Source organism: Streptomyces lateritius, assembly GCF_014649715.1.
Taxonomy (GTDB): domain Bacteria; phylum Actinomycetota; class Actinomycetes; order Streptomycetales; family Streptomycetaceae; genus Streptomyces; species Streptomyces lateritius.
Genome location: NZ_BMTO01000014.1, coordinates 122,140 through 179,810, shown reverse-complemented (window position 1 = coordinate 179,810; position 57,671 = coordinate 122,140). Strand labels below are relative to the sequence as shown.

The 57,671-nt window shown below is 69.3% G+C and carries 47 protein-coding genes and 4 pseudogenes (1 of these 51 running past the window's edge); 19 read left to right on the top strand and 32 right to left on the bottom strand.

Annotation, left to right across the window (positions count from 1 at the left end):
• A pseudogene (locus tag IE136_RS26590) lies at positions 1-251 on the bottom strand (response regulator) (it extends 513 nt beyond the left edge of the window).
• Between the two features lie 1,078 nt (positions 252-1,329).
• Here IE136_RS26590 and IE136_RS26585 point away from each other — a divergent pair.
• Together IE136_RS26585 and IE136_RS26580 are read left to right on the top strand one after the other, a co-directional pair.
• Positions 1,330-1,644, top strand: a complete 315-nt coding sequence (locus tag IE136_RS26585; protein ID WP_189601614.1) for a hypothetical protein — start codon at positions 1,330-1,332, stop codon at positions 1,642-1,644.
• 142 nt (positions 1,645-1,786) lie between these two features.
• A complete protein-coding gene (locus tag IE136_RS26580; RefSeq protein ID WP_189601613.1) occupies positions 1,787-2,533 on the top strand; it encodes a hypothetical protein in 747 nt (248 codons plus the stop codon).
• 677 nt (positions 2,534-3,210) lie between these two features.
• Here IE136_RS26580 and IE136_RS36810 read toward each other — a convergent pair.
• A complete protein-coding gene (locus IE136_RS36810) occupies positions 3,211-3,804 on the bottom strand; it encodes a transposase family protein (RefSeq protein ID WP_373309146.1) in 594 nt (197 codons plus the stop codon).
• 816 nt (positions 3,805-4,620) lie between these two features.
• On the opposite strand from IE136_RS36810, the gene IE136_RS36500 reads away from it, so the two are divergent.
• The gene (locus IE136_RS36500) at positions 4,621-4,749 is read left to right on the top strand and encodes a hypothetical protein (protein WP_268247960.1); all 129 of its coding nucleotides are present in this window, start codon (positions 4,621-4,623) and stop codon (positions 4,747-4,749) included.
• A 51-nt stretch (positions 4,750-4,800) separates the two neighbouring features.
• On the opposite strand, the gene IE136_RS26570 is transcribed toward IE136_RS36500, so the two are convergent.
• Complete coding sequence (locus IE136_RS26570; protein ID WP_189601612.1) at positions 4,801-4,983, bottom strand: hypothetical protein; 183 nt, start codon at positions 4,981-4,983, stop codon at positions 4,801-4,803.
• A gap of 369 nt (positions 4,984-5,352) precedes the next feature.
• Between IE136_RS26570 and IE136_RS26565 the strand changes: the two are divergent.
• The 3 genes and pseudogenes from IE136_RS26565 to IE136_RS26555 form a co-directional block, all read left to right on the top strand.
• Positions 5,353-5,504, top strand: a pseudogene (locus tag IE136_RS26565) (IS5/IS1182 family transposase); the annotation flags it as partial.
• Positions 5,505-5,686: 182 nt separating this feature from the next.
• On the top strand, positions 5,687-7,444 hold the full coding sequence (locus tag IE136_RS26560) for an immunity 49 family protein (protein ID WP_189601611.1): 1,758 nt from the start codon (positions 5,687-5,689) through the stop codon (positions 7,442-7,444).
• Between the two features lie 424 nt (positions 7,445-7,868).
• Complete coding sequence (locus IE136_RS26555; RefSeq protein ID WP_189601610.1) at positions 7,869-8,339, top strand: HIT family protein; 471 nt, start codon at positions 7,869-7,871, stop codon at positions 8,337-8,339.
• Between the two features lie 225 nt (positions 8,340-8,564).
• Here the strand turns inward: IE136_RS26555 and IE136_RS26550 are convergent, their stop codons facing one another.
• The 3 genes from IE136_RS26550 to IE136_RS26540 all read right to left on the bottom strand — a co-directional run bounded on the left by IE136_RS26550 (position 8,565) and on the right by IE136_RS26540 (position 11,346).
• Positions 8,565-9,299: a hypothetical protein gene (locus tag IE136_RS26550; RefSeq protein ID WP_158983727.1), complete on the bottom strand. Its 735-nt coding sequence runs from the start codon at positions 9,297-9,299 to the stop codon at positions 8,565-8,567.
• A 125-nt stretch (positions 9,300-9,424) separates the two neighbouring features.
• Complete coding sequence (locus IE136_RS26545) at positions 9,425-10,120, bottom strand: response regulator (protein WP_198422415.1); 696 nt, start codon at positions 10,118-10,120, stop codon at positions 9,425-9,427.
• Positions 10,111-11,346, bottom strand: coding sequence for a sensor histidine kinase (locus tag IE136_RS26540; RefSeq protein ID WP_229819173.1), 1,236 nt, complete (start codon positions 11,344-11,346; stop codon positions 10,111-10,113). The genes IE136_RS26545 and IE136_RS26540 overlap by 10 nt, the downstream gene beginning before the upstream one ends.
• A 169-nt stretch (positions 11,347-11,515) precedes the next feature.
• Here IE136_RS26540 and IE136_RS26535 point away from each other — a divergent pair, with 169 nt between their 5' ends.
• Entirely contained in the window at positions 11,516-12,691 is a 1,176-nt protein-coding gene (locus IE136_RS26535; RefSeq protein WP_229819171.1) for a serine hydrolase domain-containing protein, read from the top strand.
• Positions 12,692-13,166: 475 nt separating this feature from the next.
• Here IE136_RS26535 and IE136_RS26530 read toward each other — a convergent pair whose 3' ends face one another.
• From IE136_RS26530 to IE136_RS26510, 5 genes are all read right to left on the bottom strand, one after another.
• Positions 13,167-13,475 carry a mycothiol transferase gene (locus IE136_RS26530; RefSeq protein ID WP_373309145.1) on the bottom strand — a complete coding sequence of 103 codons (309 nt, stop codon included), beginning with the start codon at positions 13,473-13,475 and terminating at the stop codon, positions 13,167-13,169.
• A 360-nt stretch (positions 13,476-13,835) separates the two neighbouring features.
• Entirely contained in the window at positions 13,836-14,198 is a 363-nt protein-coding gene (locus IE136_RS26525) for a PRC-barrel domain-containing protein (protein ID WP_189601608.1), read from the bottom strand.
• 1,370 nt (positions 14,199-15,568) lie between these two features.
• A complete protein-coding gene (locus IE136_RS26520; protein WP_229819169.1) occupies positions 15,569-15,859 on the bottom strand; it encodes a hypothetical protein in 291 nt (96 codons plus the stop codon).
• A 76-nt stretch (positions 15,860-15,935) separates the two neighbouring features.
• On the bottom strand, positions 15,936-16,313 hold the full coding sequence (locus IE136_RS26515) for a fic family toxin-antitoxin system, toxin component (protein ID WP_158983733.1): 378 nt from the start codon (positions 16,311-16,313) through the stop codon (positions 15,936-15,938).
• Positions 16,313-16,552, bottom strand: coding sequence for a hypothetical protein (locus IE136_RS26510; protein ID WP_189601607.1), 240 nt, complete (start codon positions 16,550-16,552; stop codon positions 16,313-16,315). Before IE136_RS26510 ends, IE136_RS26515 begins: the two co-directional genes overlap by 1 nt.
• A 195-nt stretch (positions 16,553-16,747) precedes the next feature.
• Between IE136_RS26510 and IE136_RS26505 the strand changes: the two genes are divergently transcribed.
• Positions 16,748-16,993, top strand: a complete 246-nt coding sequence (locus IE136_RS26505) for a hypothetical protein (protein ID WP_189601606.1) — start codon at positions 16,748-16,750, stop codon at positions 16,991-16,993.
• A gap of 49 nt (positions 16,994-17,042) precedes the next feature.
• Here the strand turns inward: IE136_RS26505 and IE136_RS26500 are convergent, their stop codons facing one another.
• The 6 genes and pseudogenes from IE136_RS26500 to IE136_RS26475 all read right to left on the bottom strand — a co-directional run bounded on the left by IE136_RS26500 (position 17,043) and on the right by IE136_RS26475 (position 27,113).
• The gene (locus IE136_RS26500) at positions 17,043-17,915 is read right to left on the bottom strand and encodes a hypothetical protein (protein WP_158983737.1); all 873 of its coding nucleotides are present in this window, start codon (positions 17,913-17,915) and stop codon (positions 17,043-17,045) included.
• A 23-nt stretch (positions 17,916-17,938) separates the two neighbouring features.
• Positions 17,939-18,604 carry a hypothetical protein gene (locus IE136_RS26495; protein ID WP_189601605.1) on the bottom strand — a complete coding sequence of 222 codons (666 nt, stop codon included), beginning with the start codon at positions 18,602-18,604 and terminating at the stop codon, positions 17,939-17,941.
• Between the two features lie 626 nt (positions 18,605-19,230).
• Positions 19,231-20,901 carry a serine/threonine-protein kinase gene (locus IE136_RS26490; RefSeq protein WP_189601604.1) on the bottom strand — a complete coding sequence of 557 codons (1,671 nt, stop codon included), beginning with the start codon at positions 20,899-20,901 and terminating at the stop codon, positions 19,231-19,233.
• 13 nt (positions 20,902-20,914) lie between these two features.
• Positions 20,915-22,600, bottom strand: coding sequence for a zinc ribbon domain-containing protein (locus IE136_RS26485; protein ID WP_189601603.1), 1,686 nt, complete (start codon positions 22,598-22,600; stop codon positions 20,915-20,917).
• Between the two features lie 1,735 nt (positions 22,601-24,335).
• Positions 24,336-24,514: pseudogene (locus IE136_RS26480) on the bottom strand (ATP-binding cassette domain-containing protein); the annotation flags it as partial.
• Between the two features lie 352 nt (positions 24,515-24,866).
• Entirely contained in the window at positions 24,867-27,113 is a 2,247-nt protein-coding gene (locus tag IE136_RS26475; protein ID WP_229819167.1) for a macro domain-containing protein, read from the bottom strand.
• Positions 27,114-27,254: 141 nt separating this feature from the next.
• On the opposite strand from IE136_RS26475, the gene IE136_RS26465 reads away from it, so the two are divergent.
• The 3 genes from IE136_RS26465 to IE136_RS26455 all read left to right on the top strand — a co-directional run bounded on the left by IE136_RS26465 (position 27,255) and on the right by IE136_RS26455 (position 30,778).
• On the top strand, positions 27,255-27,479 hold the full coding sequence (locus IE136_RS26465; protein ID WP_189601602.1) for a hypothetical protein: 225 nt from the start codon (positions 27,255-27,257) through the stop codon (positions 27,477-27,479).
• A gap of 54 nt (positions 27,480-27,533) precedes the next feature.
• Positions 27,534-29,765 (top strand): protein kinase domain-containing protein, encoded by a 2,232-nt coding sequence (locus IE136_RS26460; RefSeq protein WP_189601601.1) that lies wholly within the window; start codon positions 27,534-27,536, stop codon positions 29,763-29,765.
• A 204-nt stretch (positions 29,766-29,969) separates the two neighbouring features.
• Positions 29,970-30,778 (top strand): IS5 family transposase gene (locus IE136_RS26455; protein ID WP_189601600.1). Its coding sequence is split into 2 segments (ribosomal slippage): positions 29,970-30,051 and positions 30,051-30,778, totalling 810 coding nucleotides; the frame shifts between segments, so codons are not numbered across the junction.
• Positions 30,779-30,824: 46 nt separating this feature from the next.
• Here the strand turns inward: IE136_RS26455 and IE136_RS26450 are convergent.
• Entirely contained in the window at positions 30,825-31,565 is a 741-nt protein-coding gene (locus IE136_RS26450) for a class I SAM-dependent DNA methyltransferase (protein WP_189601599.1), read from the bottom strand.
• Between the two features lie 540 nt (positions 31,566-32,105).
• On the opposite strand from IE136_RS26450, the gene IE136_RS26445 reads away from it, so the two are divergent.
• Together IE136_RS26445 and IE136_RS26440 are read left to right on the top strand one after the other, a co-directional pair.
• On the top strand, positions 32,106-33,707 hold the full coding sequence (locus tag IE136_RS26445) for a TROVE domain-containing protein (RefSeq protein ID WP_189601598.1): 1,602 nt from the start codon (positions 32,106-32,108) through the stop codon (positions 33,705-33,707).
• Positions 33,708-34,060: 353 nt separating this feature from the next.
• Complete coding sequence (locus tag IE136_RS26440; RefSeq protein ID WP_158983756.1) at positions 34,061-34,474, top strand: TraR/DksA family transcriptional regulator; 414 nt, start codon at positions 34,061-34,063, stop codon at positions 34,472-34,474.
• A 52-nt stretch (positions 34,475-34,526) separates the two neighbouring features.
• On the opposite strand, the gene IE136_RS26435 is transcribed toward IE136_RS26440, so the two are convergent.
• The 4 genes from IE136_RS26435 to IE136_RS26420 all read right to left on the bottom strand — a co-directional run bounded on the left by IE136_RS26435 (position 34,527) and on the right by IE136_RS26420 (position 37,716).
• Complete coding sequence (locus IE136_RS26435; protein WP_158983758.1) at positions 34,527-35,573, bottom strand: fatty acid desaturase family protein; 1,047 nt, start codon at positions 35,571-35,573, stop codon at positions 34,527-34,529.
• A gap of 350 nt (positions 35,574-35,923) precedes the next feature.
• A complete protein-coding gene (locus IE136_RS36975; RefSeq protein WP_189601597.1) occupies positions 35,924-36,067 on the bottom strand; it encodes a hypothetical protein in 144 nt (47 codons plus the stop codon).
• A gap of 63 nt (positions 36,068-36,130) precedes the next feature.
• The gene (locus tag IE136_RS26425) at positions 36,131-37,084 is read right to left on the bottom strand and encodes a hypothetical protein (protein ID WP_229819166.1); all 954 of its coding nucleotides are present in this window, start codon (positions 37,082-37,084) and stop codon (positions 36,131-36,133) included.
• Positions 37,081-37,716 (bottom strand): ABC transporter ATP-binding protein, encoded by a 636-nt coding sequence (locus IE136_RS26420; protein ID WP_189601596.1) that lies wholly within the window; start codon positions 37,714-37,716, stop codon positions 37,081-37,083. Before IE136_RS26420 ends, IE136_RS26425 begins: the two co-directional genes overlap by 4 nt.
• A 329-nt stretch (positions 37,717-38,045) precedes the next feature.
• Here IE136_RS26420 and IE136_RS26415 point away from each other — a divergent pair, with 329 nt between their 5' ends.
• The 3 genes from IE136_RS26415 (at position 38,046) to IE136_RS26405 (ending at position 41,964) form a co-directional block, all read left to right on the top strand.
• Positions 38,046-39,977 (top strand): rhamnogalacturonan lyase, encoded by a 1,932-nt coding sequence (locus tag IE136_RS26415; RefSeq protein WP_189601595.1) that lies wholly within the window; start codon positions 38,046-38,048, stop codon positions 39,975-39,977.
• A 166-nt stretch (positions 39,978-40,143) separates the two neighbouring features.
• Positions 40,144-40,578 (top strand): VOC family protein, encoded by a 435-nt coding sequence (locus tag IE136_RS26410; RefSeq protein WP_189601594.1) that lies wholly within the window; start codon positions 40,144-40,146, stop codon positions 40,576-40,578.
• Positions 40,579-40,719: 141 nt separating this feature from the next.
• Entirely contained in the window at positions 40,720-41,964 is a 1,245-nt protein-coding gene (locus IE136_RS26405; RefSeq protein ID WP_189601593.1) for an acyltransferase family protein, read from the top strand.
• Between the two features lie 494 nt (positions 41,965-42,458).
• On the opposite strand, the gene IE136_RS26400 is transcribed toward IE136_RS26405, so the two are convergent.
• Entirely contained in the window at positions 42,459-42,854 is a 396-nt protein-coding gene (locus IE136_RS26400) for a RidA family protein (RefSeq protein ID WP_189601644.1), read from the bottom strand.
• Positions 42,855-42,991: 137 nt separating this feature from the next.
• On the opposite strand from IE136_RS26400, the gene IE136_RS26395 reads away from it, so the two are divergent.
• Positions 42,992-43,966 carry a helix-turn-helix transcriptional regulator gene (locus IE136_RS26395; RefSeq protein ID WP_189601592.1) on the top strand — a complete coding sequence of 325 codons (975 nt, stop codon included), beginning with the start codon at positions 42,992-42,994 and terminating at the stop codon, positions 43,964-43,966.
• 1,169 nt (positions 43,967-45,135) lie between these two features.
• Positions 45,136-45,423, top strand: coding sequence for a hypothetical protein (locus IE136_RS26390; RefSeq protein WP_189601591.1), 288 nt, complete (start codon positions 45,136-45,138; stop codon positions 45,421-45,423).
• A 559-nt stretch (positions 45,424-45,982) separates the two neighbouring features.
• Here IE136_RS26390 and IE136_RS26385 read toward each other — a convergent pair.
• The gene (locus tag IE136_RS26385) at positions 45,983-46,504 is read right to left on the bottom strand and encodes a DUF6584 family protein (RefSeq protein WP_158983774.1); all 522 of its coding nucleotides are present in this window, start codon (positions 46,502-46,504) and stop codon (positions 45,983-45,985) included.
• 746 nt (positions 46,505-47,250) lie between these two features.
• Here IE136_RS26385 and IE136_RS26380 point away from each other — a divergent pair.
• The gene (locus IE136_RS26380; RefSeq protein ID WP_189601590.1) at positions 47,251-48,453 is read left to right on the top strand and encodes an alpha/beta hydrolase family protein; all 1,203 of its coding nucleotides are present in this window, start codon (positions 47,251-47,253) and stop codon (positions 48,451-48,453) included.
• 504 nt (positions 48,454-48,957) lie between these two features.
• Here IE136_RS26380 and IE136_RS26375 read toward each other — a convergent pair.
• The 8 genes and pseudogenes from IE136_RS26375 to IE136_RS26340 all read right to left on the bottom strand — a co-directional run bounded on the left by IE136_RS26375 (position 48,958) and on the right by IE136_RS26340 (position 57,661).
• The gene (locus IE136_RS26375) at positions 48,958-49,548 is read right to left on the bottom strand and encodes an isochorismatase family protein (RefSeq protein WP_158983778.1); all 591 of its coding nucleotides are present in this window, start codon (positions 49,546-49,548) and stop codon (positions 48,958-48,960) included.
• 319 nt (positions 49,549-49,867) lie between these two features.
• Complete coding sequence (locus tag IE136_RS26370; protein ID WP_189601589.1) at positions 49,868-52,486, bottom strand: RICIN domain-containing protein; 2,619 nt, start codon at positions 52,484-52,486, stop codon at positions 49,868-49,870.
• Between the two features lie 267 nt (positions 52,487-52,753).
• Positions 52,754-53,119 (bottom strand): annotated as a pseudogene (locus IE136_RS26365) (non-reducing end alpha-L-arabinofuranosidase family hydrolase); the annotation flags it as partial.
• Positions 53,120-53,335: 216 nt separating this feature from the next.
• On the bottom strand, positions 53,336-54,202 hold the full coding sequence (locus IE136_RS26360; RefSeq protein WP_373309144.1) for an expansin EXLX1 family cellulose-binding protein: 867 nt from the start codon (positions 54,200-54,202) through the stop codon (positions 53,336-53,338).
• Positions 54,203-55,208: 1,006 nt separating this feature from the next.
• Positions 55,209-55,403, bottom strand: a complete 195-nt coding sequence (locus IE136_RS26355) for a DoxX family protein (protein ID WP_189601587.1) — start codon at positions 55,401-55,403, stop codon at positions 55,209-55,211.
• Between the two features lie 103 nt (positions 55,404-55,506).
• Complete coding sequence (locus IE136_RS26350; protein WP_189601586.1) at positions 55,507-56,133, bottom strand: malonic semialdehyde reductase; 627 nt, start codon at positions 56,131-56,133, stop codon at positions 55,507-55,509.
• 148 nt (positions 56,134-56,281) lie between these two features.
• A complete protein-coding gene (locus tag IE136_RS26345; protein ID WP_189601652.1) occupies positions 56,282-56,458 on the bottom strand; it encodes a hypothetical protein in 177 nt (58 codons plus the stop codon).
• A 648-nt stretch (positions 56,459-57,106) separates the two neighbouring features.
• On the bottom strand, positions 57,107-57,661 hold the full coding sequence (locus IE136_RS26340; protein WP_158983786.1) for a flavoprotein: 555 nt from the start codon (positions 57,659-57,661) through the stop codon (positions 57,107-57,109).
• Between the last annotated feature and the right edge of the window lie 10 nt (positions 57,662-57,671).

Genomic DNA, 57,671 nt, shown 5'->3' with positions numbered 1-57,671 from the left:
CGGCCACGTCCAGTCCGGCCGGCAACCGGGCGGCCGCCAGGCAGTTCAGCTTCGGCATCCGGATGTCCATCGGACACACGTCCGGCCACAGCCGGCACGCCAGCGCCACCGCCTCCTCGCCGTCGGCGGCCTCGGCGACGAACGTGATGCCCGGCTGGGCGTCCAGGAAGAACCGGAAACCGGTGCGCACCATCGCGGTCGTCGGCGAGCAGGACGCGGATGGGCGGCGTACTCGGGGCGGGTTTGATCATGGCTCGATCAAGCCTCAGGCTCCAGGGACCGCCGGGGCGAGTGGTGGCTGCTCTCAGTCCTCGCTCCGGACGGGGTCCACTGCCACCGCGCGCAGCACCGACAGGTGCTGTCCGTCGTGTTCCCCTGACATGCGGTGTGACCGTACCGGTTTCCCCCACCGCGGTACACATCGCAGAAGCCGTTCACGGGGGTGTGCCTGCATGGGCTGGCACCCGGCTGTGAGAGGACATCGACGCGCTGGCAGCTACCTGCCGCCGCAGGTGGCCGAGCTGGCCCGGAAGGTCGCCGAGGTGCGGGAGGACCCGCAGCTGGCCACCGCGTGACCTCACTCTCTACCGCCGCTTTACTACGCCGCGTTCGGCAGCCAGAAACGGGTCATACGCAGATTGCCGGGGTGTGCGCCTTCACCGGTGTCCGGATTGCCGGGGTTTTTGTGCACGCGGCAATGTACGGAACGGATTGCCGGGGTTTTTCAGCGATATCAGCCGCCATTCGACCTGGTGTGCTTGACGAGGAGTACTGGCGGAACTGCCTAATGGGGGTGCGGAATTGGATGGAGCACCAGCCTGCCGCGTCGGGTTCTTCGGGCCACGGCTCGAGAAGGGATGGCGCCGCCGGCGACAAGGCGCTTGGGCGAGGCCGTCTCCACGCCTCCCCCCGCCCCAGAGCCTGCATCACCCGCGATACAGGTCGGCTGCCGGCAAAGTGCTCTGCCCTGAAGGCCTGACGTGCAGGGTGGTCAACACGGCTCATGGACGTCGGAGCGGCTGCGCACTGCGTGGACAGCCCCCGGGCATGAGAACCGCCGCCGCGGGTGCGCGGCACAAAGGGCCGTCGCCTCGGAGCATGCGCGTGGCTGCCCGGCCGGTAGGCGACGGGGGTGAAGGGTCCGTCACGCTGCCTGCGTCGGCCGCAGCTTGTCGTCTACCGAGCCGCGGGCCGGCTGCGTGAAAAGGGCTCGGCTATTTCCCTCCGGGTTGGTGTGGAAAACCGCCAGGGCGACGTCAACGCCTATTCGTCGACCACGATCACCCGGATGGCACACACCCAGACCAACCCTGCAAGCGTTTATGGAGCATGACAACAGTAAAGTCCCCCGTCTCCCTCCGTACGGCTGCGGAGGAAGGTGGAAAGGGAGGCAGCTTTCACTCCGGGGTCACCCGGATCGGAAAGTGGATGTTCACTCCGCCCTCCACCGGCTGCGGCGAGACCCGGAACGCAACGCTGGGACACGAAGATCTGGAAATCGATCTTCGGTACTCCTCCTCGATCTTTGAGGACTTCCTCCACACGATGAGCATGATCCAGATCGAGTTCGGCAGGCGGATGGGGAACACGGCAGCGTCCGCAACGGCTGCCGGCGAGTGCTCGGGGGGCAGCTCCCGTGTATGAACCGTACGGGTACCCGGACATCCACGGTCTCCACCCCCAGCCGGAGACCTCCCCGTTCTTGGACCGGTCAGAGCACGTACAGCCCCCGTCCACCGGACAACCGCTCGGCGGGCCCGGCGAGGCGCATCTGTCGTGGGATCCGGTGGAGGAACTCGCCATCCTTCTCCAGGAGAGCGCTGCACCCGGGCAGCCAGAGTCCTTCACCCGAGTCGGCTTCGACGACCTCGGCGACACGGCAGGCACCAGCGGGTGGGTCGCGGGGCTGAACCACGCCGCTGCCGAACGTCCGCCCACACCGCCCTCCGGCGGGCACCGCCGGAGCCAGTCGAAGCCGCCGGTAGTGACCCTGCTGCAAACGGGCAGTGTGTTCACCGCCGTGCTGGTCGGTGTCATCGCCGCTGTGGTGAGCATCCTCAGCGGGTTGGCTATCTGGGACGCCCTGCGCCACAGCGCCGCGCCCCACACGGGCCGTGAAGTGGTCAGCTGGTGGCCCCTTCTGATCTACGGCCCCTGGATGGTCGCCTCCCTGTCGATCCTCAGATCGGCCTTGCACCAGCGCCGCGCGCTTCATTCCTGGTTCATCGTTTTGCTGTTCTCCATCCTGGCCACGATTCTGTGCGTAGCCCAGGCACCCAGAACGATCGTCGCCGGAGCGGCGTCTGCTCTTCCTGCCGTCGCGGCGCTAGCCTGCTTCCAACAGCTGGTCCGCCAGATCACCCTCACGCGACCGCCTCGCCAAGCCGCTCCGCGACACCGAAACCCGACGCCTGCGTCGGTTCCGCTCAGGCAGACGGCCGCGCCCAGACGCAGCCCGGGCAATGGCCCTCCCGGCTACCCCGCGGGAGACAGAACTGTCCACTCGCCGTCCCACGGCCACGGCTTCGGGTAAGACGTATAACGGTCGTACGCGTGGGGCAGGATCACTCATGCCGGTCAATGTCACGGTCCCTAGCTCGGGCAATAGGTTCCGACTGTGAGAGACCGTGGAGCGCGGTTGCATGGGAACGACGAGCGATGTCACGCCGGCGGGACGGGGGCTTCCTCTGCTCACCTGCTCGACAAGGGTCAGGGATCTGCCGCAGGAGGGCTGAGCGCAGGTGCATACCGCACGTGCAGGCGGGCCGACCGACAGTCCTGCCGTCGGCGAGATCGGTCCGCCGTCCAAGCGCAGGAGTGAGGATCCTGGGCAAGCCCAGCGAAAACGGCACTGCCGGAAGACGACACAGGAGGGTCGAGCATCCCATGGGCGGCGACCGCAAACAGCAGAGGCGGTGACAGCCGCTGACTGCCTGGCCAACCTGGTCCTTCCCACACGTCAAAGGGGTGCTCGCCTGCACCTTTGAAACGAAGATCGAAACCGATAGTCACGGGCCGTGAGCAGACTCAACCTGACGGTCTGCTCACCCTTGCCTCATCGGGAGCCGAGCCCGAGCTGCTCAACGCGATGCGGCTTGGAACGCACCCCGTACCCCCTGGGGCCGACAGACCCGAGCGACATGCCGTAGGTAATGGTCATGCCCGGCCACGGGGGGGCAACGCTGTCGGCATCTGCGGCGGGCGCGCTGCTCAGGTGTTCAGCGCTGCGGCGACCACGGGATCCGTGCCCGAAGGGCCAGCGCGCCGGGCTGGAAGGCCAGCCGCCGCCGGGGGAAGCCGCGGGCAACGCACGGGCCCGGCGTTGGCCGCGTGAGTCTCACCGTAGCTCTCCCGGAGGCCAGCGAACCTTCGCGATGGGGCCCACTGCCGCAGCCCGGCGTTGGTGTGCTCGACGCAGATCCGGGCCGAGGACTGGCGCCGGCGTGCTTCGCGCCAGGCGTACCTGTCCCCGTCACAGGCGTCTTTCCTGGGCTTGGCCGGAGGCACGGTGACCTGTTCCGGGACCTCCTTGGCCAGCCCCTGGCATTCAGAGTAGGCCTGGGCCCTCACCCAGGGCCGGAGGCGAAACCGCTCGGCGATGCCCTCGGTGCGCACCGAGGGCTGGTCGTGCATTCTGCCCGGTCGGGCGACGCCGGACAGCAGCATGCGGCCCCGGCCGTCGCTGAACGTCGTGGTCTTGATGGTGTTCTGCTTGCACTTACCGGCAACAGAGGCGCATCGGCCAGGGCAGCCAGCCTGCGGGCGGCGTACCTGGGTCTCGGCGCCGTCGAATCGCAGCTCCACTCCCTCGGCGTAGGCGAACACATCCTCCGGGGCCTTCAGCGGCAGCCCACGCCGGTAGGGCACGGCAAAGCCCCCGAATGCCGCTCTGCCGTGGTGTCGGGCCGCCCCGTCCGGTCAGGCGGGCAACCGACAGGGGGAACCGCGCTGCGGGGCGCGGTGACATGCGCACAAGGCCGTTCGGCCGCATCCTGGGACACAGCACCATCGGCTCCACAGGCCGGCCGCCCCCAGGGAGGTCACATGGCCCTGCTCGCTCTGCTCCTGCCCGCCCTCATGGTGGCGTTCCTCTTCGCGACGGACACCTTCCTGGAACACCTCTTCCCACGCACGGCCGAGGAAGACAACGCGAGCCCATACAAACGCGCTCACCCCCACGGCGCCGCTGAGGCTCAACGGCGCCTCACCGGATCGCCGCCCACCACGCCGCCCCCGCCTCGACAAGCACGACCCACCGGGCCACTTCCAGATGCCAACGAAAGGCCGCCTCAGGTACCACCGCAATAAGGGGCCGGGGAGATTCCATTGTGACCCAAGGGACCTCTTGGGCACGGCTGCGGCACGGGAGCTCGCAGCGCTCCCGTGCGTGGTCTCGCATGCGGCTTGCCTATGCCCGGGGTATGGGCAAGGTAGCGATTGGGTGACGAGACGGCGCGGGCGCATTGCTCAACGCCCGATCGGCGAGTTGCAACAGGCATGTGGACCCCTCATTTTGCCGTACCGGACCGCGCCCGGCGGCGCGGCGCCGACCAAGCGCCCTGCTCGCACTGCACCGACCTGCTGCCCTTTGACGAAGCCCGCGGCCAGAGGGCGGAGCAAGTGTCCGCTGCGCGGCAGCGGGTGGGCGGACTGTTCACCGGCGACACCGCACCCACCGTGCGAGCCGTCATGATCACCTGGTTCACCGCTGCCACCGCGCTGGCCATCGCCTTGACCTGCACTCGCTGACCCTTGCCGACGAGCACCCCCGCGGACGGGACCGCCGCCTCGACCAGGTGCTCACAGACGCCGCATCGCACAGTAGACCCGCAGCTTGTGGCGAACGGTCAGGGGCGGCAGGTCGGTCAGGATGAGGTGTCTGGCGCGGTGTCCGACGCCGACGGCGTGTATGTCGGCGATCGGCCGACCGATGCAGTCGCCGTACGGAACGATGTCGCCCACCCGCAGTTCCCACGGCGTCACCTCGACCGCGACCGTTCCGAGGGGCGGTCGCGGCAGGCCTGCTCTCGCGGACGCCAGGCGAGAAGGGATGTCACCACATGAAGGGATGTCACCACATGACGTCGACGACGTATCACCCTCGACGGCCCCAGCTATGGTTGCCAGTAGACGGCGGATCTCGGCCGGGGTGAGCTACACGAGGTCGGGCGTGTCGGGGCCGCCGATCCGGAGATGGTCGTATCCGGTCAACGCCGGTTCTAGCGCTTGGAGTTCACCGACCAAGGCGTTCAGGGCTGCACACTGAGCGCCTGGACTAGGGGTCCCCGGCTCCCGGACACTTGGCAAGCTCGCTACCACCGGGCGAGGGGACCCGTCTAGATGTGTTGTCCGGGGCAGGCTGGCGACGCGCCCGCGTTCGAGGTGGTCATAGCCCGCATCAGAGCCCCGCGCACCAGGCTGTGCAGGCACGAACCCGGCCCGATGTCGTTCTTGCAGACCGAACCCACTCATCCCGGGCTACCCGCCGGCATCTTCGCCGACAGGTCTCCGAGTACCTGCGCGCCGAGGATGAGATCTGCGTGGGAGTCGAGCACCCTCCCATCGGCCTGCCGGTCATCGAGCACCCGCTCCGTCTTCCTCGAGCCGGTTTGCTCCGAGGCTCCTCAACGCTCCTGTCAGATCCGGCGCCTACGCTGTCCCCAAGATTTGATCAAGGAGCGAAACAATGCGGGTAGAGCGTCATCAGGTGGGCGGGGCCGTCGTGTCGGCGGCACTCGAGGACTTCACGAACCGGATCGGGGGTCAGGTGCGGTCCATGTCGCGGGCGGGCCGGATGGCCACCTACGAATGGCAAGCGATCGCCGACGAGTTCCTCGACTACCTGGGCGCCCTCTCCGTCGAAATACCCGAACTCGACACCTCGGAGGCCAAGGCCGCCCTCAAGGACGCTTCCGAGGCCGCGGCCGGCGCCGTCGCCTACGCCGCCTACCACCCGCACTGCAGTTTCCAGGTCTTCCTGGAGTACGTGAACTTTGGCATGAGCTACGACCCGGGTGAGGATGCCCCCGAGGAGAGCGTCACGCCCGGGGAGTGGATCGACGCGCTCTGCCTGTCGGTCCTCCGGGACAAGGCCAAGTGGCACGGCGAGGCCTTCCACTTCGCCCGGCAGAAGTTCGGCGAGCAGGCGAAGGGAACACCTGTCGGCGAACTCGCCACGGGACTGATGGCCGTGGTCCTGGACGACACCGGGAACGACGAGGAGTACCCGCCGAGCGCGCAGGCAAAGCTCTCCGCCGTCGACGCGGCCCTGGACCGGATCCGTATCCGCGCCGAGGAGACCGGCGAGCCTCTCCTGGACCGGCCGGACAGCGCGGCGCTGCGCACCCTGCGCGCCCTGGCGGCCGAGGACCGGGATGCCTTCGATGCCGCGCTGGCCGACCTCCTGGTCAGGCACACCACCCTGCACGGCCCCTCAGCCTCCCCGAGCAGCCTCCTCCCGCTTGTCCCCATCGCCCTTGCCGCGCTCGCGTACCGGACCCTGGGCTGGACGCCTGCCATCCACACCGACTACCTCCCGCATGCCCTGATCACCGGCTTCGAGACCCGAGGCCCGCGCGTCGCGGGATTCGGCCAGGACCGGCGGCCGGACGCGGTCGCCGCGCTCGCCGCCGGCCCGTTGGTGGTGGAGCGGCCGGCCTGCGAGCGGACCGTGCACCCTCAGACCGAGGCCATGTACGAGGAGCGCCTCCGGGAGGCGTTCACCTCGGTCGACGGAGAGCCCCTCGCCGTTTCGCGGCTCAGCTGGGTCATGGGCGATCAGGAGCGCCACTTCAAGTGGCGCGCGGGGGACCCCGGCGGCGTCACGGACGCCCAGCTCGCGCGCCTTCGGCTGGCCTCCCAGATGGGAGCGGCCTTGTTCCGCATCGCCCTGGCGGAGCCGGGCACCGAGGTGGAGGTGACCATAGACGGCCGCACACTGCGCTACCCGGCCGAGCGGAAGGAGGAGGCCGGCGCCCACAGCTGGCAGAAAGCCACTGCCTTCGCCTTGATCACGGGCGTACGCGAGGACCTCGCCCCGCTGGTCCTCACCGGCCCCGCCTTCGCCCGTCCGGACGGCTCCGCCTTCGCCGCGTACCGCGAGGCGCTCCACGCCTACCTGAAGGACGCCGATCCCGCACCGGCCGCACAGCGGGCCCTGCAGCAGGCCGAGAAGGCCAAGGACTGGGGCTTCGCCATGCCGCCGGCCGTCCTGCTCTCGCAGCTTGTGGAGGGTGACGAGGAGAGCTTCAACCTGGCCCTGGCCGACGCGCTCGAAGCCCACCGCGACTACTACCAGGTCGCCGACCGCGCCGACGATCCGGACGTCTCCGTCAACCTCGACGTCCTTGCGCTCGCCTGCCACGCTCGCCGCCGCGGCTGGGACATCCGCGTCGAATCCCCCTACCTTCCGCAAGGTCTCCTGCGGGCCGCCAAACCCTTCTAGGCGGGCGTCCGCGGCCCCGACGACCCACGCATGCTCAGGCGCTCGACCGGACCCCGCGTGGAAGGACCTACAGGCGGGCGATGCGTCCGCGCGGGGCCCGGGTTTCGCGTCGGGGGGAGATGCGGCCCGTGAGCAGGATGAGGCGGGCGGCGGCCCGGGGACGCTGCCCGGCGTAGCGAGCCAGGTGTTCCAGCATGTCGGCGTCGCCCAGACAGCGACTTCCGGTGAGGGCGTAGCCGATGTGTCCGGGCAGGTGCAGATTCGCCCATGGTGAGGGCGTCGGGAGCCTCGCTGGAGCGTTGCAGTACCTCGGCCGAAGGTGCCGATCCGAAGCCATTCGACGCCGGGGCTGAGAAAATCTTGGCCGGGATACCCCCCAGACGCCCTCGGATCGCTGGGGATCGTAACCAGGTAGGTTCCGGCCATGAGTGATGCTTGGCGGACGGATCGCATCGGCACTGCCCTTCGCGGCGAAAACCCGGCTGTGCTGCGGCGCTTGGAGGCGGGGTTCGCAGTGATCGGCGACGTGCAGTTCCTGCCGGGCTATTCCGTGCTCTTGGTGGACGATCCCAAAGTGGAGAGACTGTCGGACCTGCCCAGAGAAAGGCGACTGGCCTTCCTGTCCGACATGGACCAACTCGGAGAAGCAGTCGAGCGAACATCTGGTCGCATGGATGCGGCCTTCCGACGGGTGAATCTGGAGATCCTGGGCAATACAGACGGGTTCTTGCACGCGCACGTATGGCCACGGTTCGAGTGGGAGCCGACCAACCTGGTCAGCAAGCCGGTGTGGCTCTACCCTCGCGACAGATGGACCGACAAGCAGTTCACGCTCGGTCCGCAGCACGATCCCCTGCGCAAAGCGATCGGACACGAGCTGGACCTTTTGCGCTAGTTCGGTGCGGCATTGACCGGCGATGGCGTGAGCAGGCCGCGGAATGCCTCGGACAGCACGGGGTAGCCGTCGGCATGCTGGCCGCGGGTGGGGATCGTGCGGGCCCACAGGTCACGTACGGTCTGCGACGGCGATCGTGAAAACGATCAAGCGAGCCATGTACGGGCGGGCCGGCTTCCGACCACTACGGACCCGAATCCTCGCCCATACATAGCCTCGGGCCGGTCACGGAATCCAGCCGGCCACCACACGCTCGGCCACCGAGAATTCGGTCCCGCAGTCCGGGCAGACGGCCCGCCCGAACAGGTAACGGACGGCATGCGCCAGGCTCTCCTGGCCGTCCGCCAAGGTCCGCGTGAACAGCCTTCGGGGCAGCCCTTCCAGCTGCTGCGTTCGCGCCGGTTGGAGGGGTGACTTCTGCACTTCTTGCAGCGCGTAGTCGTCGGTGCAGCAGAAGGAGTCGTCCTGTCCGATGACGACGAACATGGTGACACCACAGCAGGGGCAGTCAACCTCGTACTCCCCCGCTTGCAGGCCGTCCAGGGAGCGATCCCAGATCTCGACGCCCTCGAAGGAGAGCAGGGCCTGCAGCAGATGCACGTATTCCTCGGCCCCGGCCGTCTGGCTCAGGCGGCGATCGGTGAGGTCATGCAGAACCGCAATCGGAGCCGAGAAGACCGTCAGAGGGCTGTCGGGATCGGACAACCCGGGCGAACAGGAAACGATGGCTCCCGCCGCCAGCAGCACCCCGCCCAGGGTCTCCGGGCTGCACGCTCTCGCGATCTCGGCCAAGCGCGGAAGTGCTGCGAAGCTGGCGGTGAAGGCGGTGTCCAGCTGCGGACACAGGTGGTCCATCAGTTCGGACCACACACCGCTCGGATCTGTCTCGAATCGATCCAGGAGAGCAGGCACGTGCTCTGCCGAACCGCACGCGTCGGTGAGTGTCGACCAATCCGTCATGCGTTCATCCAACCAGGCGGCTTGGGACGGGCCGCACCGGGCCGAGAGACGCCAAGATCCTTCACGGAACTGCGGTCAGAACCCTGCATTTCCCCACCCGCTGCTCAGGTGTTGGCCGGACCTGCTCACCCGGGTTCCCCACCCCTGAGGGGGGAGGCTGACGCGGCGTCGGGCGTGGTACCGCCATGGCGGCGGAGGTAGGCCAGGACGGCGCGGACGCGGCGGTGTCCGCTGTCGCCGGCCGAGAGTCCGAGTTTGAGGAAGACGTTGCCGATGTGTTTGTGGACGGCGTTGTCGGTGATGACGAGCCGTTGGGCGATGGTCGCATTGTCGTGACCCTCGGCCATCAGCGCGAGGACCTGGCGCTCGCGTGCGGTCAGGGCATCGACGGGGTCGCCGTGGGCGAGGAGTTGGGCGATGACTTCAGGGTCCATGGCGGTGCCGCCGCCGGCCACGCGACGCAGTGCGTCGGTGAAGTCCGCGACGCGGCTCACCCGGTCCTTGAGCAGATATCCGATGCCGCCCCGGCCGTCGGCGAGGAGGCGGCCCGCGTATTCCTGCTCCACGTACTGCGACAGGACCAGGACGGGAAGTCCGGGGTGGTCTCGACGGGCCTGGACCGCGGCCCGGATGCCCTCGTCGCGGAAGGACGGGGGCAGCCGTACGTCGACGATGGTGACGTCCGGTCGGTGGGTTTCGACGGCGGTGAGGAAGCCGGGGGCGTCGACCGCGATCGTGACGACCTCGAACCCCTGGGAATTGAGCAGTAGCTCAAGCCCGGATGACAGCAGGACGTTGTCCTCGGCGATCACTACGCGCACGGCAGCTCCAGGGTGATGACGGTCGGCCCGCCCGGCGGGCTGCTGATCTTCATGGTGCCGTCCAGAGCCGCCGCGCGGCGGCGCATTCCGTCCAGACCGGATCCTCGGGCGGCGTCGGCTCCGCCGGTGCCGTCGTCGGCGATCTCCGCGCAGAGCATCGCGCCGTCGCGGGTGACGCGAACCGAGGCTTGGGTGGCCCGGCTGTGTCGGGCGATGTTCGCCAAGGCCTCGGCGACGGCGAAGTAGGCGACCGCTTCGACCGCTGCGGGGATCTCACCGAGCGGGCCGATGTCGATGCGGGCCGGGATCCCGGCCCTGGCAGTCAGGGTGCTGAGCGCGCCGGAGAGACCCAGGTCAGCCAGTACCGGGGGGTAGATGGTGCGGATGACGGAGCGCAGCTCGGTCATCGCGTCCTCGGTCTCGGCCTGGGCCTGTCGTACCAGAACGGCGGCCGTCTCGGGGTCGTCGGAGAGGCTCTCGCCGGCCACGGCGAGCCGCATCGCGATGGCCACGAGCCGGGCCTGGGTGCCGTCGTGCAGGTCTCGTTCGATCCGGCGGAGTTCCGCACTGTGAGCCTGCAGGACGTCTGTACGCGTTTGGGTGAGTTCGGTGACGCGTTCGGCCAGTTGCTCCGCGGGCGATGGCGCCAGGACGGCGAGGCAGCACCGGGCGTGCGCTCGGGCGAGCGGCGGGAGGCCGGTGGTGGCCAGTCCCGCCAGGACCACGAGATTCAGCAGGCCGAGCGACAACGCGGTGCCCCAGTCGGTGATGCGAACGCTGAACACGGGCAGCCACGGCGCCGTGGGAAAGGCCCACCACAACACCGTGATGAGGGGAGTGAGCAACAGGCTGCCCAGGAAGATCAAGGCCACGGCGCCCGCCGGCAGACCGGTGACCACCTGCGTCAGGAGCCACACAAGGTTGCGGCGAGAGGCGCGCGGACGCGGTTCGACCGACTGTCCCAGCTGCATGCCGGCACGTCGGCGATGCTGCTCGGTCCAAGGCTGTGCCAGCGACGGAATGCACAGCAGGGGCGCCGCGGCGAGCGTCACCGTAGTGGCCACCAAGGTGCCCAGCAGGTAACGCCCACTGCGCCATGTCCTGAGCCACCGTGCGCGGGCCGCGCCGGGTCTGCCGAGCACCTGTCTCGCTTTCCCTTTGTCGTGCAGGGGGATTGTGGGAGGCCCCACGTGATCAACCCTAGATGGCCAGGAGACCGTGGGCACTACAGGTGGCTGTACCTTTCGTGGGGGAGCCTGTGGTAGCGACTCGCAACGAGTGCCTACCTAGCGTGAGGGCATGACATCCACGAGCCCGACCACCGCGCCGCGCCACCCGGACGCTCCCCTGCCCTACCGGCCTGATCGGCAGCATCGTCGCACCGGCACAAGGTGGTTGGCTGCCGCTGTGGCCGTCCTCGTCACTGCCGGCGGGGCCGTTGCCGTCCAGCTGCCGACCGATGGGCACGAAGCGATCGCGCCCGGATACGGGCAGGACGATCTGCGCCGGGAAACTGACGCCATCCGGGCACTGGGGGTCATCGGCGTCCAGGCACGGGTGACCACCGGCGCTGGCCGGGACCTGGTCGCCACCAGCGGCGTCGCCGAGGCGGGCACGAACCGCCCGGTACCCCGCAGCGGCTACTTTCGAATCGCCAGCACCAGCAAGGCGCTTGTGGCCACCGTGGTCCTGCAACTGGTCGACGAGGGCAACCTGGCGCTCGACGACACGGTGGAGCGCTGGCTGCCCGGCTTGGTGGACGGCAACGGCAACGACGGACGCCGCATCACCATCCGCCAACTTCTCCAGCACACCAGCGGAATCCACGACGACGATCTCCCCGGCTACACGACCCCGCAGGAGTACTACGAGCGCCGGTACGACACCTACACACCCCAACAGATGGTCGCGCTGGCGATGAGGCACCGCCCGGACTTCCCACCCGGCGCCGGGTGGAGCTACTCCAACACCGGCTACGTCCTGCTCGACATGATCATCGAGAAGGTCGCGGATCGCCCTTGGCACCAGGAGGTCGAGGACCGGATCCTGAAACCGCTCGGCATGGACCACACGTACCTGCCGGGCCAGACCCCCACACTCCGTAGTCCACACGCCAACGGCTACCAGGTCTTCCCCTCCGGCGAACGGGTCGACGTCACCAAAGTGATCCTCCCCGACCCCGGCGGCTTCGTGTCCACCACTGCGGATGTCAACCGCTTCTTCCGGGCTCTGCTCGGCGGCGGGCTGCTGCCGAAGGCGCGGCTGGCCGAGATGCAGGACACCGTCCCGGTCAACACGGAGGTCCAGCTGTTCTGGCCACACGGACGCTACGGCCTCGGCCTGGTCAACCGGCCCCTGTCCTGCGGTGGCAGCTACTGGAGCCACGAAGGAGGCAACGGCGGCTACATCACCCTGAACGGCGCCACCGAGGACGGCAGCCGCACCGTCACCGTCTCCATGTCCACCGCCCTGAACGACTCGCCCGACAACGCACTCCGACAGGAGCAAGCCGCCAGTGAGCTCGTCGACCACGCGCTGTGCGACACCGCCGGCAACGGGCAGGAGACGTAAGGCCTTCCTCAGCATACGAGGATGGCCGACGGTGGACGGTGTCATCGGCGAGTTGAACGAGCAAAGGCCGCCAGCGAGGTCCGCAACCCTCAGCACCAAGAAATCTGCCGGCTTGTACCGATCTGCTCGCCGGAGGCCAAGGTCGAGGACCCGTCGATTTCGTCCATGGTGCCCCGCGCTTCCGGCGACTTCACCGCGGCCCTGAGCGATCTCGAGGCTTGGACACACCCCCGCCACCTCGTGACGAGCGAGTCCGTGTCGCGGTCCGCAGGAGCGCTGCTGTCTGCCTCCCCGGGGTGGTCCGCGGCGCAGACCCGCGAACGCCTCACGCCGATCGGCACAGTCGAGCACTGGGGGGGTGAAGCCCCGCAGCCGCTCTCAGGGTCCATGCCGGCACACCGTGGTGCAGTCGGTAATCGATCGGCTCGGGAGTCACTCCGTTCCACGGACGGGGTGGTCTGGAGGCGGCTACTGATCAATCCATCGGCGCTGGCTGTCCGCCGATTCCCGGAGAGGCGGGTGCCCACGGCTGGAACCACGGGTCGGGCCACGCTTCGGCTGCGGCGAGCAGCGGGTCGCGCCGTCGATGCTCTCGCGGATGACGTCGGCGTGGCCTCCGTGCCGTCTCCTCGATCAGGTGGAGCAGGACCCACCGGACCGACCGTTCCCCGACCTCTTGGGGAAACCACGGAAGACCTCGCGGCACCGGAACGGCCTGCCCGAGGTCCGGGGTGCCGGCGATCACCGCGTCAGTCCGCGCGGCTGCCTCGGCATAGGCGGCCAGAACCTCGGCCAGGGTCTCGTGCGGGGCGAGTTGGAATTCGTCGGCGTCCGACTCGTCAGCCTTTCGCCGCGCACCGCTGCTGCTGAAGGATGAGGTCGGTCCAGAAGTTCTCGCACCGTGCGGTGTGCTTGATCAGTCCGCCGATGCTCAGTTCGCTGCGGAGGCCGCCATGCGGGCCTGCTACTCGGTCAGACCGTAGGCGGTGTCACGCAGCGCGCGCCGCTGATGTGCGAGATAGGCGGTCAGCGCCCTGCGCTCATCGGCCACGGGCCGGGCGAATCCCGGCATGCCGCTGGCCCCGCCGGCTCGCCCTCCCCGTCTCCGGCACTTCCGGCGCCCCCACCAGCCCAGCGCCGCCTCCTACAGCGGGCCGGCGCCACCCGTGTGCCCGTAGTACGAAGCCACCTGATCGCGGTACGCGACCTCGTCGAGGTGCTTCTCGCGGTGGAACTCGGGGGCGTTCTCGATCTGTTCCTTGGTGAGGTCCAGGTAAATCCTCTCGTCCTCCGCGTCGATGCGCGAAATCGTGTTCGCCGGCAGGAGGACCTCCTTGCCGAAGATCCACACACCGGTGTCGACCACGACGTAGGCGTCGTCCACCTCCTCGGAGTGCTTGTCGACCTTGCCGATGCTCCCGTCGATCGCCTCCACCTTGTAGCCGGTGAGGTCCTCGCCGACGGCGTAGTTGAAGGACGGTCGGTAATTCCACGCGTTCTCAGTCACGTACGAACAACTCCTGATTCCGAATCGATGGCGGTCTTCCCGGACCGGGGCGCGGTCTCTCGGCCTTCTTCGTCCCGCCCCGGGACCTGTGCTTCGACCGCTCTTCCACTTGTGTCCGCATGCCCCATCAGGAACGGGACTCGGCGGGACGAATCAGTATATGAGGGACTCTTGGTATTACCCTCCGGCATTCGAGTGCCCCGTTCCGCCGCCCATATACCAGGTGCTCGCGCACGCGGCCTCCCGTCTCCGGGTCCCGGAGCGGGGTTGGTCGGCGCGGCTGCACGGCAGCCACCTCGTATCCGAGCGGCGGGAGGTGCTGCGGCAGTTCGCAGGACACCAAGTTCCCTCACAGCGGCACGACGGCTCCGTCGGCAAGCCCCCAGCCGCTCGTCTCGAACGGGTTCTGGCCCGGCGTCTACGGTCCCTGGCCCAAGCGGTCGGCCGGGAGGCCGGCCACGACCCCGACGGTTCGATCGCCAGCTGGGTCTGACGGGACAGGAACTGGTCACCGCACCGCTACGCGGTCCACCTCTCCTTCATGCGGGCGGCCGCCGACCAAGCCGCGCCAAGGGGTGCCCGGCGCCGTCCGATGCCGCGCCCGCCTGCTCGAATACGCCGTGTTCGGCGCCCCGTGGACGTGAACCGGCCGACGTTGTGTGGCGAGGGACTCACATGATGAGCAGCTCCTTCACGCTCAGCGAGTATCAGCCGGGCCAGGAACATCCGGTAGTGCGCGTCCCCGGTGCCGGCGGCGGCGATGCCTCATGGACGGCGTCCGGGCGGTGTCCCGGGCAGGACGTGATGCCGCCGCCGTTCCCCTCCCCGACGTCCGGGCCGAACGCCGGGGGGACGGCGGTGCACGACGGTGTGGTGAAGTCGCCTGGCCGTTGCCGTCGTCGGCCACGCAAACGGCGACCATTCCCGTCACCCGCTGTCCTTGGTGAACGCCTCCGTGCTCCTCGGCGACCAGCCCACCAGCGTCGGCGGCCGGCGCCTGTCCAGAGGCCTGCGGCCCAAGCTCGCCCAGGGCCTGGAGGGCGCCGACCGCGAGCACGACGAGGAGCGACCGCAGACCGGCGACGAGATCGACGAGCTGCTGAAGGCCGCGGTACCGGTCGCCAAACTGTCTCGCCGACCGGCTCACCAGGCTGCCCGAGCGTCACACCGTGGCGGACACCGGCCAGAAGCAGGCCGTCGAGGACCGCAAGGAGATTCGCGCCGCCCTGCGCAGCACGTGAGTCAGCTTGCAGGAGTCCCGGGAACAGCACCAAGACCAGGGCTGAACTGCCGGCTGTGGGTGCCGTTCCCCAGTAGGCCGAAGGGCCCGCCGCTCCTTGTGGGGGTGACGGACCCTTCGGATTCCGGCCTCACTGCTGGGCCGACGGCTCCTCGGTCTCCTCGTCGTCCGGCCCCTGGTGTTCCTCCACCAACTGCTCGATCTCCCGGGGGACCTCGTACAGCGCCTCCAGGACCAGACCCCATGCCCGGTCCCGCAGCTCCTCCGGTACCTCGTCTTCGATCTTCTCCGCGAGCCTGCCCACCTCGGACCGGGCATCGTCCTCTGTGCCCGTGGTCGGCGCGGTCATCGCCTCCCACACGAACCGGCCCACCCCGGCCGCCACCCGGCCTATGTTGCCGAGCATCGAGCCCACATCCATCTGCGCTTCCTCCCCCGGTGGTTGGTCTCCTGCCTCAGCGAACCCATCCCAGTGTGCGGGGGGCCACCGAGTCGTTTCAGGTGGTGGTGGGCCAGGCCCGCAGCAGAGCGGCGATCTTCTCGGCGGTGCAGGTCGGGTCCAGGAGCAGGTCCTTGAGAGCGATGGCGTCCTCGCGGGCGGGTTTGACCGTGATTCCGGCGGCCTCGAGGTACATCACGCCGGTGGCCGCGGCGACGGCGAGGTTGGAGCGCTCCAGCCAGCGGCACCGGCCCAGCGTGTGCACCAGGGCGGCGGCCTTGACGTAGGGGCCTTCGTAGACGGCCTGCTCGAACAGCTCGGCCCGGTGGCGGGCCACCGCCGAGATGGGAACGCCGTAGTCGTCAGGTGCCGGATCGTTCGCCCCGGCCGCCTCGGCAACCTGCAGGATCCAGGGCACGTCGATGTTCAGATCCATCAGGCCGCGCAGGCTCCCGGCGGTGCCTGCTGGGCACCCTCGGCTTCGTCGAAGACACTCTGATGTTCCACCAGGAAGCGGGCGGCTACGTCGACCGCGCGGGCGCGCAGGCCGCTGGCGTCATCCTGTACGAGCCGGGCGAGGTAGTCGCCGATGCTCAGTCCAAGGTCGGCGGCGCGCTTCTTCGCGAGTTCCGCGACGTCTTCATCCACGCGCGCGCCCAGCTGCGTCTTCCCCATGCCAGCATGGTAACAGGTGTTACCGTCGACGGGGGTGGCAACAGTGCCAAAGTCAGCCCCTCCTCCGTGACGCCCGCGGGCGGAATCTGCTCGAGGGGTTACTCGATCACCCCGTGCTCGGCGCCCAGGGACGGCAGACGCTCCAGGCGTGGACGACTGGGGTGGAGCGGTCGGAGCGGGCCCTGGTCGCGTGTCGTGCTGCTGCGCCGGCGCGACGGCCGCCTCCGTGGCTGCGACGCGCTCGCTGGCGATCGCACGGCGCAGGAGGAGTTCCGGACCCTGGGCGCCGTGATCGGCGTCGGCGGCTACGGATTCGGGTACGGGCGGCCGTTGGCGGAGTGGTGGTCGATGATCCGCAGCGCATGGACCTCGGCGCGTGAGCAGGGCCGGGACGCAGGCGATGCGCTCGGCTTCGTGTCAGCAGTGGTCGCTGGAGAGTGAGGCGGGGCCCGGGTGCCCGACCCGCGACGACCTGTGCGGCCGGGACGCCTCAGCCCGAGTGAAAGGCGACGCGCACCGCGCCGTCCGCCGGCACGACCAGCACGCCGCCGCCCGTCTCCGCCCAGTCCTCGGGGATGAGAAACATGCGGCCGTTGACCTCCGCGAGGAGCCGCAGACCCTCGTACCGGTACCGGAACCGCTGCGGGGGACCGGTGACCGGCAGAGCCGTCTCGCGTACCTGCCGAGGGGGGAAGTACAGGCGCTCCGCCGTGTCGACGGTCACCGCGGGACGCAGCCACAGGCGCCCTGCCAGGTACCGAGCGTCGTCAGCGCCGTGCCTCTTGGCGTACGCGTGCACCGCCCAGAAGCAGGACAGGCCGACCAGCGCGGCCACGAGGGCGAGCGCCAGCCGCTCGCGTGCCACCGGGTAGTCGGCGCCGCGGAGCTTGAAGGAGAGGGCCCTGCCGAACACGACAAGCACCAGCCCGCCGCCGATCAGCAGGGGGGTGTCCATCGCTCCGGCACGCCACACAGCGAAACCGCCGAGCACGCCGAGGACGAACATGACCAGGCCGCAGGTCGAGACCACATACGGCGCCAGTCGGCTCCCCGGCGGCAGGGGCGCGCCCCGGTTTCCCAGCGTGCGCGCCGCGTAGTAGACCAGGACGCCGGCCAGCGCGACGGTGAGCGCCGCGCCCGCGGGGACGTAGAGGGCCCCGGCACTGCGCAGCGCGTAGTCCTGGGTGGAGAAGCCGAGGGTCGCGGCGTCGACGCCGAAGTGCGCGTACAGGGCATCGGTGTAAGCGAAGCCGAAGTAGAGCAGTAGAGCACCGAAGAACGTGGTCGGGGCGGCCAGTGTGGCGAAGGTGACGACCCAGTCGCCCCATGGGCGCCTTCCGCTGTCGGAGTCCTCTTCGGCCATAAAGCCCCCTTCGCTCGGACGGTTCAGCCGTTCTCGTCGGACCCGCCGGTTTCGGACGTGCCCCCGCCGGTGGTCTCGCCCGTGGTCTCCCCGGTGGTCTCACCGGTCGCCTCGCCCGTCGTTTCCCCAGTGGTCTCACCGGTCGTCTCGCCCGTGGCTTCCCCAGTGGTCTCGCCGGTCACCTCGCCCGTAGTCTCTCCGGTTGTTTCCCCAGTGGTCTCTCCGGTTGTTTCCCCAGTGGTCTCGCCGGTCGTCTCGCCGGTGGTCTCCCCGGGCGGCGGCACGGGATCCGCGGAGATCGGCTCGCTGACCTCGTCGGAGACCCCGGCTTTGTTCCGGAGGGTCGCGCAGACCTGGCGGGTCGGCTTCGAGTTCCCGCCCTCCTCCGAGAACCTGAACTCCGGCGCGACCCTGCCCCCGGGGGGCACGGTCACGGTCTGGCTGGGCGGAATGGCGGGCCGGCTCGCCTCGCCCGGTGTGCAGTCCAGCACTTGGAGCGTGCCCACGTAGGGCTCGGAGGACGGATTCGTGACCGTCTTCTTGTAGCTCTGTGGCCAGTGGCCCGAGAAACCGTCGGAGAGCCGGCCCGCGCGGTTGAAGCTCCCATCGTCCTTCTCCCTCTCCCGCTTCTCCCTCTCCCGCCTTTCCTGCTCCGTCTCCCGCCCGTCCTCCGTCGTCGGGGCGGTCACGTTGGTGTCCGGGCGCGGATCGGGGTCGTCGCCGGAGGTGCAGCCGGTCAGCGGGGCCGCAGCGGCGCAGGCGAGCATGAGCGTGAGGAACGCGCCCCCCGGCCAGTTCCAGAGACGAGTCGTCCGGCCGCGCATGGAGTCTCCCAATCCGAGTCCGTCGGGGCGGAGTGCCTCCGCTTCCCTTCTCGGCAGACTAAAACGGTGTCATATCCGGATAAACCGCCGTTCGGGTAGCCGTCCACCCTGGCGCCGGCTCCCCGGCCGGGCGGACGGGGAGCGGCGTCAGTACGTCAGGATGGCCGGGTCGTCACGCCCACCGTTGGCGATCGTTACCTGGGCAGTGGTGCCGACGAGGTGAAGGCCAGGTACCGGGTGCCGGGGCCCGCGTCGTGGCGCACGCCTCCCCCGCCGCCTGGGCCTACGCCCGGACTCGGTCGGGGAGCCGGTCAACCCGCCTTCGCGCGCCGACGGCGCCGTTGGGGCCGGAGTCCTACGACGGCACGCCCGCAGGCCCCGCCACCCACACCGCTCCCCCGGCCACGCGCCTCCTGGCTGCAAGACCTCGAGCAGGTCAGCGAGCACGCCGGCGTGCCGCACCAGCCTTCTGCCACACCCGTTTCGGGCGATCAGTCCTTGGGGAGCTGGATTGTGCTGCGTACCCGGGTGAATGTGTCGTCCTGCTTTTCCATGCGGTCGGGCAGTGCGAAGAAGACCAGATGGGCCGTGCCGCTTGGGACGCTGAGCAAGTAATAGCTGTAGGCGATCCGGTCGGGCGTGCCTGTGCTGTTGGGGTTCGCCAGTGTCCCGTCCAGACGCCAGCCGGTGACGCCGTCTACCCGGTCGGGCACCGGGTTGCCGAGGCGTGTCTGACGAAATGCAGGGATGGCGCGGATCACCTCGGCTGCTTGGGTGGATGTGCTCAGGTTCAACGGCTCCTCGGTGTAGCGGAGCATGACGCCCGCGAGTTTGTCCGGGGCTTCGTCGACGACCTTCTCGGCGCGCTGCCATTGTTCCTTGTCGCCGTCGGTGAAGATGCCGATGAGATGGTCGGGGGTGTCGGCATACATCACCGCGCCGGTGCCCGGATGGTGGGTCCAGTTCGGAGGGTGCTCGAGCCGGAAGGGGGATGCCTGGGCTCCCGTATCAACCCAGGAGCTGTCGGACTGGAAGGTGAACACCGCAGTGACCACGCCGGCCGCGAGGACGATCAAGGCGGCGAGCAGCGCCAGCACACGCCGCGGGGGGCGGCGGTGAGGCGCATGCGGACGGGTTCGTTGTCGCCGGGAAGGCGGGTCCTCGGCTCCGGCCCCGTGGTCAGATGAGGGCGGTTTTGGAGCTGGGCCGGGGGGCGGCGGGATCGGTGGCGGCCTACGCGATTCGGCGCTGCTCGTCTCTGGTCCCGTGATGGGGGGCGTGACACGGAGTACCTGCCTCAGCTCCTCGATGACCACCCGGCAGGATGGCTGGCGTTCCTCCGGGTCGGGTGCCATCGCGCGATTCAGCACCGTGTCCACGCCGTGGGGAAGGTCATCCCGGTAGTCGGACACCTTCGGCCTGGCCGCGGACATGTGGGCCCACAGGGTGGCGGCGTCGTCGTCGCGGACGAAGGGTGGCTGGCCGGTCAGCGCCTGGAACATGACACATCCCAGCGAGTAGATGTCCGTCCGTCCACCGGCTGTGCGACCGGCGATCTGTTCCGGGGCGACGTACGCGATCGTTCCGAGGAAGTGTCCGGTGGTGGTGAAGCCCGTCAGACTCGCTGAACGTTTGGTCAGGCCGAAGTCCGTCAGGTAGACGTGGCGCGCAGGGACCGGCTCGTCGGCGCCGGACAGAAGGATGTTGCCGGGTTTGACGTCTCGGTGTACCAATCCCACTCCATGCGCGGCGTCGAGCGCGCCTGCGGCCTGGGTGAACAGGGACATCGCTTCGGCCACTGTCAGTTGGCCGTGTCTCTGCGGCATTTGGGCGCGCCGGTTCAAGAGCTGACCCAAGTCCTCCCCGTCGACGTACCGCATCGCGATGTAGAGCACACCGTTGGCCTCGCCGGCGCCGTAGATCGGCAGGATGTTGGGGTGGTCAACTGAGGCCGCAAGCTCCGACTCCCGCACGAAGCGGGCCCGGAAGTTCGCGTGGGAAGTGAGTTCGGGGGCGAGTAGTTTCAGGGCAACCGGCCGTCCCAGGGACAGATCCCGGGCCAGGTACACCACGGCCATGCCGCCACGGGCGATGAATGACTCGATGCGATATCCGGCCAGCTCCTCACCGGGTTCCAGAGTGATGCGTGGTTGCGTGGACATCTCAGTCGAGTCCTCAAGGGCCGTGGAAGGCAGTGCCGCAGGCGAAGCAGAAGCGATCACCGGGGGACAATAGGGCACCACAGTTTCCGCAGTAGGTACCTCGGGCGGCTGGACGGTCGGGGTCCTCCTGGTGGGACTCCGGTCGGTCGCCGGCTCGCCGCTCGTGGTTCTCAGGCTCCGAGGGTGGTGTCATCGTGGGCGGTGGGCGTTTCCCTGGTGCGGGCCCGAGAACGTGCGTGGCGGTCGGTGCGGTCGGGTCTGCTGGGGGCGGCGGTGGACCTTCCGTGTCCGTCTCGTCGGTGGGGCCCTGCCGGCGGCGCTTGAGCACGAACAGAACTCCGCCCGCCACCGCCAGAACCGTCAGACCGATGAGTGGTCCGATCAAGGCCCAGTTGGTGCTGCCGCCGGAGGCGTCGTGGCCGGTGTGTGCGTCGGCCTCGTCACTCATGTCATTGGACTTGCCCGTGCTGTCGTGCGCGGCTTTGTGGTAGCGGACGGCCATCGCTCCCTGCCCGGTGTCGTCCGCGGCGCTGTGCAGCCATGGTGCAGCGTGGCGATACTCGTGTTTCGCGTACAACGCCAGCCCGTTGGCCATGCTGGAATCGCCGGGGCCGCGTTCGGCCTGCATACCGCTCTTGGCGAGCGCCTCGGTGATCTGACCGGGTCGCAGTATGTCCACGGAGCGGTCGGCGGGGCTCAACATGCCGGTCACAGCGCCCCGGTCGTCGACGAGCACCGAGCCGGACATCCCTGCTCCGAGGTGCTTTCGCAGCTTGTCGATGTCCTGGTCCGAGACCGCGCCCTGGCGGTCGTAACGCCCTTGCATGGTGGGCGGTCTCGCTGTGGCGGTGGGTGTGGTCGGCCAGCCGACCGACGTCCAGGTCTTGTCGGCCTGCGGGTCCGCCGCGAGCGCGACCGTGGCCGTCTTGCCCGGGGCGGCGACGGAAAGCACCGCCACTCCGCCAGAGGTGGACATGACGACCGCCTTGAGCGCCTTGGGCTTCTCGGCGGCGGTGTAGGGGTGCACCCTGACCTCGGGCGTGATGAAGACGGCGCATTCCGCCTTCGGGCTGTTGGGCTGGTAGCAACTGTTGACAGCCGCATCGAGTTTCGGGTCGTCGCGCACGCGCATGCGCTCGTACGGGTTCTTCGGCAGTGGTACCCCCGCAGCCCGATTCCATGCCTGGTTCACCGCGTAGACGGTGACCCGTTCGTGGTTCAGTTCGACGGCCTCGGCAGAGGTGACAAGACCACCGCTCGGATTGACGAAGACGCCTGTGCCGCCTGCCGTGGTATCGACGAGCGACTTGAAGTGGTACTGGCGCATCGTGTCCCAGTGCACAGCGACATCGACGTGCGCCACGACCTCGACTCGCGCGACGGCGTCCGCTGCGTAGTCCTGGGGCGGAATCCTGTCGGCCCGCATGGTGGCGTGTTCGCCGGGCGTATGGGAGGTCGGTGGCACCGGACCATCGGGCGATTCGTGCGGCAGAGGTTCCGTGCGCTGATCGGGATCCGGGGAGTCGGGAGGCATCGGATGATGCTCTGACGCGGGCGGCGGGCTTGGATCATCGGTAGGGTCCGTTGCCAACGCTGCCCCCGCGTAGGCGTTGCCTCCCAGTAGCAGCAGCATGGCGACAAGCACGTGGACCACCGGATGGCAGTGATTCTGTCGACGGTGGGGTGAGGCGGTGGTCATTGCGGACTCCGCTCGTGCGCTTCCCTCGCTCGGTCATGCCGTTGAGGTCTACATATCCACGCTGGACCCGGATGCGACCAGGGTCAAGGCGGGCCGACGCGGTGATCAGCGACGGCGCATGACCGCAGGTTCGTGCTGCCTCAGCAGCCGGAGTACGGCGACTGCACAAGCAGTCACGGTCAGCTTCGCGGAGTTGGTCCACCACTGAGCGGCCATCTGCTGCCACAGAGGGTCCAGCTTGTCGGCCCTTCGCGGTTCAAAGACGCCATCAGACGAGACAGACCGGTGGGCCTCCATGCCAACCGTCCAGCGGGCCGGCATGAGCCAGGCGAGCTGCTCGACCGGTTTACGAACGTTTCAAAGAGGATGGCTGGAAAGACGGCCTGGACGACGCAGAACCTCAAAAACGAGGTACACGGAGCGTGACAGCTCAGTCGCCCGTTCGCGTTCCTGGAACACCGCCGAAGGCACGACCTACGCCTGCTGACGCGAGCCGGCTGCGCCCTGACTGCTGGACCTCCAGGACTCACCCTTGGGCGTCATGGTCGCGCTCTTGACACTGAAGGCCCGCCGGGGAGCGAACGAGAAGGCGCCTCACCGCCCTGAGAGCGCGCTCTTCGCCCGGCAGGTGGGAGTCAGGTGCGTGGGTGTGTGAGGATCCGCCCGTGGAGTGTGACGTGTGCGGACGAGCGATGTGGCCGTGGCCTGTGCCGCCGACTCCTTGGGAGCATCAGATCTGGTCCTGCTCCTGGTGCTACGCCTCGACCATGTGAGCGGCGAGTGGTTCGAGATCTCGCGGCCGCCGTACCAACCCGTGTCATGCGCTGGGAGGAAGCTGTCGCTGACGGCCTTTCCTCCGATGTCTCCCATGCCTTCGGGGCCTACGACTCGACGCTGTGTGGGATCCAGAATGCCGGCATGACACCCGCCGACTACTGGTGGCTGCCAGAGCGGGAGAACGCCTGCGGCGACTGCCGATCCGCAGCGAGTGTCATCGACGGTCGCCGGCCGCAGGCGATGCGAGGCGAGAACGCGCGCGTCAGTGTGCCCGGGCCCTCAACTGCCGGATAGCTCGGAACGGGGCGGCTGCGTTTCCGGGACACCTCACGCCGTGCTGCCGTAGGGCAACTCCATGGGTCTTCGCCATCTCCGGACGCATCCGGCCGGTCGCCGACTTCGACCGGGCGACGATGACCACCATCTCCGCCATGGGCTGAGGCTTGCCTCGAGCGGGCCAACCACCTTTGCATTACGTGCACCTGACACGGCACCAGACAAATTCCGGTCGACAGGGTGGGCGACGCCCTGTCAGCGGGGCGCAGCAGCAAGGGCGCTGCGTACCCCGCGAAGATTCCCCCTTTCCCTGCGGGCGCCGTCGGGAGACAGGCGTGCAGCCGCGCCGGTCCCCGGACGACGCAGCTGCCCTGCCTACGTCACGCAATGGCGTGCGACAGGAGCCAGAGGACATACAGATCAACTTGGAGGAAAGGACCCTGCTCGTGAACATCACTCCGCTCCTGCCTGGGGGAGGCGACCGTCCTCACCTGATCGTTCTTCTTTCGGTGGCAGCCGCCGGCGTGGTCGCGGCGCAGAGTGAGGCTGGGCCAGCGCCCTGGGGACGGCGGCCGCCGTCTACACCGCGATGTCGACCAGCAACCAGGACAGGAACTGACCGTGGATCGTACGAATCCTTCCCGCCTTGAACTCGCCCTCACTGTCCGAGATCGAGAAGTACGTGAGAGACGAGGAGGACCGTGCGGTTGCCGCGAAGGGAGGCGACCGACTCCTCGACCTGTCCCAGCTCTGCTCGTCCGGGGTGCTGGTGGGTTCGTCCAGCAGGAGAGCCGCTGGCTCCAGAGCGAGTGCGCGGGCCCAGCAGAGCCGTTGACGCGGTCCGGCGGAGAGGGTCTGCGCGGCGTCACTCCCCTACCGGCCGCCGAGCCGCTCGGGCTTTTCCCCTACCAGCCGCGGTCGCGTCCGCCTCTCATGACCTCGCGACGGGACAGGCCGAGCCACTGCACGACCTCCAACGGGCCGAGGAGTACTTCCTGCCCTGGCTGGGCCGACACCTGCGAGGCCAGTCAGCCGGAGACGGCCTCGGGCCCAAGCGCCCCGGCCTTCTGCCGGTATGACGAAGTGAAGAAGGAACACCGCCGCGCACTCGACCGCCCCCCCCTGGGGCGCCCCGGGGCAACTCGGCCCGGCCCCGTCAGAATGTCGCCCGCCACTGCTTCCTCCTCCTCCCAGGGCATCGTCGGTCGGCTTCCTAGGACACCAACCCCTGCCCCTCCAATTCGGTCAGCCGCACGGTGCACAGTCCTCCACGCTCGGACTTCACCTCCGTCACCTCCAGCTGCGTGCCCGGCGCGAGGATGTACTCCTCCTCGCCCGTGAAAGCGGAGAACCGCCGGATCCCCACCGCCCGCGCGGGCGTCACCTCGAACAAGGTCCGCCTGCCACGGCTCCCGAGGAACGCCCGGGCCACGCTCAACTCGGACGTGCACGATGACACACCCCACCACGTCACCGTCCGCCCCAGCGGATACTGGGACCGCAGGTCCAACGCCACCCCCCGCCACAACGGCCGCGTCTGCACCGGCAACGCCGCCACCGCCGAGAACAGGAGCCGCAAGTACGGCAGGTACGGCACCACCCGCTCACGGTCCGGAGAACGCAGCACAGCGTTGATCTCGCGGTAGAACGCCGACTCACACGTGTACAGATAGAGCGCCGAGATCGCGTCGGCGGACAAACCCTCGCCGGAGAACCCGCCCACGGTCCCCGCCTCCGCGACCTTGGCTTCCCCGAACAGACTCGACCGCTCGATGTGCCGGTCCAGATTCGCGAGCACCCCGGACACCGGCTCGACCGCCTTGCGGAAATCCATCAAAGGCGTGTCGAACACGCCGGTGACCGGCGGCAGGACGAGTCCCTCGTCCTTGACGCTCGTGAGCCGCTCCAGATACAGCTGGTGCAGCTCCATCGTCGACGCGATGAACGCCCCCATCCGCTCCGCGACGCCACCCTGCGAACTGCCGGCCCCTGTCGTGTCCCGGTCCCAGCCCTTGCGCGGCAGCCAGTCGACCGGCTCCGCCCCGACCGCCGCAAGGGCGTCGTTCACCCGGGCGAAGTGGTCCCCCTCGCAGAAGATGTCCCCCTGCGCCGCCGGATTCGGGTGGTCCAAGTGCCGGACCTCGACGCCCGGGTACTTCTTCTCCAGCCGCTGGACGACCCTCTTCAGGCTCCGGGCGTGCGCGCCCCACCATGCGAACACGACGCCCCGATCCTCCTCCTCGGCATCCTGCTTCGCGCGAAGGATCTCCTCGACGATCTGTTCGGCAACGGGCCGCCAGAACGACGTGTGCTGATCGGTCGGCACCGCCCCGTCCGCACTGGCCGTGAGGGAGGCGTTCAGCAGCAGCACGCCCTGGGTGAGCATCGCCTGGAACCACTCCGGCGGCTGAACCGTGTCCTCCTTCTTCAACAAGGAGCGAATGTCGGCGATCGGCGTCTTCTTGGCGATGCCGTACTTCCACATCGCGGCCGCCTTGATGATGCAGCGAATGCTGACGACCCGGCCGAACTGGCTGTCCTTCCAGTCGCTGAAAGTGTTGTCGAACATCGCGATGCCGGTCGCGCTCTCCGCCCGCGGATACGGGTTCTGTCCGAAGACAACCACCTTCCACTTCTGCGGCGGGTGCGGCTTCAACGCCTGGAACGTCAGCTCACGCACCGGAACCACCTCCGCACTGCGCTTCGGACCGATGAAATCGGCGGCCCCCGGCTGCGCCTGGATCACCGGACCCAACAACGGCAACCACGGCTCGCCCCCACCGGTGAACAGCTCGGCCAGCCCCAACGGGTCCCCGGCCGGAGCAGCCGCCCCATCGGCGAAGGGGACGGCACCCGGCACGTTGATCCGCACCCGCCGCGCGGGCCCCGCGCCCTCGATGTCGTCGAGTTGCCCCAACACAGCGGCCCGCAACTCGTCGTAGTCCGCGAACCCGTGGTCGTGAAAGAGGGTGTAACCCGTCCACATCAGATTGGCGCACACCTGCGCGGGCACTTGTCCGGTCCGTGCGCCCATCCCCACGAGCGCCACCGACCGGATGCTGCCCGGCTTGGTGCGGTTCTGCAGGTGCACCGCCTGGAACGCGGCCGCGCACGCCAGCGCCACGTTCATCGTCTCGCTGACGTTCTGCGAAGACTGCCGCATCGTCGGCGTCGAAATCACAAACCGCGGCACAGCCGCCCCGGACGGGACACACACCGCGCTGCCCACCGGCAGACTCCCGCCGAACCGATCCCGTATCGCCCGCTGCACCCGCACCTGGATACCGGCACCGAGATACCGCTTCACGACGGCGTCGACCCCGCCGTCCATCCGGCCCCGCGCATTGGTGGGTGACACCCACGCGTCGACATCCACATCAAGAATGGAGCCCCGCCGGATCTCGACCCCGGGCGTGTCCGCGAACGAGGACCGCCACGCCGCCACCACCTCGTCGTTCACGTCGACCAGAACAACCCTCAACACACCCTCGGCACCCACGAATCCACCCCTCCCGCACAACCTCTCGAACACGCCCGAAGCTACAACCCCCCACTGACAACACCCACGCCCCGACCCGACGACCACCCACGGGGGGCCGCCGTGGACACGCCGGCCGCCACGTGCCCCGAAGCCGGCGAGGGCCGGCTGCGCCAGGCCGGGAAGAACCGGCCCCCGGGAGCGGTGACGCGCGCCGCACACGTTCGCGTCCCGCGCGAGGATCGGGGCGGCTGGAACACGTACAAGGACGTGATCGGGATCGGTGACGGCAACGGCCGTAACTCGTCCGCTGCCCTGCACGGTGAACAGCTGGCAGGATGCACGTAGTCGTGCGGCCGGGTCGGTCCGGCATGCACAAGAGGCAGGCGTCAGGGGGGCGTTGTGGAAGCGTTGCGCGCCGGGGACCCCGCGGAGATCGGTCCGTTCCCGCTGCTCGCTCGTCTGGGCGAGGGGGGCATGGGGGTGGTGTATCTCGCCCGCACGGTCGAGGGGCGGGCCGTCGCGCTCAAGACGGTACGGTCGGACATGGCGAACGCCCCGGGGTTTCGCCAGAGGTTCGCGAGGGAGGTGCGGGCCTGCCGCGCGGTGAGCGGTCCCGGCATGGCGACGGTGATCGACTTCGACATCGCCGGGGCCGTACCGTGGCTGGCCACCGAATACGTCGCCGGGCCCTCCCTGGGCGCCGCAGTGGGCGTCCACGGGCCGCTGCCCGAGGACACCGTACGGCGCCTGCTGAGCGGCCTGGCGCGAGCCCTGATCACGGTGCACGCGGCTGGGCTGGTCCATCGGGACGTCAAGCCGACAAATGTGCTGCTCGCTCCCGAAGGGCCCTTGCTGATCGACTTCGGCATCGCTCGCGCCGCCGATGAGACGGCGCTCACCGGTACAGGGGTGGTGATCGGCTCGCCGGGTTACATGCCGCCCGAACAGGCCGTGGGGCAGAGCGTCGAGGCGGCGGGCGATGTCTTCTCGCTGGGCGCGGTGGTCACGTACGCGGCGACGGGACGCGGACCGTTCGGCACTGGAGCCGTCCATGAGCTTCTGTACCGCGTGGTCCATCAGGAGCCCGACCTGGCGGGCCTGCCGCCGGGGCTGGTGGAGACCGTGGGCCGGATGCTGGCGAAGGACTCCCGGCACCGGCCCTCCGCGGAGGAACTGGCCGCCCTGGACACGGCCGGGGGCGCGGGAGGGAGCTGGCTCCCGGACGCGGTGTCGGCCGACATCACGCGCCAGTGGGGGCGGTTGCGGGCGCTTCAGGCGGCGGCGCCGACCCAGGTGGTGAAGCCCGCGCCCTTGGCGCCGCCAGCCTCTGGACCGGCCCAGGGACCGGCTTTCGGACCGGCCAAGACACGCATCGACGCTGCGCCGCCTGTCTCCGCCGCCCCACCGCTCCACACCGCCCCGCAGGTACGGCGGATCAGCAGGCGCGCTCTGTTCGGCACCGGCGTCGCCGGGTTCTCCACCCTGCTCCTCGGCGGCACCTGGGCCGTGGTGCGGAATCGGGACCGCGCCGGGGGCGGAGGCAACGGCGAGAAGGCGCTGCGGGACCCCTCCTGGTCGTACACGCATGACGCCGCGATCGTCACGTCTCCCGCACCCGGCCGGGGCAGCGTGGTCTTCGGGGACGAACAGGGAAGGATCGCTTCGGTGAGCCAGAACTCCCACGAACTGCAGTGGGCCGTCGACCTGCGCGTCTACACGGCATCGGGCGAGGGACCGGCCGTGATGCCCGTCGCCGTCGACCGTATCCGGCGGGACGGGAAGGACGTCATTCTGACGCTGACCAAGGACCACACCCTCCATGGCTTGAATGAGGACACGGGCGAGCGGCTGTGGACACGGTCGTTCTCCGGCGACTCGAACAGACTGCTCCCCCAGATCGGTGCCGATCAGTTCGTGGTCGTCACGCGTTACGGGCAGGGGGTCAGCAAGGTCACGGTCATGAACGCCGCCGGCTTGACGCTCATGGAGGACGACACGAACGACATGAACGGTGTCTCACTGGCATGGGACGAGGGCGACGCCGTCGCCCTGTACAGCCTGGCCCAGGACGGATGGTACGGGGCACGGCGCTGGACCGTATCCATACCGAAGGGCAAGGTCTCCCCCGGTCGCGAACTGCCGGACGACTTCGCCTCCGCAGCCATCGAGGCGGACCAGTATCTCTACTTCCACACGCGGCGTGGCGTCGCATGCGTATCGGTCGATCCGTCGGACGGCAGCGGGTGGACATTCACCGCCGACGACGACAGCGTCGTCGTCGACCAGGACCCGCCGGTCGTCCAGGGCGGGACAGCGATCTTCCGGTACGGGGAAGCGGTGTACGCGGCGACGGGGGTGGGCGAAGCCGACTGGAAGTTCGTCGCGGACGGGCAGGTCACCGGAAGGCTCTCCCTGCTCACGAGGGAAGGGGAGGAAGACAGCCTGCTCTTCTTCGGTACGGACAAGGCCACGGTCTACGCCCTGAACAGCCGCTCGGGCGAGGTGATCTGGAAACACACCGCCGCCCAGGGCACACTCCACGGCCCGGTCCTGCACGGTGAGAGCGCGTATGTGGCGCAGGATCGGAATCTCTACGCGCTCGACGTGGCGGGGCCACGGTGGGAGTCGTGAGTCACCGTCCTCGGTGCTGACGCCAGTTGGTTCATCCAGTCGCGACCGCCGACACGGGTGTGGATGGCTCCGCGCCCAGGCGAATGCCCACGGCTCAGGGCCGGGGGGCGCGCAGCCATACGGCCTGGTTCACGCTGAGAACTCCTAACGAAATGATGCTCAAGGTGGTTGGATCACTCCGGGACTGACGATCCGGGGGTTGGAGTGGCTCGGCCGAAGCCGTGGGAAGCCGACCACGAGCTGTGGGCGGTGATCGAGGGGCTGCTACCGAAGGTGGAGCGTCGGCCCGGCACCCCGTGCGAAGGCGGCATCCGGACCGGCTGGTGTTCCAGGGCATCCTGTTCGTCCTGCACACCGGGGTCGCCTGGGAACATCTGCCGCAGGAACTCGGCTTCGGTTCGGGCATGACCTGCTGGCGCCGTCCGGCCGAGTGGACCGAGGCTGGAGTCTGGCCCCGGCTGCACCAGGTCCTTCTGGCCAAGCTCCGCAGCGTGAACGCCCTGGACTTCTCCCGGGCGGCCGTCGACGGCTCCCACATACGGGCATTGAAAGGGGGATCCAAGACGGGACGAAGCCCTGTTGACCAGGGCAGGACGGGCAGCAAGCATCACCTGATCACGGACACCATCGGTATCCCGCTGACCGCCACCTTGACCGGCGGCAACCGCAACGACGTCACCCAGCTGATCCCGCTGCTTCAGGCGGTGCCGCCGGTGAGGGGCAAGCGAGGCCGGCCCCGGCGCCGCCCGGACGTGGTGCTGGGCGACTGCGGCTACGACCACGACAACTACCGCCGCCTCGTCCGGGATCTCGGCGTGAAGCCGCTGATCACCCGCCGGGGCACCGAGCACGGCTCGGGCCTGGGCACGCAACGCCGGGTCGTGGAGCGAGCATTCGCCCACCTGCACTGGTTCCGCCGCCTGCGGATCCGCTGGGAGATCCGCGACGACATCCACGAAACCTTCCTCGTCGGATGTGCACTGATCCGCTGGCGACGCCTGAACTCCCGATAGAAGTTCAGGACAGGCACGACCAACGTTGATGGCCCGGTGGCCGACCTCAGGCGGGCTTGCGCCACACGGAGACGTGCTTCGCGGAGTCCTGGGTGAACGGAGACCCGTCCCAGTCCGCAACGCGACGTTCCAGCTCGAGCCCGGCGATCCGTGCCATCAGGTCGAGCTCCGCCGGCCAGGCGTACCGGTGCCGGGAGTTATCGCGGCGGTAGTGGCCGTCGTCGCCGTCGCGGGTGAAGTGGTGCGAGACGAGGATCTGCTCGACCAGGTCGAAGGTGTCGAAGCCGAGATGCTGCTGGGAGACGTCGAACGGCACCGCGACCTGGCCGGGCGGCAGGAGCCGCAGCGGCGGCACACCCAGCTCGATGACGAATCGGCCGCCGGGCTCCAGATGCCGTGCGGCGTTGCGGAAGCACTCGACCTGCTCGTCCTGCGTAAGCAGGTTCGTAATGGTGTTGTAGACGAGATAGACAAGGGTGAACCCGCCCGGAACGACAGTGGTGGCCATGTCCCCGATGACCACCGGGAGGGTGTCCTCGTCAACCTTGCGCCGCAGCACCGCCGCCATGTGCTCGGACAGTTCGATGCCCACGACCGGCACACCGCGTTCCCGGAGCGGGACGCCCACGCGTCCGGTTCCGATGGCGAACTCCAGTGCCCGGCCGTCTCCGGCGAGCTCGGCGAGGAAGGCGAGGGCCGGTCCGAGAACGGCAGCCGAGGACGCTTCGGCCTCCTCGGCGTCGTAGCGGTCGGCGGTCGCACGGGTCCACAGTTCACTGCTCGTCACGCGTGGCCACTTTGCCGGGTGCCGAGAGGCGCTGTCGACGCATTTAAGTTCTGCGCGGCGCAGCGTGCACCGCGGAGAACTTGTCGTCGCCTTGCCAGGGCTTCGCCGAACCACCCCGCACCCCGGATCATCAGTCTCGAAGCCAACCACCTTGAAGATCATTTCTTTAGGAGTTCTTAGAGGCATCGCCGCGCCGGCCGAAACCCGGTGAACCACCGGACCACCGGATCTCTGGATCTCTGGATCTCTGGATCTCTGGATCTCTGGATCTCTGGCTGACGCTTCCCGGGGCTCGTTTAATCACTGGTGTGCCGTTCGGTGGGCCGCATAGGGTGGGAGCGCGACCGCGCCCCCGATGCGCCCGGCTGCGGCTACTTCCTTCTGACAACCAAGTGACGCCGCCGCCCCTTTGATCTCGGGAGGCGCGGCCGTTTTCGCCCCGTCTCCGCCGAAGCTGTGCGCCGGGGTCGGCCGTTCCTTTGGATCCGGGGGGATTCACTGCCTCGCTACACCCGACGCGTCTCCAAGGTCTGGTCCGAGATGCTCGTGGCCCCGCACATCTCGGCGGCCGCCCGGACCCCGCCCGGAGCGCAGCTCCACCATCGCCCCAGTACGCAGGCCTCCCGCAGCCGCACAGGCGCCCCGGCCTTCGTGCGGGAACCCCGGGATGAACTCTTCCTGCTGGCCGTCGGGAACTTCGTCTCCCAGCAGACCTTCTACGAGAGCGGCCAGGAGCGCGACGATCGGTACGCCCGCCTCGTGGGTGAGCTCGCCGTCGAGGATCCCGCATGGACAGCCGGCCTGCTGCGTTGGCTCCGCAGCGAGGGGAACATGCGCACGGCGTCCCTGGTGGGCGCGGCCGCGTATGTACGAGCCCGGCTCGTGGCGGGATCGTCCGAGGGCCCGTCCAACCGGTGCGTGATCGACTCGGTGCTCCAGCGTGCCGACGAGCCCGGAGAGCTGCTCGCACACTGGACCTCGGTGTACGGGCGGAACGTGCCGCAGCCCGTGAAGCGGGGCATCGCCGATGCCGTACGCCGGCTGTACTCCTCCCGGTCGCTGGTGAAGTACGACACCCCGTCCAGAAGTTTCCGCTTCGGTGACGTCCTCAACTTGGTGCATGCTTCCCCTGACCCGGAGAAGCCCTGGCAGGGCGCGCTCTTCCGGTATGCCCTGGACCGTCGCCACCACCCGGAGCGGGCGGTTCCGCCGGCCTCCGACCGGCTGCTGAGCGAGCACCGGACGCTGTTGGAGCTGCCGGTGAAAGAGCGGCGGTCCTTGGTGACCGGGCCGGGCGGCGCCGGGCGCCTGGCGGCGGCGGGCATGACCTGGGAGGCTGTGGCGGGCTGGCTCCAGGGGCCGATGGACGCCGTCGTCTGGGAGGCCGTGATCCCCTCGATGGCACCGATGGCGCTCCTGCGGAATCTGCGGAACTTCGACGAGGCGGGGGTGTCGGACCACGTGGCGGCCCGGGTCGCCGCCCGGATCTCGGACGCCGTCGAGGTCGCCCGTTCCCGGCAGTTCCCCTTCCGCTACCTGGCCGCCCACCGCCACGCGCCGTCGCCGCGTTGGGCGGCCCCGCTGGAGCGGGCACTGGGCCACTCGCTGGCCAACGTACCGGCCCTGCCCGGCCGGACGCTGATCCTGGTGGACCGGTCCGACTCCATGTTCTGGGACAGCGTCTCCGAGCGGTCCGGGTTGACCCGGGCGGACGCGGCAGCGGTGTTCGGTGCCGCGTTGGCGATGCGCGCCGAACAGGCTGACCTGGTGGAGTTCGGCTGGTCCAGCGCAGTGGTGCCCTTCCGGCGGGACGAACCGGTACTCGAGGTGCTGAAACGGTTCCACAGTCTCGGGGGCACCTACACCACGAACGCGGTGCGCACCCACTACAGGGGCCACGACCGCGTCCTGATCGTCACCGACGAGCAGGACGCACACCCTGGCCCCGGCGGGCCGGCGGAACCGGTGCCGGCCGACATCCCGGTCTACACCTGGAACCTGGCCGGCTACCACGCCGCCCACGGCCCGACGGGCCCCCATCGGCACACCTTCGGCGGCCTCACGGACGCCGCGTTCCGTATGGTCGGCCTCGTCGAGGCCGGCCGCCACGCCACCTGGCCGTGGATCGACAACCCGGCGTGACGAGCTCCCCCGACGCGCTTCTGTTCTGTCGTTCTCCGGACCGGCCTGGGCACGACGATCTGTGGCCTCCTTCCCCACGACGCGCTCGCGCCCGGGCTACGGACGCATCGATTCCGCAGCGGAGATCTGTAGTAGCGACAGGCAGTCTTTTCCCAGCTCAGCCGGCAGCTTCTTGAGCTCGCCCTTGGTCTGCTCTGCCTTCGCCTCGGTCTTCCGCCTGACCGACACAGCTGATCACTCCCTGGGCGAAAGGAAAGTTCTCGCGCGACCTCGTGGGGTCGTTGGAATCCCTCCTGAGCATCCGGTCGCGTGGTCAGGGGAATCGGAGACGGTGAGCCGGCGTTTTCGCATGCATGGGCGACGCATCCCGGCACGGCCATGACGAGCGCGGCCCGTCGTCCTTCGCGACTCACCGCGCACGCCTCGCGGCCGACCGCGCCGACACCCTCGCGCGGACGGCCGCGCTGAGCCGCGACTTCGACGGGATCGTCGCGGCAAACGCCCTGGTCGCGGTCGACGACGAGCACGACCCCGAGGGGGCCAGCACTGCCTTCGAGCGGGCCCACGTGGCCGCCCTGATGGCGCGGGCGCGCGACCACCTGCTGGAACTGGACAGGGCGTGGGAACGGCTCGAACGGGGCGAGTACGGGCGGTGCGAGGGCTGCGGCGGGACGATCCCGCCCGAGCGCCTGGAGATCCGTCCGGCGGCGACCACCTGTGTCCGCTGCGCCCGGTCCGACCCGCGTCGGCCGCGGCGCCCCGCCTGACGCCGACCGGCGCACCGCCGACCTCCCGCGTGCCGGCCTGTGTGTCGTGGCGTCAGGTGGTCCGCGGCCTTCTGAGGGGGGCTCCCGCCGCGTGAAGGCTGGCGAGGGTCTGCCGGTAGGAGTCGACCAGGCTGGTCTCCAGGTAGCTGACCCCGAGCTCTTGGCAGTACCCGCGGACGATGGTCTGGGCCTCGCGCAAGTGCGGGCTGGGCATGCTCGGGAAGAGGTGGTGCTCGATCTGGTAGTTGAGACCACCGAGGACGATGTCGGTGAACCGGCCTCCGCGCACGTCGCGGGAGGTGAGGACCTGGCGCCGAAGGAAATCGTGCCGCTCCGCGCCTTGCAGGATCGGCATGCCCTTGTGGTTCGGGGCGAAGATCGAGCCAAGGTATACGCCGAAGAGGCACTGGTGGACGAGGAGGAACACGATCGCCTTGCCGGGCGGCAGCACCAGGAACAGCGCGCCGAGGTAGGCGGCGAGGTGCGCGGCGAGCAGGACCGCCTCCCACACGCGGTGCTTGAGCGAGCGGTCGAACAGCGATCGCACCCCGGACACGTGCAGGTTGAACCCCTCCAGCGTGAGCAGCGGGAAGAAGAGGAACGCCTGCGAGCGGCCGAGCAGCCGCGGCAGTCCCCTGGCCGCGCGGGCCTGGTCCTGCGTCCAGACGAGGACATCCGGGTCGAGGTCGGGATCGAGATCCTCGTGGTTGGGGTTGGCGTGGTGGCGGGTGTGCTTGTCCTGCCACCAGCCGTACCCCATGCCGATGCCGAGGTTTCCGGTGAGGCGCCCAGACACCTCGCTGGCCTTGCGGAGCCGGAACACCTGCCGGTGCGCGAGGTCGTGCGCGAGCAGGGCCACCTGCCCGAACACGAAGGCGAGGAAAGCGGCCGTCAGCAGCGTCCACCAGCTGTCGCCGATCAGGACGAAGGCCGTCCACCCGGCGGCGTACAGGGCCGCCACGGCCGCGATGCGCAGGGCGTAGTACCCGGGGCGCCGGGCCATGAGCCCGGCCTCCTGGATCATCCGGGAGAGCCGGGCGAAGTCGCTCCCCGTAACCGCCCGTACGGGAGGAGGACGCACCGCCTGGGAGGAATTCATGATCAGAATCACTTTCCGTAGTCGGTCGGAGGGCGGAGCGGGCCACGGCACGCGCGGAACGCCCTGCGCGGCCCCACCCGGCACGCGGGTGGCGCTCCCCATACCGCGCATACCCGGGATGACGGACTTGACGTACGCCTCGGCCCGCCCCTTCCGTTCCGACCTCCCTGCGACCGGACGCCGGCCGGGCCGGCACGGACGGTGCCGCCGAGGCGGAGCCCTTGTCGGCAGGGCCTGCCGCGCTACTCCCGCTCGTCCCGGGACCGCGTCTGGTCCACGTAGGCGGGCGGCGGCCACCTCGTGGCGCCGAGCGGCGCTACGCGCTGCGACAGTTCGTCAACGGCAGCGCCTCAGCCGGGCTGGGTCCTCCCGGGACGTTCCTCGCCGCCGTACACGTCCTCGGCGAAAGGCGTCGACATCACCGGCGAACGCGGAGTGGAGGCGATCTGCTCCGCCGGCACCCGCGACTCCCGGTGCGAGATCGTCCAGAACATCGGCAGCATGCTCCGCCTCAACCGCGACGGCACCACGAGGATCGTCCGAGGGGCTATACCCCGTCATCGACCGCCGCCTCCGCCGAGGACGTCGTCGCCTTGGTGCCGCCGGCGCGTTGCGGACGGGAACTGGCGGTGGGGCGGTGGCCCGGACCGGGCCCGCACCGCGGCAGCACTCAGCCGCGATCTCACCCCAGGGTTCGTCAGGTTCCGATCCCGCTGCCGAGGCGGTGCCTTCACCCGCGTCCTGTGGGACCACGGGGAGCAGGAGGGGCGGTGGGCGTGGAGAACGACCAGCGCCAGGGCACCGGTTGCTGCGGACCAGGTGAGGGAGAGCAGGCCGTGGGACCAGGGGATGTGGGGGGTGAGGGCTGAACTCAGCGCCAGCTGGTTCACGCCGTACAGCGGAAGCGCGGACACGCCTGTCACATCCATGAGCGTGTTGAAGACGGGATTCTGCAGGCCGGTGTCGACCAGGCTGAGCATGATGATGAGGAAGAAGCCCTCCAGCTCGCCGCGGACCAGAGAGCCGAGCAGAAGACCGATGCCACCGTAGGCGAGGCCGGCGCCTGCAAGGGCCAGCGCCAGGGGGCCCGCGTGACGTACGGGCATGGAGATCCACAGCAGGATCGTGGTGTACATGGCCAGGAGGGCGGCGGTGAGGGCGACGGCGACGAGTTTGGCCAGCAGCATCGGCAGCCGGGGGTAGCCGGCCAGCAGCAGACGGCGATCCATCTGCCGGGACTGAAAGGTCTCGGTGAAGGTGACGAAGCCGGCGACCAGGGTGACGGCGCCCAGCGCGCTGGCCACCTGGCCCACCTGGCTGGCCCTGGCGGAGGCGGAGGCACTGATGGCGTCCAGCCAGATGCGCACTACTTCGTCGGAAGTGCACAAGCGTGCCACGGCGATCCAGGTCGGGATGAACGCGACCGCCAGAGCCAAGGCCAGCCGGTTACGGAGGTGGCCCAGCAGAGTGCAGCGCAACAGTTCGGTGAATGCCGCCCAGGAGAGCCTCAACGGTTGGTCACCTCGAAGTGCAGACGCCCTTGGCGCAGATGAGCGACCGCGTCGAAGTGGTGCAGATCGTGCAGCAGATGCGAAACCACGATGATCGACCGGCCCTGATCACGCAGGTCGGCGGCCAGGGTCCAGAACCGCTGATGGGTCTCCCAGTCGAAGCCCTGGTAAGGCTCGTCCAGGACCAGCAACTGCGGGTCATGCATGAGAGCGATCAGCAAGTTCAGTTTCTGTCGCGTTCCGCCACTGAGCTCGCCGGCCTGCTGTCGCCGGCAGCCGGTCAGTGCCAGCAGCTCCATCAGCTCGCCGGCGCGCTCCAGCGTCGGCAGCCGGTAGGCCCTCTGGAACAACCGCAGATGCTGTCCGACGGTGAACGCATCGTTCAGTACCGCTCGCTGCGGGCAGTACCCCACTGCCCCCGTCCGTGTCACCGTTCCGCGGTCGGGGGCGAGTTGTCCTACGGCGATCTGCAGCAAAGTGCTCTTGCCCGCCCCGTTCTCGCCGACGACTCCCACCAGCCTCCCGGCGGGCACATCCAGGTCGATGTCGCGCAGGACCTGCCTCCCGCCGTACGCCTTGCAGACTCCGCGGATCCGCAGCCGTGGCCGATGGCACGTCGTCACTGCCTGCACATGAGCCCCTCGAAAGATCGGATAGGCACCACGAGCCGGCCCCGGAGGACAGGCCCGCCACAGACGCCGGGGCGCGCAGCCCTATGCCTCCGGGCTCGAGCCGGCTCCTGGCCGACCAGCCGCGCTCGGCCCGGGACGGTTCGGCCCTGAGCGGACTGATCGCCTGCGCGAGGTAGCGCGCTGGTGCCCGTCTCAACGAGTCCGTACCGCCGGTGTAACGGCAGCCACCGCCCGGGGCCATACGGCCCGACCCGGGCCGTTGAAGCGGCAACCTTTCGCGCAGCTGCGGCGACCAACAGGCGTCACTACCCCCGGCCCGTGAGGTCCCGATGTCCCTTACCCCTCCCGCAACGCACCGCCGCCCCCGCAGAGGCCGACTCCTCGCGGCGGCACTCGCCGCCCTCCTCGTCGGCACCGGCGGTTCCCTGGCCCTGGACCGGTTCGCGGACGCCGCCGACACGCTGCCCGCACCCGCCAACAAAGCGACGAAGGCCCTGGCCGCCGCCCGCGTCGCGGAGCGCCTCGACCGCGGCCTGGTCGCGGTACCCGCAGACGGCGGAACGCTCATCACCTGGCGGATGCTCGGCGACGACCCGGAGGGCGTCTCCTTCAAGCTCTACCGGGGCGGCAAACTCATCGAGGAGACCCAGAAGACCAACTACCTCGACACCGGCGGCAATACCTCGTCGACGTACGAGATCCGGGCCACTGTCAACGGCACGGAAAGGCCCGGCGAGAAGGCAAGGGTGTGGGGGTCGGGACGCCTCGACATCCCCCTGCAGAAGCCCGTCGGCGGCACCACCCGCGACGGCGTCGCCTACACCTACTCCGCCAACGACACCTCGCCGGGCGATCTCGACGGCGACGGCCAGTACGAACTGGTCGTCAAATGGGTGCCCTCGAACGCCACCGACGTCGCCAACTCCGGCACCTGTACCGGTCCGACCGTCTACGACGCCTACAAGCTGAACGGCAAGCGGCTCTGGCGGATCAATCTCGGCACCAACGTCCGCAGCGGCTCCCACTACGACTCGTTCCAGGTGTTCGACTACGACCGCGACGGCAAGGCCGAGATGGCCGTCCGCACCTCCGACGGATCGAAGGACGCCGCGGGCACCGTCATCGGCGACAGGAACGCTTCGCACCTCTCAAACAACTGCGCGGTCATCAGCGGAGCCGAATATCTGTCCGTCTTCAACGGCGCGAGCGGGAGGGTGATGGACTCCGTGCCCTTCGAGCCCGCCCGCGGCTCCGTCGCCGACTGGGGCGACACCTGGGGCAACCGCGAGGGCAGGCTGCTCTCCGCCACGGCCTACCTCGACGGCACCAAGCCCAGCATGATCTTCACGCGCGGCATCTACGCGCGCACCGCACTCGCCGCGTACGACTGGAACGGCTCGGACCTGACCCGGCGCTGGAAGTTCGACAGCAACAGCTCGGCGAACCGCGGCAAGGGCTACGACCAGCAGGGCAACCACAACCTCGCGGTCGCCGACGTCGACGGTGACGGCAAGGACGAGATCATGTACGGCGCGATGGCCGTCGACGACAACGGCTCGGGACTGTGGACCACGAAACTGGGCCACGGCGACGCCCTGCACGTCGGCGACCTGAACCCGGCGCGCCCCGGCCTGGAGTCCTTCAATGTGCACGAGCACAAGGACTCCGCGTACGGCTTCGAGATGCACGACGCGAAGACGGGCCAGGTCCTGTGGGGCCAGAAGACCGGCACGGACGTCGGCCGCGGCATCTGCGCGGACCTGACCAGGCAGTACGCGGGCGCCGAGTGCTGGTCCAGCGGCGGCGGGCTCTACACGGCGGCCGGTGAGAAGATCAGCGACGGCGTTCCGGCGTTCGGCGGTGGCGCCTCGTACAACTCCGTGATCTGGTGGGACGGCGACGCGAACCGTGAGCTGCTCGACCACCGCTGGTCAGGATCCGCGCGGAGCGGATACGGCCAGGTCCTGAAGTACGACGGCGACAGCGAGCTCTCCCGCATCTGGCACGACCAGGACGCCAAGTCCAACAACTGGACCAAGGGCAGCCCGGCGCTCTCCGCGGATCTGCTCGGCGACTGGCGCGAGGAGATGATCTGGCGGAACGCCGACTCCACGGCGCTGCGGCTCTACAGCACCCCGCACCCGACGGAGTACCGGCTGCCGACGCTGATGCACGACCCGGTGTACCGCACGGGCGTGGCCTGGCAGAACACCGGTTACAACCAGCCCCCGCAGGTCAGCTACTACCTCGGGACGAAGTAGACCGGGCACGGTGAGTCCCCGCCTCAGGAGGCGGGGACTCCCGCCGAGCTCGGGTCACCCCCTGCGACCGCACGGCACAGCAGCGGCTCGCGAGGACCAAACCTCGTCAACATGCAAACGGCAAAAGGGAGATGAGCAACGGAACCCTCCCTGCTATGGTGCGCCGATGTCATCGATCAAGCAGTTCCAGGTCACCTTCGACTGCGCGGAACCTGAGCGCGTCGCTCGTTTCTGGTGCGAAGTGCTGGGGTACGTCGTGTCGCCGGTGCCGAAGGGGGTCGACACGTGGGACGACTATCATCGCTCGCTGCCGCCTGAGCATCAGGTGCAATGGTTCTCCTGCGCTGACCCCTCAGGGGCGGGCCCGAGACTGCTCTTTCAGCGCGTTCCCGAACGCAAGGTCGTCAAGAATCGGGTCCATCTCTGCGTGCGGGCCGGCACCGGGCTCGTGGGTGAGGAGCGCCTCGCCACACTCCAGGCCGAGTGCGCACGACTGGTCGCACTCGGCGCGGTACACGTGCGAACGCTGCTTGCCGATGAGGACAACGAGTCGTGCATCGTGATGCAGGACATCGAGGGCAACGAGTTCTGTCTCGACTGAGCATCCTCCGAGCCGGCGAGGTGAGTCGCCGTCCTCCTTTTGCCTCTCCTGGAGGTGGTCTCGTGAGGGGCGGGAGTTTCCAAGAGACACGCTCTAGCCTTGAATGACCACAGGGCGGCGGTCGACGGGGGTGGGTGCCGCATGACGACCCAGGACACTGCAGCGCGGCGGACCGAACTGGACACCATTCGGACCCTGGTCGTCATCGGCCTGGTCTTCTTCCATTCGGCACTGGTCTTCGACACCCGCGACGACTACTACGTGAAGAACGCCGAGACCACCGAGGCCACGACTGTCGCCGCCGCGCTCGCCGTCGTCTGGGCCATGCCTATGCTTTTCCTGATCGCAGGTGCCGGCTCCTGGCACTCGCTGCGTGAGCGAGGTCCCATCGGCTTCACCCGCGAGCGACTCCTGCGGCTCGGCGTCCCGCTCGCGGTTGCGACCGTCCTGCTGATCCCACTGCCCGTCTGGTTGCGGGAGCGAGCCGCGGACCCTGCGTACGACCAGTCCTACACCGATTTCCTGCCGCGCTTCCTCGACGTGCGATGGGAGTGGTCGAACGCGCCGTTCGTGCTGGAGGGCGAGTACTTCGAAACCGGCCATCTGTGGTTCGTGGTGCTGCTGTTCGCCTTCTCCCTGCTCCTGGCCGGGCTGGTCCCGCTGGTGAAGGGGGATGTCCGGCCGGCCCTCGGCGCTCTCACACGCCGGCGCGGAGCGATCCTCCTGCTGCCCGCCGTCCCGCTCACCCTCATCTGCGCCTTCGTCGGCCTGGAGGAGTCGTTCGCGGGCTGGAGCCGCTGGGCGTATCTGCTGTTCTTCCTGTACGGGTTCGGGCTCGCCGCCGACGAACGGATTCGCGCGGCCATGCGCCGTGACGCCGTGCTTGCGGTCGTGCCGGGACTCGCTCTGTTCCTCACGGGCCTCCCACTCTTCCTGCTCGCGGGCGAGGTGGAGGGCGGTGATCCGTTCACGGACATGACCGGTCTGGCGATCGGCGGCCGCGCGCTGTACGGGTCTGCGGGCTGGTGCCTGCTGGTCGCGATCCTGGGCCTCCTCGACCGGCGAGTGGCCGGCCGAGCGCCCCGCCCCGCCGACCGGTCTCCCGGCCCCGGCCTGCGGCTGTACGGATATCTCGCGGCCGGGGTGCTACCGCTCTACGTCCTCCACCAGCCCATCGTCGTCGGCGTGGCGTACGGGGTCGTCAGCTGGGAGGCGCCCATGCCGGTGAAGTATCTCGTCATCGCGTTCGGTTCGCTGGCCCTGACGATCGCCGCCTACGACCTCCTGGTCCGCCGCACCCGGGCGACCCGCTTCCTCTTCGGCGTACGTGAACCTTCCCGGGACACCTACTCGCCGGGCCACAGGTCGGGGCCGAAGATCTCGTAGGGCCGGCCGAAGAGTGCGACGCGGCGGGCAGCAGGGCTCACCCGTACCTGCGTGAAGGGACGACTCCCAGCACGGCGACCGGCGCTGAGAGGGCGTCTGCCGTACCGCGCCCGGCGTCCGGCTCGTGATCGTCGGCCTTTACGCGGTGGTCGGGGCCTCTATGATTCCGGCCCTGGCCGGAAACGCCGACCGTCTCACCGGCTATCTCCCGCGCACGCTGACGGTAGTCGCCGGAGTGCTGACGGCCGTGCTTGTGGTGCATGCCTGGCGCCTACTCTGTCGCTCCCCGGCTGGGGACCGGTGGACAAGCCAGGACGCGCGCGTGCGTAACACCCCTGCGTACGCGAGGCTCGCGGCCCTCCGGAGCCAGGAGCCTCATGTCAGTGCCCCTCCCGCTCGCCCCCGTCAGAACCGGCCCAGCTCACGAGCGAAAGGCGAAACCCGCTGCTCGGGCCGGTGGAACCGGCCCGAGCAGCAGAAGCGCCGACGTCGCATCACGCGACAGCGGTCCCCTCAAGCTCGACCATCTGGCCGGAGATCGCCAGTCGCGTCACTCCGAGCATGGTGGTGGTCGGCGCCACCTCGGCGGCGCCCAACCGCCCCTCCAGCACGCCGTAGTGCTGGAGGAGCAGATCGACGTCGGTCGTGTAGACGTTGAGCCGGACGAGGTTCGCGAGAGACATGCCGGCCTCGCCGAGCACGGCCTCCAGGTTGTCGATGCTCAGCGCCAACTGCGCCGCCATGTCACCGTCATGCCGGGGCTTGCCGTCGCCGCTCATCGCGGTCTGCCCCGAGATGTACAGGGTTCGGGTGTGCCCGGAGACGATCTCACCTTGGTTGAACCCCATCTCCACCGACCACGTGCCCGGGTTGACCGCCGTTCGTTCCATTGCCACGTCAGCTCCATTCAGATCATGGGGAGTACGTACGTCCATCGGCTCGACAGCCGCCGGCTTCGACGTCGTGCTCAACGAGCCTCGCAACAAATCACGACATCCTTAGTCATGTATTCCGCTAAAATTCCCGTATGCGCGCTGACCGGTTGGTCTCCCTGGTGCTGTTGCTCCGTCAGCGCGGTCGGCTGACTGCGGACACGCTCGCCCGCGAGCTGGAGGTGTCCACCCGCACCGTGCTGCGCGACATCGAGGCGCTGTCCGCGGCCGGCGTCCCGGTCTACGCCGAACGCGGGCGGCGCGGCGGTTTCGCGCTGTTGCCCGGATTCCGGACCAAGCTCACCGGACTGAACCACGACGAGGCCCTCGCCTTGCTGACCGCCGGATCGGGGCGAGGCGAGCAGGTATTCGGCCTCGGCTCGGCACTCGCTTCGGCGATGCGGAAGGTGGTCGACGCGCTACCCGAAAGCCACCAGGCCTCCGCGAGCGACGCGGCGCAGCGTTTTCTCGTCGACCCGGAGACCGACCTGCTCTCACGTCGGCTGGTCACTGAGGAGGTACCCGACACCACGATGATCGAGGTCCGGCGCGCGGTGCTCGCCGGACACAAGTTGCGCATCCACTACGCGGCGACAGGACAGACACCGCAGTGGCGCACGGTGGACCCGATCGGGCTGGTCACCGTACGCGACCGAGGCTACTTGCTGGCCACGAGATCTGGCGCGGACCGCACCTACCGGCTGTCGCGGGTGTTGGCCGCCGAGGAACTTCCCGAAGCGGCGCAGCGGCCAAACCGGGTCGATCTGGACCGGATCTGGCGGGAGCGCTCCGCTCGGTTTCTCTCCGGCGGCGACCACATCACCGTGCTGGTGCGGGTGAACCCGGCGCGGCGGGAGGACTTGCTGGACACCGCGCTGGCTGTCCGCGCCGAAGAACCCGACGCAGACGGCTGGCTGCGGCTGGAGGTGACCTTCCAGGATTCCCGCCACGCCGAATGGGCGCTGTGGCAGCTCGGCACGGACGCGGAAGCCCTGGCTCCGCAGTCGTTGCGCACCTCCCTGCGCCACCAGGCCTCCGCGATTGCCACCCGCTACGAAGACTCACCCTGAAACGGACTCAGAGGTCCCGACAGAACCCGCTGACGGTGTGACCGTCGGCTTGGGTGCTCGTTGGCCTGTCCGCCAGGAAGAGGAACCTTCGGCCGTGGATCGTCTCGGTTCGAACTGTGGTTGCCGGTCGAGCCGTTGTTGCCGTAGCCAGGCGAAGACGGTTGCCGGACGGCCGTGGATCCCTGATCAGCAGGCTCTGCGCGCGGCCGTGTTCGTCCTGCACACCGGCGGCCCATTTGCACACGTGGCCCAGGAGCTCGGCTTCGGTTCCGGCATGACGTGTTGGCGGCCGCTCGCCGTGGAACGAGGTCGGCGTGTGAGACCGTCTTCATGCCGTTCTGCTGACGGAGCTGCGGGCCGCGAAGCAGCTGGACTGATCCCGGGCGGTGATCGACTCCAGCCACGTCCGGGTCGCTCGGCGAGGCCCGAAGCGGACACCGTCCGGTTGACCGCTCGTCCGGACAGCAAGCACCACGTCCTGGTCGACGGGCAGGGCATCCCGCTGGCCGTGTCGCCGACCGGCGGCAACCGCAACGACATCACCCAGCTGATCTCTCTACTCGCGAAGGTCCCGTCCGATCCGCGCCCTCGGGCGTCGTCCGCATCCACATCCGCCGGGAAAGACGCGACCCGTCCCCGAAGCCGTCCTCGGCCTCGCCACTTGCCTCATCACCCACCACAACGCCCCATGCCACGGCCGACGAATCCGTGCGGACGCAGCTGCCACACCTTCGATGTGGGACGGGATCAGCAGGTGACGGTCTCTCACGCATCCCCGATCCCTGGGAGAAAGAAGACCACGCTGATGGCGGGCTCGTCCTCGGCGGATCGCGATCGTGGCGTACGCTCCGGCCGCATTGCACGTGCCTGGTCGGTGTCCTTCTACAGCCTGGAAGCCCTTGGCCGAGGGGATGGTCAAGTAGCCCCGCTCGGGGACAGCTGCTCATGACAGAGCTCGGATTCACCGCCGTCGCCGCCACACCAGCCGACCATCGGCCCCATCGCCAGCGGCGGCGCTCGGCATCCCGACACCGGCGTGCCACCTAACGAAAAGCGTGATACATCCCATATCGTCTGGCTCAGCAGTATCACTGAAAGCGACTCGTGCCGAGTCTGACGAAAGTGGAGATGCCGTGCGCAACCTTCGTAAGGCCGCTGTTGTGGCTGCCATGGTCGGGAGTATCAGCATGCTCGGGGCGGGTGTGGCTTCCGCCGACGACGCGTCTCACTACGGAGGCGGCAACGGCGCCGACCCGGCGCTGTGCCACCAGGAGATCCACCAGGGGACCGTCCAGAACGGCCTCATCAACATCGCCGATGTGGGGCTGGGGCTCCTCGGCAACGGCTCGGCGCCCGCACGCGCAAACCAGCAGATCTGCGCCAACGGCCCCGTCTTCGCCGAGAACGAGGCCGAATCCGGCGAGAACGACAACTTCCTCCTGCTCGACGTCCTGTGAGTGCCTGATTCCGAACCCTCCGGCCGCCGAGATCGGGCGGCTGGGAGCAGGGTGGAGATAGGCCAGTCGCCGGTCGGAGCCTGAGATCGATCAGGCACCTGCTCCCCGAGGAGCGCCAGGTGGCGGTGGTGCGAACCACCGCCACCTGGCGTCGGCGGCCACAACCGTCACTGCCACCCCATGCTCCAGAGCCTCACCTGTCTCATGGCTTCCCTTCGCGGAACGGTCACAATGACCGTTCCGCGAACGCATTCGCAGAGCTTTCTTGCGACTGCGGCAGCTTTACAGACGCTATTGAGGAAGCGGAAAAACTGGCGGGGGGAGTCAGTGACGCATCGCAGTCACGAGACGAATGCCCACTCCTTGTGCCCGGCTTCCGGGGCCCGTCCGCCCACACCACCCGTGCCGAGCGTGACAGCGCCGACGGTGGTGCAAGCGCCGCGCCCCGCGGGAAAATGAACTCTCCGATCGCGGCGAACCCGCTGCTCGGTGCTGTACGCCCGACCGGCCGGGGAGTGTGCTGGGCTCGTACACTCGCACGCCTGTGCTCCCGACGGCCCTACTCGAAGAGGGACATCACCCCAAGCACCCAGAGCCACACGTGCCCGACGACCCCCACGAGGCAGCCGCCGCCCATCACGACACCGCGGAACGTCCACCCCCCGGTATCCGGCTCGACCTCCTCGTCCCCCTCGTAGGAGGCCGGATCGTCCCAGTCGACCGGGCGCCCCAGCTGCTCGGCGCAGGCGGTCCGCACCGCGACCAGCTGTTCCTTCGCGAAGGCGGTGGCCGCCAGCGTCTCGGGGCCGCGCCAGGCGAGGGCCTTCATCCGCCACCCGGGAGACCCGTACCGCGCCTCAAAGGCGGTGATCTCCTCGGCGCTCCGGTCCTCTTCGAGGTACATCCAGCGCCCCGCCTCCGCCGCGTCCCCGTACAACCGATAGACCTCGGCGAGCCGACGGCGCAGCGTCAGGTCGTGAGGGAACGACGAGACCAGCCCGCGCAACCGCTGCCGCGCCATCGGTACCCGCCCGGCGGCGAGATCGGCGTCCACACGGGCGAGGGTGTTCAACTGAGACATGAACACATGATCGGGCACCGGGGTGCGGGGGCTCGACCCGTTTTACGCCGACGCCTCCCTCCGGCCCTCGGGGCGCCGATCGCCGGCCGCGACCTTCGGGTCAGGCTCCGGCGACCTCGGCCAGGTACGCCGACGTCATCTGCGGGTCGGACGTCGTGCGCGGTGCGGGCGCGCTGGGCGAGGACTGCGGGAGCTCCTCGACCCGCCCTGGCGGCGCGCCCTGACGGTCTTCTCCGCGTCGAACTCATGGAAAGCAGCGACGTCAGCGGATCCGCTCTGCGAATCACGGCCGTACAGGAAGCCCGGGAATCACCCGGCAGAGGTGCACGAGACGTACACGGGCTGCACGGCGGCAACGTGACACGAAGTGCAGCCCCGCGGGTCGCGGACGGCTGGGCCATGCCTGGGCGATGGGCAACGTCGCGATCGGATGTCCACAGACGTGGTCACATCACTCCAGTCCCGCCGATGCGGGCCGGGTGCGGATCGTGGTGGTAGCTGCCGTACACGCGGGCGGTCGCCTGCTGTTCGTCGCTCATGACGCCCAGCCTTCCAAACCCCGCCGACGGGCAAGGTCCCGGGAGACCGGGCATCTGGGGCCGAGGGCGTCAGGATTTCGAGAAGGCAGCCTGCGCCGCGTGCTCCACCGGGGGAGACCGGCGTCCGACCCGGGGTGTACGGCCCCGGCGGCGGTTGCGACCCTGGGAGGACGCGAGGCCCGGGGCCAGGACCGTAGCGTCCCCGACATGAACAAGCTGACCCGGGCGGCCGCCGCCGCCCTTCTCGCCTGCGCGGTCGCGTTACCGGCTGCCACCACCACCGCCACCGCCGCTCCCGCCCCGCCGCACACCGCCACAACCGCCCCGGACCGGCCGGCCGAAAGCATGCGGCTGCCGGCCCCCACCGGGCGGTACGGGGTGGGGAGTTCCGTCCTCCACCTCGTGGACCGCTCCCGCACCGACCCCTGGGTACCCGAGGCCGACGGCCGGGAACTCATGGTCACCCTGCACTACCCCGAGGCCCGCCCCACGACCGTCCGGCACACACCGGGCCGCCCCGCCCCGTACGCCACCCAGGAGGAAGCCCGGCTGCTGCTGAAGGGCGTGCCGGTCGAGGACCCGGCATCGGTACGGCAGGTGGCGCGGGCCCGTACGCACAGCGCGGTGGACGTGCGCCCTGCCCCGGGACGGCACCCTCTGGTGGTGCTCTCACCCGGCTTCGGCATGCCGCGGTTCACCCTCACCAGCCTCGCCGTGGACCTCGCCTCCCGCGGCTACGTCGTCGCCTCGCTCGACCACGCCTACGAGTCGTCCGGTACGTCGGTGCCGGGTGGGCGCACCCTGACCTGTGTCGCCTGCACCGTCATGGAGGAGAACGACTGGACCAAGGGCCACCTGGTGACCGGGGCCCGCGCCGCCGACACCCGGTTCGTCCTGGACCGGCTGACCGGCCCCCGGCCCACCTGGCGGTACGCGTCCTCCATCGACCGGACGCGGATCGGCATGGCCGGCCACTCGATCGGCGGCGCGAGCGCCGCCACCGCCATGGCCGCCGACCGGCGTATCGACGCCGGAGTGAACATGGACGGCACGTTCTGGGACACGCTGCCCGCCGACGGGCTCGGCGGACGTCCGTTCCTGATGCTGGGCACCGACGAGTTCCACCGGCCGGGCGGCGAGGACACCTCCTGGGACACCACCTGGGCAGCCCTGAGCGGCGAGAAGCACTGGCTGGCTGTCGACGGCGCCGACCACCTCGGCTTCTCCGACGCGCCCGTGCTCCTCAGCCACTTCGGCCTCCCCAGCGGTGACCTCTCGGCCGGGCGCGCGGTGGCGGTCACCCGCGCGTACGTCGCCGCCTTCTTCGACGAGCACCTGCGGGGCAGGGACCAACCGCTCCTCGACGGCCCGGACCCGACCCATCCGGAGGTACAGTTCCACCGCCCCTGAGCCGAGCGCAGACGACCGGACGAAGGGCAGGCCCGCCGCCGTTGGCCCGCCCTGCACCGGACCAACGGCCCCACGGCGCGTCAGCGCCTTCGTCGGGGGCTCGGCCGGTGTTGCCGTACCGCCGTACCGGCGACCGCTGGGGCATCCTGTCGACCGGTTCCCCGGCGTTCGGCAGTATTGACCCGGACGTTCCGGGTCTTCCCCCCCACTCCCCCGGTACCGGGCCTTCCCCCCGATCTCCTGCGGCATCTTCTGCCCCCGCCATCGCCGAGTGAGTGCATTGGGGAGAGCGCCCGGCCGGTGAGGCACCGCATGAGGTCCGTGCCCGGCAAAGGGGATGTCAGTGGGCCGTGCAACCATGGACGGATGCCCGGCGGCGCCCCATCACGGTCGAGTCGTTGGCGGCGGACCTTGCGGTGAAGGTCGGCGACCTTTCTGTCCTCAGGTGTCGAGGACGATCTTCGCGTCGGTCTCGCACGACCCGGCCCCACGCTTCAGCGGGAACTACTGGGCGGGCACAGCGCCGGTCACAGTGACGCCTGCCTGCTGGAAGTCGTCAAGGGCTGCGGCGGTGGTGTGGGGTGCGACCCCGACGGCGTAGTCCAGGCATACGCGTGCGCGGAATCCCGCCTTCACTGCGTCCAGCGCGGTCGCGCGGACGCAGTGGTCGGTGGCGATGCCGACCACGTCGACGTCCTCGACCCCGCGGGTGCGGAGCCAGTCGGCCAGGGAGGTGCCCTGTTCGTCGGCTCCTTCGAAGCCGCTCTTGGAGGCGCTGTGGGCGCCCTTGAAGAAGACGGCGTCGACCTTGCCGCCGGTGACGGCGGGGGCGAAGTTGGGGTGGAACTCGCTGCCCTCGCCTCCTGCCACGCAGTGGACGGGGAAGCTGTCCTTGAAGTCGGGGGTGTCGGAGAAGTGACTTCCCGGGTCGATGTGGTGGTCCCGCGTGGCGACGATGTACTGGTAGTCGCCACCCGCGCTCCGCTCGATGAGCTCGGCGATCGCGGTCGCGATCCGCGCGCCTCCCTCGACGGGAACACTGCCTCCTTCACAGAAGTCTTTCTGCACGTCCACGACGATCAGGCTTCGGCTCATCACGTACACCTTTCGGTACGACTACGACCTCCGCGTTCTACCGGCTCCTTACGTCTGCCGGGAGGTCCGGCGGGCTGCGCTCACCCGCACGGCCGAGGACGTTCACCGCAGGAACGATTCGCGCTGTCGAAGGCGGTGGAAGTGCCGGGGCCGCGTCCGGGGGCGTGGTGCCGCCGGACGCGGTGACGAGTCATGGATGGGTTGTTTCGCTTCGAACGATCGGAATCCCGGCCAGGGAGCTCATCAACCGTGGCGTGTTGGAGAGCGGCGGTGGCGGGGCCGCAGGCTGTTGCGCCTGTGGCCCCGCTCGGCGTTGGGGTCAGGACGGGTCGCCGTACTGGAGGCCGCGTCCGTTGGTGCCGACGTAGACGCGCCCGTAAGTGTCCGGGTCGCCGGTGATGACGCCGACGCCCCCGATGCTGCCCCACTGGTGGGCGTCGTCGTTGACGCGGAGCCAGGTGGCGCCCTTGTCGGTGGAGCGGAAGACTCCGGTGACGTCCTTGACGGTACCGATCAGGTACAGGGCCTGATAATCGGCGCCCGGCGCGGCCTTGCCGAAGCCGAGGGCGGAGGCGGACTTCACCGTTTTGAGCGTGGTGAAGGTGCGGCCGCCGTCGGTGGAGTGCAGCAGCCCCTCGCCACCGCCGGCGATCCACAGGTCTCCGGCGATGCCGGGGACGGCCGTGAGGTCTCCGCCGGGCAGGCTGGTGGCGCGGGCGGTGAAGGTCGCGCCGCCGTCGGTGCTGGCGTAGAGCGTGCCGCCGGCCAGGGAGTAGAAGGTCTTGGCCGAGGAGCGGTCGGCGACGACCACGGCGCCGGTGCCCAGGCCGCTGACCTTCGACCAGCTCAAGCCCTTGTCGGTCGAGCGGTACGGGGCCTGGCCGGCCTGGGTCCAGACGATGGCGGAGCCGTCCGCCGCGAGCGCGACCTGGCCGCTGTCGGCGCTGCCTACCGGCTCTGCCTTGAAGCCGTTCCAGCTGCTGCCGCCGTCGGTGGAGTAGGCGCCGTCCTGCGCGCCGCCACGGCCGACACGGACCATCAGCGAGGGGTTGGACTGGGCGAAATCGATGTCGGTGCTGGTGATCATCATCGGGTTGTCCAGCCGCCCCGCGGGCACCTTGGTCAGGGAGTCGTGGCGGAAACCGCCCAGGTCGCCCATGGCGCTGATGACGGTGGCGCCGCCGGGCGGGGCGATCGCGTCGAACAGGGCGGTCTCCTCCAGCCCTCGGGCCCCCACGATCCAGTGGCTGGTGCCGCCGCTGTCGGTGGCGTTGGCGTCCTTGCTGCGCCAGATGCCGCCGCCGGTGCCATAAAGCACGTGCCCGGAGTTGAAGGGGTCGATGGCCAGGGCGGTCATCCAGTGCCCGATGCCGGTACCGACATACGGAGCGCCGGAGGGGTCCCGCTCCGATTTCGCGGCCTGGGCCTTCCAGGTCGTGCCGCCGTCGGTGCTCCGGTACAGCTCGTCCTGGGGCCACCAGCGGTGCAGGGTGGCGACCATCACCGTGGACGGCTTCTGCGGGTCGACGGCCAGACCCGAGAAGCCGTAGTGGCCCTGGGACGGGGAGACGTTCTTCCACGCCCCGCCGGCCGGCGTGTACTTCCACACCGAACCCGCCGTCGCATCGCCGATGGAGTCGGCGTACGTCAGGTACAGCGAGCCGTCACCGGAGACCACGCCGTGCTGCGGCATATGGCCGGTGGGCTGCCCCGAGACGGCCTGCCAGGTGTTGCCGCCGTCGGTGGAGCGGTACAGGGAGGTGGACTTGTCGGCGACGCCGACGTAGACCGTCTTGCTGCCGGCCGGGCCGTACGTCACGAAGGCGATGCCCGCGCCGCTGCTCGCCCCGTCCTTGACGGGGAACGAGGAGACCTGACTCCAAGTCGCGCCGTGGTCGGTGCTGCGCCACAGGCCGTTCTTGCGGGTGCCCAGCAGCAGGGTGCCGTTGTCCGCGGGATTGATCGCCAGCCGCTCACCCGCCCCACGACCGTGCTCGTTGGCGCCCAGTTTGAAAGGCAGAGCGGTGCGCTGGAAGGAGCGGCCCCGGTCCGTGGAGCGCAGGAGCTCGGCGTTGCCGGCCCAGCCGTTGGTGTAGGTGCCCGCCGCGAGGTAGAGCCGGTCGGGGTCGACGGGGTCTGTGGCCAGCGAATCGATGCCCAGCAGGTTCCAGTCCTTCTCGCCGACCCAGTCGGTCAGCGGGATCCACTGCTCGGCCGCGGCGTCGCAGCGGTAGGCACCGCCCATGTCGGTGCGCGCGTACAGCAGACCCTTCTCGCGCGGGTTGAACACCAGCCCGGTGACGTAACCGCCGCCCACCACCTGGGCGTTGTTCCATACGTACGATCCGGCCGCGGCCGCCTGGGATCCGGCCGCCTTCACCAGCTTCCACTGCTGGTTGGTACTGCCCTTGCCGTGAAACTGGATGACTGCCGCGCCGTCGGCCGTGGAGCCTCCGGAGACGTCCAGGACCCGGCCGCTTCTGCGGGAGGTGAAGGTGACGGCTTCGGAACCGCTCACCCCGTCGATTCGCCACTCCTGGGAGGTGGAAGAGCTGTCGGTCTGTTGCTCAGTGACGGCCTTTTCGGCCGTCGAATCGCCCGCTATTCCGAGCACCTTGCCGCTGTTGCGGTTCACCAGCTCGTAGTATCCGTCCCCGGTGGGCCGCAGCCTCCACTGCTGGTTGGCGGTGTTCTGGTCGGTCCACTGCTGGATACGGGTGCCGTCGGCGGTGGAGAAGCCGTTGACGTCCAGCACCTTGCCGCTGTGTACGGAAACCAGCCGGTAATAGGCGTCACCGTCGACCGTCGCTGCCTGCGAGTCCTCCTGCACGAACAGGAGATACGGCACGACGAGGGCGGGCGCGCCGAGCAGCAGACCGGTCGCGGTCCAGCGACGGCGGTGACGCCCGCGGCGCCCGCCGTTCGTGGGGTTCTTCATCGGAAAGTCTTCTCCTTGCATGCCGTTCACAGACAAAAGGCGGATCCAGGCTCCGGACTGGCCGGATCCAACTCCTTGTCGCCACAGGCTCCGCGGAGGGTTGCCTCGGGCCGGAGACTTTCTTTCACGTCACCTCGTGGTGCGGCAGTCGAAGCCGGATGGAAATGCCATCCCGCTGCCCGCTCGCGCGCAGTGGTCGGAGCGCCTGCGGCAAGTTTCCGGCTGGCGGGGGCAGGCCCCAAGGGGAGCCGGGGGTCCGCGATCGCGGTTGGTCTGAGTGAGAAGGCCGAGCCGCCACGGGAGGGTGTTGTAGTCGCCGCTCGCGGTCGGGTTCATGCCCTGGTAGAGGTACTGGAGTCGGCAGGCGGGGACGGTCAGTGTCTGGTCGTGGCCGGCACGGATCATCTCGCCGTGGCTGATGTCCCCGGTCAACCTCCCGGACGGGAAGGTGACGTTGTTCGCCCTGGCTAAGGGGTCGCTCTCGAACGCGGCCATGGGTGTCCAGGAGCCGGCGAGGTTGCCCGTCGTCCAGGAGCGGCAAAACACGTTGCTCGCCTCGAAGAAGGCGAATGTGGAGCCATGGGCCGCGATGACAGTGTTGGTGAAGCCGTTCGGGCACTGGCCGAAAGCGGTCGTCGGTGCCTGCGCGACGTCGAGCTCGGTGATCTGGACGTCCCCGCCCAGGGCGGCGAAGTTCCACTACGTCGTCTGGAAACTGGCGGGCGGCGCGCCGGCGCCGAAGTGGGACCGGAGGCCCGACGCGGTCGATGGGCACGCCGCGCGTCTGAACTCGCGCACCGTGCGGTAGACGCCCTCTTCGGTGGAGGGGCGGCATGGTGGTCGGACAGATCAGTGCCGTGTGAACTGGACCTGTGACGGCTGCACGGCTTCCGGCCGCAGAGCGATCCCGTTGATGGTCAACCGTTCTCCGTAGATGTCGGTGATCCTGATGGCGCCGCCACACCCGCTGCCGTCCGGAGAGAGGAAGTAGTTGTACTCGGTGCGGGCCAGCTGGCGCCAGCCGCTGCTGGTGCGGACTTCCAGCTGCGCGAGCGGGTTGCGGTGGCCGATTGCCTGGATGCCGCACCAGTAGGGGCTGGATCCGTTCTTGTAGCGGATCGAAATCGTGCCCGGTGTGTCGGGGCTCAACAGGCGCCAGGTGATCGCGATCCGGCCGGTCGAGATGGGGGCGAGTTTGGCGAAGGCCTGCTCGCTGAGGTCGAGCTGGCCGGGTGCGCAGGGCAGGGGGCATTCGTTGGTGATCCGGACTGTGACGGAGGTGCCGTTCGCTCCGCGGACGAGCACGTGCGCCCCGCAGGCTTTGGACGTCTCGTAGTCGGTGGTGTTCATCGCCGCGATCATCATGTCGTCGCTCGGGCCGTACGAGCAGGCGCCGTCCCCGACTCCTGCCTGGTAAACGGTGGCGACTCCCTGGTAGGTGCTCTTGGGGCGGATCCGCCCGGCAAGGGATGACGTGGGAGCGGTCCTTTGCGGCGAAGCCGATGTCGTCGCCGCCGACGTGGTCGGTGAGGCATTCGGGGGCGTGGCCCCGGCCGGCGTCGGAGTCCTCGCGCCGGCTGACGGGGCCACGGAGGAAGCCGACGGGGAAGCAGTAGGGGGCTTCTTGCCAGGCGGTGTCGGCGGGAGACTCCCCTGAGATTCGGCGACAGCCGTGGCCGGGGCCCGCCCGGCTTCCTCCTTGCGGTCCGATTGCATCGTCATGACCAGGCAGACGAGGAGACCCGTGAAGACCAACCCCGTGGTGGTGCCCACCATCAGCTCTCGTCTGCGCCTGCGCTGTCGCGCGGCCTGGCGTGTCTCTTGCATGTTCATCCGTTCCGGAAGAGCGTGTCGGTCTCTCACCACTCAGTGGCCGCAGGGAACGAGAAGGTTGCCGCCGAATCGCGGTCGAATCGGGTGCCGCCACATGAGCAGCGACGGCAGCGCTGGCCCGGGTCTCTGGGGCGTGCGGCCCCTCGGCCGGCAGCATGTGGCAAGCGGGTTCGACGCGAGTGAGAGGTTTCTCAACCGACCACTCCCCCGCCGGGTGCTCCCGCCCTCTGTCCTCGGTACTGGCGCCGGCCGGGGTGAACGGTCAGGGGCGACCACCGCAGCGCGTCCCGGCCAGGGTGGGCAAGCCGCTGTTTCAGGCGGCTTGCCCAGGCTCTCCTCGGGGTTGCCCAGCAGATCAGGCCGGCTCCCCCAGCGGCTGGGAAGCCTCGTGCCGTCGCAGGGGAAGCACCGCACGCCGCCGAGCGTGCGGCGGGCACCGATGGTGCCGGTGGCGTGCCGCAGGAACGGGGCGAGGCCGTCGCCGCCTCAAGCATGGCGCGCGCCTCGGTGCGCCACCGCGCACGCGAGCTCGCCACCTGGGCTGAGTGGGACACCTCTCGCAACCGCTGCTGACCCGCGCTGTCCTGTGCGGTTGAGGAGGAGATCGCATGCCGTCCGTGCCCGGTAGGCGGGAAAACGCACGGCCGTCGTGGGCTCCGGAGCTTCGGCCCACACGGCCCTGCCGTACCTGGCCGACCTCACGAAGGAGGCCGAAGACACCCACGCGGTAGGGATCCCGAGCCATGGGTTCTTGCCGCTCGGCGTTCGGCGGGGGTGAAGCCGATTCAACTCCCGGCTCGTGGCGCCCTCGGGCGCGCCGCACGCAGACGCGGTCACCGGCTTCCGCACCGCGGCGGTGGGCCGGGACTCGCGCCGCCGCCCCCGCGGATCACAACCCGGCGTCGGCGAGGAGCAGGCCGACGGCGCCCGCCAACTCAAGCGCGCCGATGAGGCGGTAGGCCGCAGTGCTGAAGCCCGCATGTGCAGCCATCTCGGGCATGGGTTTCAGGGCCAGGAGCTTGGCCACGCTCAGCAGGGTGAAGATCAACACGATGAGACAGATAACTGTGATGGACAGGTACATGAGTCCTGGCGGTGTGTGTGTGGGGGGGCAATGAGAAATGAGCGCCGGTGTGGGGAGAGGTCCGGCGCGCAGGGGATGGCGCAGTTCGCCTCTGCGAGTGCCTTCAGGCCCAGGCGACGGCGTCCTCGACGGACACGCGGGGCAGCCGCGGGAACCACGGGTCGGTACCGGGGTGACCGATGTTGACCACCAGGTGCGAACGCCAGCTGGTACCGGCGAAGAACTCCTCGTCCACGCCGTCCCTGTTGAAGCCCGCCATGGGGCCGGCCGCCAGCCCCGCCGCGCGCACTGCGAGCAGGAAGACCCCCGTCTGCAGTGCTGAGTTGTACGCAGCGATGCTCTCGCGCTTCTCGATCTGGTCGGCGAACACCGCTCGCAGCCTCTCGCCGCGGGCCGGGAAGACGGTCGGCATCTGGTCGTGGAAGTCGACGTCGTACGCGAGGATCGCCACGGCCGGCGCACTGAGTGTCTTGGCCCTGTTGCCCTCGTCGAGATGCCGGACGAGTCGCTCCTTGCCCGCTCGGGTGCGCAGGAAGAGCACGCGCAGAGGCTGGCCGTTGGCGGCGCTCGGGGACCAGCGGGCCATTTCCCAGATCGCGGCGAGTTCGTCGTCGACAACGGCCGTTGCGGCGAAGGGGTTCGCGGTGCGGGCCTCGGTGAACAGCGTCTTTCGTCCGGCCTCGTCAAGGACATCGAGGCGGGTCCGGGGTTCGCGGTCGGTCGTGCTCATGGTTTCTCTCTTGCTTCGATTGTGCGAATGGTGTGGTGCCGCGGCGGGTTGACCGCCCCGGCACAACTCCCGTGGGGACGGGACTTGCGGATCCGGGCGGGGCACGAGGACCAGGTGCTGTCACGGGAGCCTGTGTTCCCCTGCCGACTCATGTGTGGGGTGCCGACCGCCTCTTCCGCTCCGCTCCCAGGCGGGCGAAGTAGGCGATCAGGTCGGGGTTGTCGACCGCCGCGGGGTTCAGGACCTGCTCGGTGCGGGCACCCTGGATCAGGCGCTTGACCGGAACCTCGAGCTTCCGCAGCGCTCCGCCGACCCCTCCGGGCACCTCGCGCTCATCCCTGCCGTACGGCTCGCTGGCGCTCCGGGCGACGACCCTTCCCACTTCTCGGCTTTGCCGAGCTGCGGACGCAGCTATCACCGAGTCCTGGCACATGCCGGCGCTGTCGGCTACGCCCTCGGACCGTTCGTCACCAACGTGATCGCCGACCGTCGAACCGTGGCCCACGCCGAGAGCGCCCCGGCGGAGGTGGACGCATTCAGAGCGGCCGTCGCGCTGTTGACCCACCGGCTGTCCACCGCCGGCCTCGCCGGCCTCTTCCATGTCCGCTGCCCAGTGGCGTGCGCCTTGGGCGAGTTGTGACAAGCCGCCGAGGTGGCATCCGGCAAGCGGCGGCACCGCGCCCTGCCGCGGGCGCATGGCCGCCGCCGAGCACGAGAGCCGGGGGGATGCTGATCCTCAGGCCGCCTCATTGGTCGCGGATCACCCTTCAGCGCAAGGGCGAGTCGGGGGCGGGTGTCAGTACGGTCTCCGCTACGCCCACGATCTGGCTGAGGTCGAAGCCCTCCACGTCGGCGCGGAATTCGGGGCTGGCCAGCTAAGCCTGAAGCCGCTCCTGCACGTCGTCGGCGTCCTCGTAGGAGACGAGGGCGTACAGCTGGGGCGCCTCACTGCGGGGAGTCGACGCCCTGCGGCTCAAGGCCGTGCGGCCGGACCGAGTACGTCAGCGACGGCGTCGAGGACGGCCCGCCACGGGTACGTGGCGGAGTCGCCCTGGCCTGGCTCGTTCGGGGTGAAGCCACCTTCGCCGTACAGCACCCGGACCCCGGCTCCCCGGAGGGTTTCGATCGAGCGCTCGAACTGGGGGTGCGCAACGTACGCCCGGTTCACGCACGGCATCGTCGCCATGGGGATGCCCTTGCCGATGCCCTCGGCTACCACGCCGACGAGCCACTTGTCCGTGATCCCGAGCGCCCACTGGTTGATCGTGTTGAAGGTCGCCGGTGCCACGACGACGGCGTCCGGCTTCGGCCACACATCCGGCTGCCCGGGGAAACGGTAGTCCCAGCGGACCGGATGGCCGGTGAGAGCAGCCAGTCCGTCGAGGGATTCGGCGAGCCAGCCGGCCGCCGCCGGGGTGAGACCGAGGCATACGTCCCAGCCGTCGGCCTGCGCCTCCTCGATGACGCGGGCGACGTCGAAGACGGGCGGGGCCGCGCTGCTGAACAGATACAGGGTCGGAGTGGTCATGGTGATATCC

Coding starts and splice junctions, on each gene's coding strand:
- IE136_RS26340 (WP_158983786.1), bottom strand. CDS start 57,661: ATGACCACTCCGACCCTGTATCTGTTCAGCAGCGCGGCCCCGCCCGTC.
- IE136_RS26385 (WP_158983774.1), bottom strand. CDS start 46,504: ATGTCTCAGTTGAACACCCTCGCCCGTGTGGACGCCGATCTCGCCGCC.
- IE136_RS26405 (WP_189601593.1), top strand. CDS start 40,720: ATGACGACCCAGGACACTGCAGCGCGGCGGACCGAACTGGACACCATT.
- IE136_RS26550 (WP_158983727.1), bottom strand. CDS start 9,299: ATGACGGATTGGTCGACACTCACCGACGCGTGCGGTTCGGCAGAGCAC.
- IE136_RS26380 (WP_189601590.1), top strand. CDS start 47,251: ATGAACAAGCTGACCCGGGCGGCCGCCGCCGCCCTTCTCGCCTGCGCG.
- IE136_RS26395 (WP_189601592.1), top strand. CDS start 42,992: ATGCGCGCTGACCGGTTGGTCTCCCTGGTGCTGTTGCTCCGTCAGCGC.
- IE136_RS26440 (WP_158983756.1), top strand. CDS start 34,061: ATGGGCGACGCATCCCGGCACGGCCATGACGAGCGCGGCCCGTCGTCC.
- IE136_RS26500 (WP_158983737.1), bottom strand. CDS start 17,915: ATGGCCGAAGAGGACTCCGACAGCGGAAGGCGCCCATGGGGCGACTGG.
- IE136_RS26360 (WP_373309144.1), bottom strand. CDS start 54,202: ATGCAATCGGACCGCAAGGAGGAAGCCGGGCGGGCCCCGGCCACGGCT.
- IE136_RS26520 (WP_229819169.1), bottom strand. CDS start 15,859: ATGGATGTGGGCTCGATGCTCGGCAACATAGGCCGGGTGGCGGCCGGG.
- IE136_RS26485 (WP_189601603.1), bottom strand. CDS start 22,600: ATGACCACCGCCTCACCCCACCGTCGACAGAATCACTGCCATCCGGTG.
- IE136_RS36975 (WP_189601597.1), bottom strand. CDS start 36,067: ATGTTCTGGACGATCTCGCACCGGGAGTCGCGGGTGCCGGCGGAGCAG.
- IE136_RS26370 (WP_189601589.1), bottom strand. CDS start 52,486: ATGAAGAACCCCACGAACGGCGGGCGCCGCGGGCGTCACCGCCGTCGC.
- IE136_RS26515 (WP_158983733.1), bottom strand. CDS start 16,313: ATGGATCTGAACATCGACGTGCCCTGGATCCTGCAGGTTGCCGAGGCG.
- IE136_RS26585 (WP_189601614.1), top strand. CDS start 1,330: ATGACAACAGTAAAGTCCCCCGTCTCCCTCCGTACGGCTGCGGAGGAA.
- IE136_RS26350 (WP_189601586.1), bottom strand. CDS start 56,133: ATGAGCACGACCGACCGCGAACCCCGGACCCGCCTCGATGTCCTTGAC.
- IE136_RS26415 (WP_189601595.1), top strand. CDS start 38,046: ATGTCCCTTACCCCTCCCGCAACGCACCGCCGCCCCCGCAGAGGCCGA.
- IE136_RS26490 (WP_189601604.1), bottom strand. CDS start 20,901: ATGTCCACGCAACCACGCATCACTCTGGAACCCGGTGAGGAGCTGGCC.
- IE136_RS26400 (WP_189601644.1), bottom strand. CDS start 42,854: ATGGAACGAACGGCGGTCAACCCGGGCACGTGGTCGGTGGAGATGGGG.
- IE136_RS26410 (WP_189601594.1), top strand. CDS start 40,144: ATGTCATCGATCAAGCAGTTCCAGGTCACCTTCGACTGCGCGGAACCT.
- IE136_RS26390 (WP_189601591.1), top strand. CDS start 45,136: ATGGTCGGGAGTATCAGCATGCTCGGGGCGGGTGTGGCTTCCGCCGAC.
- IE136_RS26435 (WP_158983758.1), bottom strand. CDS start 35,573: ATGAATTCCTCCCAGGCGGTGCGTCCTCCTCCCGTACGGGCGGTTACG.
- IE136_RS26555 (WP_189601610.1), top strand. CDS start 7,869: ATGAGTGATGCTTGGCGGACGGATCGCATCGGCACTGCCCTTCGCGGC.
- IE136_RS26510 (WP_189601607.1), bottom strand. CDS start 16,552: ATGGGGAAGACGCAGCTGGGCGCGCGCGTGGATGAAGACGTCGCGGAA.
- IE136_RS26445 (WP_189601598.1), top strand. CDS start 32,106: ATGCTCGTGGCCCCGCACATCTCGGCGGCCGCCCGGACCCCGCCCGGA.
- IE136_RS26355 (WP_189601587.1), bottom strand. CDS start 55,403: ATGTACCTGTCCATCACAGTTATCTGTCTCATCGTGTTGATCTTCACC.
- IE136_RS26560 (WP_189601611.1), top strand. CDS start 5,687: ATGCGGGTAGAGCGTCATCAGGTGGGCGGGGCCGTCGTGTCGGCGGCA.
- IE136_RS26375 (WP_158983778.1), bottom strand. CDS start 49,548: ATGAGCCGAAGCCTGATCGTCGTGGACGTGCAGAAAGACTTCTGTGAA.